The sequence below is a fragment of the Enterococcus sp. AZ104 genome, from assembly GCF_050546705.1.
GTDB lineage: Bacteria > Bacillota > Bacilli > Lactobacillales > Enterococcaceae > Enterococcus > Enterococcus faecalis.
On record NZ_CP172952.1, the window covers coordinates 2,058,600 to 2,116,270 of the forward strand.

The window sequence follows — 57,671 nt, forward strand, 5'->3', positions numbered from 1 at the left end:
TTTGGCAACCTATACTGCTGTTTTGCAATTAAGAAAATCATTAACAGCCCAAGGGTATATTCAAGGGGGAATGAATGGTGTCTAAAGAATTAGTCGTTTGTCATTTATATGGCAACTTATTAAATACTTACGGAGATAACGGAAATTTATTGATGCTTAAATATTTAACCGAAAAAATGGGCGTTACCTTCCGATCAGAAATTATTAGTATCTACGAACCGTTTGATCCCGAAAAATATGATTTAGTCTTTGTTGGTGGCGGTCAAGACTTCGAGCAACTGATCATCTCAGAAGACATTCAGAATAAAAAAGAAGCTTTGACTTCTTATATTGAAAATGACGGCGTCTTGTTAGCTATCTGTGGTGGTTATCAACTTCTAGGACATTACTATGTCGGCGCACAAGGCGAAAAAATTAAAGGAATCGGTGCATTAGATCATTACACTTTGAGCCAAGACAACAATCGTTTCATTGGTGATATCGAAATTTATAATGAAGAATTCGATGAAACGTATTATGGTTTTGAGAATCATAACGGCATGACTTTTTTAGGCGAAGGTGAACGACCTTTAGGAACAGTCAAACAAGGCAAAGGCAATAACGGTCAAGATAATGGCGAAGGCGTTGTCTATAAAAATGTGTTTGGCTCCTACTTCCACGGTCCAATCTTAGCACGCAACAAAAATCTAGGGATTCGGTTAATTCGGACTGCTTTAGAGAAAAAATATGGTGAACCAATCGCTATTCCTGAAACGCTTTATAAATAAAAGAAGAATCTAGTTCCTACATATAGGACTAGATTCTTTTTCATTTCTCCGACAACTATTTACATCTTTACAAAATATAGTAAGATAAAGAGGTGCATTTAAAATCGAGAATTTCTCGGACTGGTTCGGAAACTTCCCAGAATAAAAAACTAAGTATCTCTCAATACTAACTCAAGTCATAGCTTTTTTAACAAGAGTTATCATTTGCAGTTAACGAAAAAGGAGGATTGGAAAAAATGCAAAAAGTAATTATTGATTGTGATCCTGGAATTGATGACACGCTTGCTCTCTTGTACGCATTTGCTTCACCAGAGCTAGATGTCCAAGCGATTACAGTTGTTTGCGGAAATGTCCCTGTGGAGATTGGCGTGGAAAATGTTTTTAAATGTTTGGAAAAAGTTAATCGCTTAGATATTCCTGTCTACCAAGGGGCTGCTAGCCCTTTAAAACGGCCATTTGTTAGTGCACAAGATACACATGGCATGGATGGTTTAGGTGAAACATATTTCCCCAGAACTAGCAAAATTCAAGCACAAGCGCTTTCCGCTGCTGACTATTTAGCACAAACCTTTCAACAAGCTACCGATTGCTCAATCATTGCCCTTGGTCCTTTAACAAATATTGCTTTGGCTTTAAAAAAAGAACCTCTTCTGGGGCGAAATCTTCAACGTTTTGTCTCAATGGGTGGTACCTTTAAAAGCCACGGCAATTGCTCTCCTGTTGCAGAATTTAATTATTGGTGTGATCCTGATGCAGCAGCTTGGGTTTTTGAGAAATTAGGTGCAAAAATCGAAATGGTCGGCTTAGATGTCACACGAGAAATTGTTTTTACACCAACAATTCTCAATTATTGCCAACGACTCAACCTCAAAATGGGGAATTACCTCGCTGAGATTACTCAATTTTATTTTGATTTTCATTGGAAATATGAACGTATTTTAGGGTGTGTTATCAACGATCCCTTAGCGGTTGCTTATTTTATTGATCCTGCGCTCTGCCAAGGCTTTTCCAGTTACGGACAAATTGTTCCTGACGGCATTGCTATGGGGCAATCAATGATCGATCAGTATCATTTCCAGCAGCAACCAGCTAATTGTCATGTCTTGACTACGGTTGATAGTCAACAGTTTTTCGTGAAGTTTCTATCCATTCTTTTAAATGTACAAATAGATGAGATCGAAAGAGATTTCAAAAATTTAAGGATGGGATAACCATGAAAAAAATAACACCACGAATCATTACAATTATCGCTTTTAGTGTTGCTTTAAATTACCTTGGCAGTACCATTGCGTTACTCCTTCGTTTACCAATTTATCTTGATAGTGCGGGAACTATTTTTACAGGTGCGTTATTAGGCCCACTCTTTGGCGCACTGACAGGTATTTTAACAAGTCTACTAACTGGATTGACAACGGATATCTTTTCTCTGTATTATTCACCTGTCCAACTCTGCACAGGAATTTTAGCAGGTTTGCTCCTTCATCAGCAGTTAAAAGTAACCAAATTACCATTTAAAACGTTGTGGTTAACGATACCAGGAACAGTGATTTCTTCCTTAATCACAGTTTGTTTATTTGGTGGAATTACTTCTGCTGGCTCCAGCATAATTGTCCAATTTTTATATGGTTTAGGCTTAAATCAGTTAGCAAGCGTCCTGTTGGTTCAATTGATAACAGATTACGGGGATCGTCTGCTATCAGTCATCATCGTCACAGCTGTTATCGCTGCCTTACCTAAACGTTCCTTTATAACAAAATAAACTGTTTTAATGCCAAAAAATGAGGAAATCATCTGTTGATGATCTCCTCATTTTTTTAGCGACTGCCAGGTTCTGAAGCTATAATCGTTAAATCACCTTCAAAACGCCAGCTCGGAATATCTGTTGGAAAGATAAAGCTATCGCCTTTTTTCAAATCAAAAGTAGCCACATCTGCTTTTGTAGCATCTTCTGTAATCAATCGACCCACACCTTCAATAACTGTTGCTAATGTATAAGGTGCTTGTTTTTTGACTTTTAGAATCCCACTGACACGCCACTCATAGACATTAAAGAAATCTGTTTTTACATAAGTAACAATGCTTGATTGTCCTTGATTTTCTTGTTGAATAGAGAGGTCAGGATCCTTCGCCGGAACGGTTGTCACATCAATGGATTGTTGAATATGCAATTCCCGGGTCTTTCCTTGATCATCTGTTCGATCATAATCATAAACCCGATACGTAGTATCACTGCTTTGTTGCGTTTCTAAAATTAAAATACCCGAGCCGATGGCATGAATAGTGCCGCTTGGTACATAATAAAAATCGCCTTTTTTCACTGGTACTTTTCTTAAAAGATCGTCCCAACGACCTTCTTCAATCATTTCTGCAAGTTCTTCTTTTGTTTTCGCGTGATGTCCATAAATGATTTCAGCGCCAGGTTCTGCATCAATAATGTACCAACATTCAGTTTTGCCTAGCTCGCCTTCATGTTTTTGACCATATGCATCATCAGGATGAACTTGCACGGATAAATCATCTTCAGCATCTAAAATTTTCGTTAATAATGGAAAGACAGCGCCACCTGCATGGCCGAATAACTCTTGATGGTCTGCCCACAATTCATCTAATTTTTTTCCTTTAAATTCGCCATTTAAAACAGTACTAACGCCATGTGGATGTGCACTGATTGCCCAATCTTCACCAATTTTATCGCTCGGTAAATCGAAACCAAATAGCGTGTGTAGACGATTGCCGCCCCAAATTTTTTCTTGAAAAACAGGTTGTAAAAATAATGGTTCTTGCATTGACTGTGACCTCCCAAATTGAATTCGCTCTCATTATATCACTAAAAACTAGTCATTTCATCTGAAACTGATGATTTCTCTTTTAAATAGGTTGCCAACAACTGATCTCTTTCTTCGATATAAGTGTTCCGGTGGTCCTCTGGATGGACTCGATTAGATAAAAAGATAAACGCTGATTGTTGTTGCACATCAATTAGCAAAAAAGTGCCTGTATAGCCTGTATGGAATAATAATGGCCGTTGCGTAGCTACATCATATTTAAAATCCCAGCCTAGAGAACGTGGTTTATCTGCAGCTGGCACTTGGTTAACTAGTAACAAATCAATTGTCTCTTTTTTCAAGAATTGGTGATTGTGATAACTGCCTCGATTTAAATACATTCGAACAAATTTTGTTAAATCATAGACATTGCTAAACAAGCCAGCATTCCCTGCATGTTCCCGTAAAACAAATGCCTTAGGATCATGGGTTGCCCCTCGAATCAACCCTCGTTGTTCATGTAATTCTGTTGGCACACAGTTTAAAGGATTCTTTGGTAGAAACGTACTTTCGTTCATCCCTAAAGGAAGCAATACTCGCTCAGATAAAATTTCTATCATTGATTGCTGGAACATTTCTTCTAACATAAAGCCTAATAAAATAGTCCCTGCATCTGTATAAACAACTTTTTTACCTATCGCTTTGCCTGCGTGAAATGAATGATTGTAGGCGTCTTTTAATTCTTGGGCATTCAGCTGATCACGATTAGGAATATAGCCTTGTAAATCTGCCGTATGTGTCAACAAATGCCGGATTGTAATATTAGAATCTTGAAAAGAGGGATAATAAGTTTGTAATGATTGATCTAGAATAATTTTTCCTTCTTCCACTAATTGCAAAATAACGGTGGTGGTGCCGACTACTTTGGTTAAAGAAGCCACATCAAACAGCATGGCCGAGGTTAATTGTTCTTTAGTGGGTTTTATTTGTGCGAGTCCCCAACAATTGCTCTCCTCTTTTTCACCTTCAATGAAACAAAAACTAGCGCCCGAAAAAACACCTTTTTTCATCATTTTTTGAATTTTCCACTTTGTTTTTTCGTACATTTTTTCACCTTCTATTTTTAATATTAAAGGAAAAGTCTAGAATAAGTTCCGAACAAAAGTAGCGTTAAACTTTTATTCCGACTTTATTCCAGACTTGCTAAAACAAGCTTATTTTGTCTGTCTAAGCGTTTATTTTAAGACAAACCACCATTCCAAGCCAATTGGATCAAACACAGTGACAATCGCTTTTTTCTGGTCAATAAAGAACTCTTGATTTTTTGCCGTTAATTGTTGCTCCATTGCTAAAATATGTTCTTGATCAGAGAGCTTAATGGTAAAGAAATCTAAACCTAAGTGTGGATCAGGTAATTGATCCACTTCACTTGTTTCAGGTTTTTGGAATCCAATAGTTGCTTTGCCATCTTCTAAAACAAATTGATCTTTTTCATTGCGTTTTAAACCCAGAACTTCCTCATAGTATGCTTTTATTTCTTTTTGATTGTTTGTTTTTAATTGCACATGCGCTAAATATGACCCAGCGGCTAACCCTTGATGTGGCTCTAAGTCCTCACTGATAAGATCTTTAAGCACAATTGGTTGCTTTTCAGAAGTCGAATTTGCTGTTGCTTCATCGTGAAAAATCTCAAATTGATTGCCTTCAAGATCAGTAATGAACATGCTTTGACGTGTGCCAATTTGGAAACTTTCATCAATTGGGTAGTCTTGTTCAAGCACTCGTTGAGCAATTTGTAAAAATTCTTTTTCCGTAGGAACTTTAATTGAAAAATAAGCCATTTGCTTTTCTTCATTATGAAAATCTTCGGCTTTTCTAGTTTCTTCTAAAATTAATAATTGCGTTCCTGCTTCACGTGTACCCCAGATAGACAGGTTATTTTCTTCTGACTTTAAAACAAAACCCATTACTTTTTTATAAAAGTCGACCATTTCGCCAACTTTTTTCGCACGAATGGCAATTGTTTTTAATGTCGCAGCTTTTTCTAATTGAAATTCAGTCATTTTTTCTGTTACCTCCATTTTCTTCTCTCCCATTTTATACATCTCTTGCTATTTCATCAAGTAATATCCTGTTTTTCTCAAAAGAAAATAGAAATTTTTCAATTTCGCTAACTTTTTGTTAAAAAAATAAGGCTTCAGGAACCAGTCTTTACGACTATGGCTCCTGAAGCCTCATCATGAATTACTATTTTTTTGCTTCGCCTTTTAGGCTACTTCTTCTGAAAACTGACTGTTATATAAGTCAGCATAAAAACCGTTTTTCGCCATTAATTCATCGTGGGTTCCTGTTTCCACAATTGAACCTTCTGCCATAACGATAATCGTATCGGCATCACGGATAGTCGACAAGCGATGAGCGACTACAAAGCTGGTCCGATTCTCCAATAAACGATTCATTGCTGCTTGAATCAGTATTTCTGTTCGAGTGTCCACACTTGAGGTGGCTTCATCCAAAATTAAAACGTCTGGATTTGCTAAGAATGCTCGAGCAATTGTAATTAATTGTCGTTGACCTTGAGAAATATTGCTGGCTTCTTCATTTAAAATCGTTTGATAGCCTTCTGGTAATTTTCTGACAAAATCATCCACATGGGCTGCTTTCGCCGCACGGATCACTTCTTCTTCACTCGCTTGCTCATTACCATAATGAATATTGTCATAGATACTTCCAGTGAACAACCAAGTATCTTGAAGAACCATTGAAAAGTGTGCTCGCAACTCTTCGCGAGACAAATCGCGCGTATCTACGCCATCATATTTGATGCTGCCGCTACTAATATCATAGAAGCGTTCCAATAAGTTAATTAGGGTTGTTTTTCCAGCACCTGTTGGGCCCACGATTGCGACCATTTCCCCAGGTTTAACATTTAAATTGAAATCTTTCATTAATAATTTCTCTGGTGAATAGCCAAAAGCAACATGTTCAAAAGAAACACGATAAGGACTATCTGTTTCCACTGGTATGCCAGAAGGTTCATCCACCATTTCTTCTTCATCTAATACTTCAAAGACACGTTCTGCCGAAGCAACCGTAGCTTGGATTGTATTCATTAAATTAGCGATTTGAGTAATCGGTTGTGAAAATTGATTGGTATATTGAAGAAATGCTTGGACATCCCCTAAATCCATCATACCATTCGCTACTTTTACGCCACCAAGGACTGCAACAAACACATAGCCTAGATTTTTGATAAAGTTCATTAAAGGCATAATGATCGCTGAAATAAATTGTGCTTTGCGACCAGCATGGTATAATTTTTCATTTTCTTTTTCAAATACTTCTTGATCACTTTCTTCGTGGTTGAAACTTTTTACTACTACGTGACCACCGTAGGTTTCTTCGACTTGGTTATTCAATAATCCTAAGCTTTTTTGTTGAGCCGCAAAATGTTTTTGCGAGCGAGGCGCCACAACCATCACAACAATTAAACTTAATGGCACTGTTGCTAAGGCAATTAGTGTTAACTGCCAGCTAATGGTCAGCATCATCCAAAGTACACCCACAAATGTCACGATACTGGTAATTAATTGGGTTAAGTTTTGTTGTAAAGTACTCGCAATATTATCCATGTCGTTAATTGCCCGCGACATGATATCCCCATTACTATGAGTATCATAATAGGAAATTGGAACTTTGTTCATTTTCGCTTCTAATTCTTGACGTAATTCATAAACTGTTCGCTGTGAAACACGTGTCATAATTACTTGTTGCAAGAAATTAAAGACAGCAGAAATAAGGTACATGGCAATAACAATTAATAAAATTTGACCGATTTTGTCAAAATCAATTGGAAAAGATGTTATTTTTAAGCCTTGTTTCATTTCAGCAGCGCCTTTCATGACGCCTTTAAAAATTTCAGTTGTCGCCTGTCCTAATACTTTTGGTGTTTGAATTTGGAAAACGACGGCTGCGATTGCTAATACTAAGACTGCAATAATTGACAGCATTCGTTTAGACATGTATCGAAATAAACGTTTCACTGTTTTCCAGAAATTTTTTGGTTTTGGCCCTTTTGCGCCAATGTTGCGTCCTGGTCCCCCGCCCATTGGTCCGCCTTTTGGTCGACTACTCATGCAAGGTCCTCCTCTCTCAATTGAGAATGTACAATTTCTTGATACGTTTGGTTATTCGCTAATAACTCTTCATGCGTTCCTTTACCAACTAATTTCCCTTCGTCTAATACTAAAATTGTCGATGCTTCCATAACCGTACTTACACGTTGAGCTACTAAAACGACAATTGCATCCGTCATCTGCTCTTTTAAGGCTTTTCTTAAATTAGCATCTGTTTTGAAATCCAATGCAGAAAAGGAATCATCAAAAACATAGACATCTGCTGGTTTTACTAAAGCACGAGCAATAGCCAACCGCTGGCGTTGTCCGCCAGAGAAATTACCGCCGCCTTGTTCGACATGACTATCCAAACCTTCTGCCAATTCTGAAACAAACGCCTTCGCCTGCGCAATTTCTAAAGCTTGCCAAATTTCTTCATCGGTCGCATTTGGGGCGCCGTATTGCATATTTTCACGAATCGTTCCTGTAAATAAAACAGCCTTTTGCGGTACAAAGCCAATCATTTCTCGTAAATTATGCTGTGACGTATCTTTAATGTTTTTACCATTTAGCAAAATTTTGCCAGATTCAACATCATAAAAACGTGGTAAAAGATTAACCAGCGTTGTTTTCCCAGAACCTGTCCCACCAATAATTGCGACCGTCTCCCCAGATTTTGCTGAAAAATCTATATCTTCCAGTGCTAAGTTTTCAGCATGCTGGTAACGATAATTAACATGTTCAAACGCCAATGTTGCTTCGTCGCCTTTTAGAGAGAGCAGTTCTGGATTGGGTACATCTTTGATTTCTGAATCAGTATTTAGCACCTCGTTAATCCGATCAGCAGAAGCTTGCGCCCGCGGTACCATGACAAAAATCATGGATAGCATCATGAAACTCATCAGAATTTGCATGGCATAAGTCATAAAGGCGATTAAGTTCCCTACTTCTAGTTGCATTTCCGCAATATAATGACCGCCAAACCAGGTGATTGCAATATTGGTACCACTCATAATGAGTGTCATTAAAGGAATCATCAAAGCGACAATCGTATTCACTTTAATCGCCGTTTGTGTATAATCCTTATTGGCTGCATCAAAACGTTGTTCTTCATAGTTTGCTTTGCCAAAGGCCCGAATCACACGAACCCCTGTCAGTCCTTCACGAAAAACTAAATTTAAACGGTCGGTTTTCTTTTGCATGCTCTTAAATAACGGAACCGCTAAAAACATGATACCTCCCACTAAAACAGCCATAATTGGTAAAACATATAGAAAAATTTTCGTTAATTGTGGGTCCTTGTTATACGCCATAAAACTTGCACCAATTAACGTTAAAGGTGCGTTAATCATTAAACGTAAAAACATTTGCATAACCATTTGAATCTGATTGACATCATTGGTTGTTCGTGTAATTAGCGAAGCTGTCCCAAATTTATCAAATTCATTATTAGAAAAATTTTCAACTTTTCGATAAATATCAGTCCGTAATTTTTTACCTAAACTTTGTGATTCTTTGGTGGCAAAAAAAGTATTTCCAATAGAAGCGACAATGCTAATCAAAGAAAAGCCTAACATGACAACTCCTGTACTCCAAATATAGTTAATATCTCCTTTAGCGACACCGTCATTAATGATATTAGATGTTAATGTGGGCAGATATAAATCTGCGATAATTTGTACGATCATAAATACAACCGCTGCAAAGACCGACCATAACGACATCCGTTTGACTAGTTTAATCAACTAACTTCTCCTCCTTTTTTGCTACTTATAAGCGCCATTTTTCAACCAATTTAATTTCATTTTTAATTGTTTGACTGCTTCAGTTGAATCATAGGCGGTATTTTCTCTTTGTTGACGATACCCATCAACAATTGTTGAGAAAACGGCATGCATCGCCGTCTGCATGAACCATGTGAATTCTTTTGGCGTTTCAATGGTTAATTTCGAACGATCGATTATTTGATAAAGATGTTCTGCATAGGCAGCATGCCCTTTTCTTCCTCTATGCTTATGACAGTGCTGTTTCCTATTTTTTTCCTCTTCCCCAGTCGCTAAATTATCCGTCACCCGACGTGAAGCACGATAGTCCATGTTGACAAATAAATTCCGATAGAAAGAAGCATTCTCTCCAGTTAGCACTTCGACAATCATTTTGGAGAAATAGACATCCATGGCTTCGATTAAATCACCATTTTCCGCAATAATTTGTTTCTCTAAATCTCGTTCACTATTTTTTCTTAATGTCGCAAAGTAATAAAAATACAAATCTTCTTTGTTCTCAAAATATTGATAAAAGCTACCGCGAGGAATTTCCGCTAATTTAACAATATTTGCAATTGACGCTTCTTGTAAAGAATGGCGCGAAAATTCAATTTGCGCAGCATCTAATAAGCGTTGTTGCTTTTCTTCTGGCAAATGAAAAAACGTATTCGTAGGCATATTTGTGTTCCTCCCTTTTATGACACATTGTCATATGACACCATGTCATTATAGCACTCTCTATTCAGAATGCAAGTTTTTTGCAAAAAAAATCAAGCACCTAGCAAGACAAAATTGATGTTAGATTCTGTCTCACCAGTTGCTTGATTAATAATAGTGTTTGATGCATTCTTGTAACAAGCCAGCGACCTCTTTTATAGGTCCATTGGCATCTATTCGTTGATAATTAGGATATTGTTCCAATTGGTTTTTGATAAGAATTTCTTGATCATAAAGGTTTAAACGTTCTTCAATAATTTTAGGATCAGATTCTCGTTGTTTTAAACGTTGATAAATATTTTCTTTTGAAACGTCAAAAAAAACTGGAATGACGGACTTGCCGAAACGCTCAAAGACCGCTTGAAAGCCCGGAAAAGTTAACGCATTATAGGCTGGATGCTCTTTCGTTGTTTCAACGATGGCAGCTACACCGACACCGTAATAGTTTCCATGGTAAAAATCATACTCCACTAACTGATTGGTTTCAATCAAGGTTTGAAAACTTGCTTTTGTTTCAAAATAGTAATCCACGCCATCCACTTCATCCAATCGTTTTTTCCTCGTAGTATGCGAGATAACTTTATAGTTTTTCGGAAAAACCTTACTTGTAATTGCGGTCTTGCCAGAACCACTAGGACCCATAATAACAAAAAATGGATGTTGTAATTGCTTAATCATTAGAAACGCTCCTCTCAGTTGTTTCTATTATAACGTATTGTGCACTATTTTGAAAAATTGACAAAAAAGAGCTTGGGCCAAAAATCACTTTGGATTTTTGGCCCAAGCTTAAAAATTAATAAACGGCGGGATCAGAAGCAACAACCTATTACGATTATCTTGTTTTGTTTAATTACAATAACTAGTCTAAGTTTTGTCCATTAGTTTCAATAACTTGTTTGTACCAATTAAACGATTTTTTTTCATAACGGTTTTTAGTACCATTTCCTTCATCGTCTAAATCAACGTAAATAAACCCATACCGTTTACTCATTTCACCTGTGGAAGCACTGACTAAATCAATACAGCCCCACGGCGTATAGCCCATTAAATCGACGCCGTCTGCAACTGCTTCTGCCATTGCTTCAATATGACGACGTAAATAATCAATCCGATAGTCGTCTGCCACATAGAAATTTTCGTCTACTTTATCAATTGCACCTAAGCCGTTTTCCACAATAAATAAAGGTTTTTGATAACGATTATATAATTCATTTAGGGCAATTCGTAAGCCTTCGGGATCAATTTGCCAACCCCATTCACTTGCTTCTAAGAAGGGATTTTTAACGCCGCCTAAAAGATTCCCATCTGCTGTATCGTTGGTAGTACCAGTAACATCGACAGCAGTCGACATATAATAACTAAAGCCAATGTAATCCACTGGGTATTCTTTTAATAATTCTAAATCTCCTTCTTCAATGACTAAGTCTTTCACAGCATATTTTTTATATATGCGTTCTGCGTATGCTGGATATTCACCACGAACTTGAACATCTGTACAATAATAATTAAACTCTTGGTTTTCAATCATTGTAGCAACTTGATTGACTGGATTCGAATCAATGCCATACGTTGTTGCATAAATAATCATACATCCAATTTTTAATTCTGGATTTAATTCATGGCCAATTTTTACAGCTTTACTACTTGCAACAAATTGATTATGCCAGGCTTGGAAAATGTTTTGATAATCATTGGCTCCATTGCTTTTCACCAATCCTTGACTAAGTGCTGGGAAATGGAAAGCTGAATTAATTTCATTGAATGTCATCCAATAGTTAACTTTTTGGTGGTAACGTGTTAAAACAGTTTCCGCAAAACGTTCATAAAAGTCAACTAATTGACGATTTTTCCACCCGCCGTATTCTTTCGCTAAATGCAGTGGCATTTCATAATGAGAAATCGTAATTACTGGTTCAATGTTATAGTTTAAGCATTCATCGATAACCGCATCATAAAATTTCAAGCCGGCTTCATTCGGTTGTGTTTCATCTCCTTTTGGAAAAATACGCGACCACGCAATTGAAAATCGATAACATTTGAAGCCCATTTTAGCAAACAACGCAATGTCCTCTTTAAAGCGATCATAGTGATCAATTCCTGTATGATTAGGGTAGCGATATTTCGTTTCGTCAATCGTCCAATCAAACGCTTCATCTCCTAAAATAGCGAAACGTTGTTTTCCTCCAGGCATCGCATCTGCCACAGATAACCCTTTACCATCGGCTAAATAGGCCCCTTCTAATTGATTGGCTGCGGTCGCACCGCCCCATAAAAATCCTTTTGGAAATTTTGTCGTTGTTGTCATACTTGTTCCTCCTCCAATTGTCTTTTATTTAATAATGGCTAAAAAGTCTTCACCATGTAACACGTCTGTTTGGTTCATATCCAAAACATCTAAATAATCATTCGTATTCGTTACCACAATCGGTGTAACTACTGGATAACCAGCTTCTTTAATGGCAGCAATATCAAAAGTAACCAGCAAATCTCCTTTTTTAACAGAATCACCTTGTTTCACTGATAATTCAAAGCCTTTACCATCTAATTCGACCGTATCCATGCCAATATGCATTAATAATTCAACGCCCTCTGTTGTCGTCAAGCCAACAGCATGTCCTGTCGGAAATAATGTGGTGATTTCACCATCTGCGGGTGCATACAGTTTGCCTTCAGTCGGCTCAATTGCAACACCTTTTCCTAAAGCACCTGAAGCAAAAACAGGGTCTTGTACTTTTTCTAGCGGTAAAATTTCACCTTGAAGTGGACTTGCTAAAATAATTTTATCTTCTTGATTCGTTTTTACAGGTGCCACCATCTTATCAGTTTCTGTTTTTTCAGTTGCTGTTTCTGGATTAGGTTGATCTTCAAAACGTAAGACAAACGTTAAGACAAACGCAATGATAAAAGCAATTCCGGCACCAATTGCACCAGTAATCATCGGTGCAGTATCTTTTGTCTCTGCAGGAATAAACCCAGGTAAGCTCAACATACTAACCAAGCCAAACGTAAAGTTTTTCACGTGATTCATAGCTACAAATGCACCACCGATACCGCCACCAATACAAGCTGCAATAAATGGTTTTTTCAATGGTAAAGTCACGCCATATACAGTTGGTTCAGTAATTCCAAAAATAGTCGTAATACTTGAAGACAAAGCCAAACCTTTTAGTTTCACATTTTTTGTTAGGAAAAAGACAGCTAAAGCAGCCCCGCCTTGTGCAATAACGGCTGGTAATAACATTGGTACCATCGTATCGCCACCTTGTGTTAAGTTTAACATCATAATTGGTACAAAGCCCCAATGCATACCAAACATTACCAAGACTTGCCACAACGAACCCATTAATAACCCTGCGATAATTGGACTAAAAGCGTAAATTGCGTTGTATCCTTGTCCCAACCAATCGCCGATGACCGTCCCGATAGGACCAATAGCTAAGAAGGTAACAGGTGCCATAATAAGGAAAACAGCTAACGGAACGCAGATAATTTGTAGAAAACTCGGAATTACTTTTTTGAAGAAACGTTCCACATAACTTTGTGCAAAAACAGCCAAAATAATTGGTAAAACCGAAGAAGTATAGCCACTTGGCCCAATAATCACTGGAAGACCAGCAAAGCTAATTGTTTTGCCTGCTAAAGCAGTAATGCTGGGATGAACTAAGGCCATCGCCAAAGCAACCGCTAAAAAGGGATTAGTATTGAATTTTTTAGCAGCCGTAAACGCTAACATAATTGGTAAGAAAGTAAATAAGCCATCTGCAATCGAAAAGAGAACAAGATATACGCCTGAAGTGTCAGCTAACCAGCCCATAGTTACAGCCAATGTTAAGAAGCCTTTTAGAACCCCAGCGCCGGCCATTGCACCTAAAAACGGTGTAAAAATAGAAGAAATAATATCAATTAAACGGTTAAAGATATTTCCGCCACTTTCTTTTTCTCTATTATCAGAATCATTACCTAGTCCACTGTTGGCCATCAAATCCTTATAGACATCACTAACGTGACTGCCAATAACCACTTGATATTGTCCTGCACTTTGAACTACCTGAATAACATCTGGGTCAGCATTCAATGCAGCAGTATCTGCTTTATTTTCATCTTTTAATTTAAAACGTAAGCGTGTAGCACAGTGAACAACACTATTAACGTTGCCTTCGCCCCCAACAGCTTTTAACACACGTGCTGCAATTTCTTGATTTTTACTCATCTCTAGATCCTCATTTCCATTAATTTTTAATATCAAAAAAACCTACATTGAAAAAGAGCCAGATCCTTCTCTTCACAGCTGCGCAGTCTGCGAAAATCGTTATCGGTTTTTTCAATCTAGGTTTTGCCTGCATTATCAGTAACAATCCGCGATTATTGGTTGTTATGCTTTTTTATCATTGACCACTCTTTGGATATGAATGGTTAAATAAATCATTTCCGCTTGATCAATTGGTCGATCATAGCTTTTTAATAAATACTCATTAATACGTTGGACCGCTTGAAACGCCTTAGGATACTTTCCTTGGACCAATGCAAAAAGAAATTCGTCCTCATCATCATGCGCTTCTTGTTTTAAATAACGTTGCGCAAAATATTGAAGATGTGTAACAATTCGCTGATAGTTCAATGAATCTTCATCAAACACCTGTCCAAAGTAGCGACTAATAATCGTTAAAATATCACGAACCATCTTGGTTGCTTCCATGGTAACTTCCATATTGCCATTTCCTTGTTCAGCATTCACAATATGAAAAGCAATGAAGCCCGCTTCATTTTCTGAAAATTGAACCCCTAGCTTTTCAGCAATAATCGCTAATGCTTGCTTTGCGATTTCAAATTCTTTAGGATAAAATTTGCGTGTTTCGAATACAAGAGGATTCGTAATATCAATTCCTTCTTTGGCTCGAAGTAACGCATAGTGAATATGATCCGTTAAAGTTAAATAAATATTTGATGAAAGCTCAATCGCTAGCGTTGTTTCTGCTAAATCAACGATTTGTTTGACGACTTCTACTTCTTTGGTGGGGACGTCTTCAAACAGCTGCTGGAATTGCCCTGCCATAGCGGAGTCCTTTAACACGAATTCCTTTTCAACATAATCTGGATTGATCGTGTCTCCAATCTTCTTTTGAAAGGCTAAGCCGCGTCCCATATAAACAATTTCTTCGCCTTGCTCATTTCTTGAAAGCACGACATTATTATTTAAAACTTTTTCAATCCTCATGATGAATGCAACCTCACTTTTTTATAAAAAAAGCCCAGAATCCCTCCACTGATTGTGTTAATGGAAGACTCTGGTTTTGCCTGCAAAGCAGTAACAATCCTTATTTACAAAGTAATAATAGCATGCTTTTTTTTAATATGCAAGCCTTTCCAAAAAAATATTTTTATTTATTTTTTACTCTTTTGATCCATTTTAAAAAAAAGTTTACTAAAAGTAAAAAAAAGACTTGCTTTCTCTTACTTTTTATTAGTAAAATAGAGATGTTGAATTTTTAAACTATTTATTTTAAGGAGATTACACAATGTCAAAATTATTAGTTGTTAAAGCACATCCATTAACAAAAGAAGAATCACGCTCAGTTCGTGCGTTAGAAACATTTTTAGCTTCATACCGTGAAACAAATCCATCAGACGAAATCGAAATTTTAGATGTTTATGCCCCAGAAACAAACATGCCGGAAATCAATGAAGAATTATTATCTGCTTGGGGTGCACTTCGCGCTGGCGCAGCATTTGAAACATTAAGCGAAAACCAACAACAAAAAGTGGCTCGTTTTAATGAATTAACTGATCAATTTTTATCTGCAGACAAAGTAGTAATTGCTAATCCAATGTGGAACTTAAACGTACCGACACGCTTAAAAGCTTGGGTAGATACAATCAACGTTGCTGGAAAAACATTCCAATATACTGCAGAAGGACCAAAACCTCTGACAAGTGGTAAAAAAGCCTTACACATCCAATCAAATGGCGGCTTCTACGAAGGAAAAGATTTTGCTTCTCAATACATTAAAGCGATTCTAAACTTTATTGGTGTTGAGCAAGTCGATGGATTATTCATCGAAGGAATCGATCATTTCCCTGATCGCGCGGAAGAACTTTTAAATACTGCTATGACCAAAGCAACTGAATACGGTAAAACATTCTAAATTTTCCGAGTGATTTACATCAAAAAGAGACAAGCAGTTCGTTCACTGCTTGTCTCTTTTGTTACGTAGATTCTTGTTGATATGGCTTATCTTCATCATACAAACCGGAAACAATTTGGTACCACTCAAAAATGTGTGTAATTATCACCTTAGCTGCGGCATAAACAGGAATTCCTAAAATCACCCCGACAATCCCAAATAGTTTACCAGACGTTAATAAAACAACCAAAATGGTGACTGGATGAATGGATAACTGACTGCCTAGGACAAGTGGTGAAATAAACCGACCTTCGACCGTTTGCTCAATGGCAAAAACAATCAAGACTTTAATTAACAAAGCTGGCCCACTGACAATTCCTAAAAAGACTGCTGGAATCATGGCTAAAAATGACCCTAAATAAGGGATTAAATTTAAAAAGCCTGCTGCAATACCTAAAGTGACTGCATAATCTAAGCCAATGACAGAAAAACCAATCATAAACATAATTGCCACTGCGAAAGCGACAGTTAACTGTCCTCTAATATAAGAAGAGACTTGATCATTGACTTCTGCAAGAACTTTTAAGGTTGGTTTACGCATCTTCACTGGTAAAAACTTCATTAAATATGGCGCTAAGTTTTTGCCATCTTTCAGTAAATAAAATAGAATAAACGGCATCGTAATGATGGCGACAAAGATCGTAGCCACCGCCCCAAAGAAATTACCAATTCCTTGTACTGTGAACGTTGAGACGTTTTTAATGATGGTACCTAACGAACTGACAACTTTATCGCCTGCCGCTTCAAGTTGTTCTCTAAATTGCGCGAAAAGTGGATCACTTAATATTTCCTGCGATTTTTGATCAATTGTATCAATATATTGAGGAAAATGATTTACAAAGCTGACAGATTGCTCACGAATTTTAGGAACGATTACAATACCACCCCAAATGAGTAGTGCCACAATTAAAATAAATAGGCCGATAATACTCCAGACACGTGAGATTTGTTTTTTCTCTAAATAATCGACAATCGGATTTAATAAATAATATAAAATCCCCGCCATAATTACTGGTAAGCCGACAACGCCGAAAAACTGCCAGACGGGCTTAAATAAATAAGAAACTTTCGTAAAAGTTAGAATAATTAACAGCACCAATAAGACAATCAGTAAGGCTGTTACTACTTGATTATTTAAAAACCAACGCCAAAACCAAGACAGGCGTTTATCAGTCGTTTGTTTTTTATCCATTGATTCACGCTCCATTTACTAAGTAATCAATTGTTGTTCCAATAGTTATCTTTGGTAACTGATGGGGCGTTAAATAAACACCATTTCGGATAACATCATCCTCATCGGTTGGTGCATCAGCAAAGATTAAAGTGCTGTGAGCGATACTTTGCAAGTTACTATTGGCAAAAGAACCCACTTTTGTGATTGTATAATTTGTATCGCCAATTTTCAGATGATCTCCTTCTGCCAAGGTAACTTGGTCTTTTTCTGGGAATGATTGAATAACTGCATGTTGCTTCAAGGTATCGGTAGCAGTTTCTCCAAAAAGAATAATCATTTTTTCTGAATCATCGATTGCATGTTTGCCTATTTCTGTTACGGTTGCTTGCATCTTCCATCCCACTCCTTCATTATCTTACTTCTATTATTATAGCATAGAATAAAATAGATATTCAGGAAAAAGAAAAGGCGGTGAACAATCGTCAATTGACTTTTGTTCACCGCCTTAAAATAAGTTTTTATTTAAAGAAGTTCATAATATGAGTCCAAATTTTTTCATCAAAGACATCCATTGGATTCCCATTTCCAATCAAACCATAACCAATCATTGTTCCCACAACAAATAAGATAATGACTAACGAAATGACCACTAGAATTTTCAATAATGTTACTAAAATATAACGAAATGAACTCATACGTTTGACTCCTTTAGATTACTGTCGTTGCTTGTTTTTCTTCAATTTTTTCATCATTGACACGTTCAACGTTCGCGCCTAATTTTTGAAGTTTTTTATGGAACTCATAATAGCCACGATCTAAATATTTCAAATTAGAGACACGTGTAATGCCATTTGCACGTAACCCTACTAAAATCAATGCGGCAGCTGCCCGTAAATCAGTGGCTTCCACTGCTGCTCCTTGTAACTCGTTGCCACCATTAATAACGGCAATGTTGCCGTCAATTTTTAAGTCAGCGTTCATTCGACGCATTTCCTCTAAGTGTTGGTAACGATTTTCAAAGACTGTTTCTGTCACGATGCTTGTTCCTTCAGCAAACATTTGGATTGCTGTCATTTGTGCTTGCATGTCTGTTGGGAAACCAGGATGCGGCATTGTCTTAACATCTGTTGGTTTTAGATGTTTTGGTCCAATTACACGGATGCCGTTTTCTTCTTCTTCAATGATTGCACCCATTTCAGTTAATTTAGAAATTAGCGGACGATTATGTTCAGAAATTGCTTCTTCAATTAAAACATTGCCCTCAGTCATTGCTGCAGCTACCATGAACGTACCTGCTTCAATTCGATCTTGAACGATTGAATGCTCTACGGCATGTAATTTATCGACGCCTTCGATACGCATCGTTTCTGTCCCAGCACCGATAACATTGGCACCCATTTTGTTTAAAATGTTTGCTAAGTCAACGATTTCAGGTTCACGAGCAACGTTTTCAATGATGGTTGTTCCTTTCGCACGAACAGCAGCCATCATAATATTTTGCGTAGCGCCGACACTTGGGAAGTCTAAGTAAATAGTGTTACCGATTAGTTCATCCGCAATTGCTTCAATATAACCATTTTTTTGGATGATTTTTGCACCTAATGCTTGGAAGCCTTTTAAGTGTAAATCAATTGGTCGTTTGCCAATGGCACAGCCACCTGGCATTGCCACTTTGGCATGACCATTACGAGCCAATAAAGGTCCCATTACAACGATAGAAGCACGCATTTTACTAACGTACTCATAGTTTGCTTCGATCCCTAAAGGTTGTGTTGCGTCTATTGTTACTTCATTCGCGTCTTCATCAAAATCAATGGCTACATTCAAATGCTTAATTACTTGATTCATTGTAAATACATCAGATAAAATTGGTACATTCTTTAAAGTAGTAACGCCTTCTTCAGCTAAAAGAGTAGCTGCTAAAATTGGTAAAACAGCGTTTTTGGCGCCTTCAATTTTTACAGTTCCTTCTAATTTTGTATTACCACCATGAACAATAATTTGTTCCATTTTGTTCCCCCCAAAAAAATGAGAATAGGTATTCCTATTCAAAATCTTTACTATTATACCATTATTCAACTAAAAATTGTACCTTTTTTTATTTTTCAATTTTTAAGGAAAATACACAATGAAAAGATTTCGACAAAGCGCAATCAATTCTAAAGCAAACGAGCTAACTGTGTATCCGATAGCGATGGCGAAAAATACCATCAGCATTCTAATTTGCGGTGTAAATTGGGTTTTGAAAAATTGCTCAATACGCAATGATTGCAACGCCCAAAAACTTATGTAAATGAACATAAGATGACTAACGATTCGAACAATAGCATCTACTCCATAGTATTGCATAAGGAGCCTCCTTTTTTCTAACGTAGGAACATTTTATCACAAAATAATAAAAACCGATAATTTATCCACTTGAAATGCCAAAATTTGACACTATTTATTAAAAAATACGAAGAAATAGAGTTTAAGGCACCTGACTCAATAGCAAGCGCCTTAAACTCTACAAAAGTGACTGAATCCTTCAGCCTTTTTTACCCATGTTTCGATACGTTGATCCGGTTGATTGCACGATGCAAAGCAACAGTCGCACGACGTAGTTGATCGCGGTCATCTTTTGCTTTGGCTTCTTCAATTAAACGTTCTGCTCGTTGTTTTGCTCGTTCAGCACGAGGTACATCGATATCTCGTTCACGTTCGGCACTATCGGCAATAATAGAAACGACATTATCACGGACTTCCATGATACCACCATTTACAGCTACCCAGTCAACATGTGTATCTGAATCGGTCCGTTTGATGCGGACTTCATCAATCGCTAGCGGAACGATGATTGGCGCATGTTTTGGTAAAATACCAATTTCACCATCTGTTGTTTTCGCCACAACGATTTTTGCATGGTGGTCATAAACTAGACCATTAGGCGTTACTACATTCACAGTAAGACTATCCATTGTGTTTGCCGCCTTTCTAGTAGTTTAATTGTTTCGCTTTTTCGATGGCATCTTCAATTTTACCGACACTACGGAAGGCTTCTTCTGGCAGATTATCATGTTTACCTTCAAGAATTTCTTTAAAGCCACGAACTGTTTCCGCAACTGGTACATAAGAACCAGGTTGACCTGTAAATTGTTCAGCAACGTTAAAGTTTTGAGATAAGAAGAATTGAACACGGCGTGCGCGACCAACAAGTACTTTTTCGTCATCTGATAATTCGTCCATCCCTAAAATAGCGATGATATCTTGTAATTCACGGTAACGTTGTAAAATATGTTGCACTTCGGTAGCCACTTCGTAGTGTTCTTCTCCAACAATTTCTGGAGCCAAGGCACTAGAAGATGAAGCTAACGGATCTACCGCTGGATAAATCCCTTGTTCGGTTAATTTACGTTCCAAGTTAGTTGTTGCATCCAAATGGGCAAACGCTGTTGCTGGCGCTGGATCGGTATAGTCATCGGCTGGAACATAGATTGCTTGAATAGAGGTAATTGATCCTTTTTTCGTTGAAGTAATCCGTTCTTGTAATTGTCCCATTTCAGTCGCTAAGGTTGGTTGGTAACCAACGGCTGACGGCATCCGACCTAAAAGGGCAGAAACTTCTGAACCGGCTTGTGTGAAACGGAAAATGTTATCAATAAATAATAGCACGTCTTGTCCTTCCACATCACGGAAATATTCAGCAATCGTTAACCCAGTTAAAGCCACACGCATCCGTGCACCTGGTGGTTCGTTCATTTGACCAAAAACCATGGCTGTTTTTTCAATAACGCCTGAATCTTTCATTTCATAGTACAGGTCGTTCCCTTCACGTGTCCGTTCACCAACACCAGTAAAGACGGAAATCCCTCCATGTTCTTGGGCAATATTATGAATTAATTCTTGAATTAAGACGGTTTTACCAACACCGGCACCACCGAAAAGTCCGACTTTACCACCTTTTAGATAAGGTGCTAATAAGTCAATAACTTTAATCCCTGTTTCTAAAATTTCATTACTGGTACTTAATTCATCAAATGCTGGCGCTTTTTTATGAATCCCACTACGTTCAGCATCTGCAGGGAATGGCGCTTCTAAGTCAATTGTGTCTCCTAAAACGTTAAACACACGACCTAATGTATCTTTACCAACAGGAACTGAAATTGATTTTCCTGTATCGATAACTTCCATTCCACGTTGTAAACCATCTGTCGATTCCATAGCGATAGAACGAATCACTCCATCACCTAGTTCTAAAGCGACTTCAAGTACTACTTTTTGTTTTGCTTCGCCATTTTTATAAACGACTAAAGCGTTGTTAATATCGGGTAAGGATTGATCTAATGAAAATTCCACGTCAACAACGGGACCGATTACTTGAACAATCTTTCCTGAACTCATAATTTCTTTCCTCCAGTCTTCATAAAGTCACACGCTTTGAACGTTTTTATAAACGTTCAAACGTAAGACTAGATTATTCTAGTGCAGCTGCACCAGCAACAATTTCTGTAATTTCTTGGGTAATCGCCCCTTGACGAGCACGGTTATAAGAAATTGTTAAATCGCTAATAATATTTTGCGCATTGTCAGTGGCTGTTTTCATGGCGGTCATCCCAGCAGCATGTTCTGCTGTTTTCGCATCAATGATCGCCCCATAAATTAAGCTTTCTGCATATTGTGGTAATAATTGATCCAAGATTGCTTCAGGTGAAGGCTCTAAAAGATATTCTTGTTCGTAAGAGGTCGCCTCTGATGGATCTAAATCAGTAATTGGCAACATTTTTTCCACACGAAACTGACTCGTTAGTGAGTTAACGTGGTGATTATAACAAACATACAATTCATCAAACACTTCGTTTTGGTACATAGTCGTTGCCGTTGTCACAATCTTACGGACTTCTTCAAACGTTGGTTGATCCGTTAAGCCTCTTAGCTCATAGGAAACATCGATTCCGCGTGCTTTAAAGAAATCCGCCCCTGTACCACCAATAGCGATTAAGGCATATTCTTTATTAGAATCATGGTCTTCTTGAATCATACTCATGGTTTGTTTTAAGATTGAGCTATTGTAGCCACCAACTAACCCTTTGTCAGAAGTGATAACGATATAGCCTGTTTTTTTGACAGGTCGTTGTGCTAACATCACATGATAGTTCCCTTCACTAAGAGAAGATTGTTCTGTTTCACGTAATTCACTTAACTGAGCAGCTACTAAATGCGTAACGACACTACGAATTTTTGAAGAATATTCTTGAAAGCTTTTAGAGGCGCCTTCTGACTTGGTCAATTTGGCTGCAGAAACCATTTGCATCGCTTTGGTAATTTGGCTTGTCTTTTTTGTTGATGCAATGCGTTGTTTGATTTCGTTTAATGAAGCACCCAATGTCGCTCACCTCTCTTATGCGTTATCGATTTTTTCTAAAGCTTCTTTGGCTGAATCTCCGCTATTGTTTGCCGCTGCAAACATTTCAGAAAACTCTGTAATCGCTGCATCTAATGCATCAGTATCTGGTAAGTCTTTCGTAGTACGAATGGTTTCCAATAAGTCTGCATGTTTGCCATCAAAATAATCGAATAAATCTTGTTCAAAGTGTAAAATTTTATCTACGCTCACGCTATCTAAAAAGCCGTGTGTTAACGCATATAAAATTAAGACTTGTTTTTCTACAGGCAGTGGCGCATGTAGTTTTTGTTTTAAAATTTCTACCGTACGACGACCACGGTTTAATTTAGCTTGTGTTGCCGCATCTAAATCAGAGCCAAATTGTGTAAAGGCTTCTAACTCACGGTAACTAGCTAAGTCTAAACGAAGCGTTCCGGCAACTTTTTTCATTGCTTTGATTTGCGCTGATCCTCCGACCCGAGAAACCGATAACCCAGCATCAACGGCTGGACGAGTGCCTGCATAGAACAAGTCGCTTTCTAAGAAAATTTGTCCATCAGTGATTGAAATAACGTTTGTTGGAATATAAGCAGAAATATCGCCTGCTTGTGTTTCAACGAATGGTAAGGCTGTCATTGAGCCGCCACCTAATTCATCACTTAATTTAGCTGCACGTTCTAATAAACGTGAGTGTAAATAGAAGACATCCCCTGGATAAGCTTCACGACCTGGTGGACGGCGTAATAGTAGAGAAAGTTCACGATAAGCCACGGCTTGTTTTGATAAGTCATCAAAAATAATTAAGACATGTTTGCCGTTATACATGAATTCTTCACCCATTGCAGTTCCTGCATACGGTGCAATGTAAAGTAATGGTGCTGGTTGTGAAGCCCCTGCAGTCACAACGATTGTATAATCTAAGGCACCAAATTTACGAAGTGTCTCTACTTGGTTACGAACAGTAGATTCTTTTTGACCAATCGCTACATAAATACAAATTACATCTTGTCCTTTTTGGTTAATAATTGTATCAATTGCAATCGATGTTTTCCCTGTTTTACGGTCTCCAATAACTAATTCCCGTTGTCCACGACCAATTGGTACTAGGGCATCAATGGCTTTTAAGCCAGTTTGCATTGGTTCAGCAACAGATTGACGTTGCATAACACCGGGAGCTGTTGCTTCCACAGGACGTGTTTTGTCTGTTTTAATTTCGCCTAAACCATCTAATGGTTGACCTAATGGATTAACAACACGGCCAATCAAAGCTTCCCCAACGGGTACTTCCATGATTTTGCCTGTGCGTTGTACTTTATCTCCTTCACGAATGGTTTCAAAATCGCCAAGGATAATAATCCCTACATCATTTGTTTCTAAGTTTTGTGCCATTCCGTATGAACCGTTTGAAAACTCAACAAGTTCTCCACTCATGGCATTTTCTAAACCGTGGGCGCGGGCAATTCCGTCACCGACGTAAGTGACTGTTCCAACTTCTTCAACAGCAAGCTGTTGTTGATAGTTTTCGATTTGTTCTTTAATCAAGGCACTGATTTCTTCTGCTTTGATAGCCATTCAATTCACCTCTTTGTAGTCCTAAAGATTATTTTAATAACTTCTGCTGCATATGTTCTAATTGTTTGCGGATGCTGCCATCGATTACTTGATGGTTTGCTTCAATAACCACTCCGCCGACAATTGACGGGTCAATTAAATTGACTAAATGCGCTTGTTCATACCCTAATAATTGGGCAGCTTTTTCTTCCATTGCTTGATGTTGTTCTTTTGATAAAGGAATGGCTGTTGTCACTGAACCCAAAATTAGTCCTTGGTGCTCATCATAACGTCGTTCATATTCATCAATCATCAAGAGCAGATCGTACATGCGACGATATTCGTAAACCACTCGCAAAAAGTTTTGCATCATTTCACTAAAACCTGTTACTAGTTTTTCCATGATGCTGTCTTTTTCATAAGGCTCTAAGCGATCATCACTTAAAATATCGCCAATACCAGGTACTTGGTGATAGACTTCGCGAAGCGTCAATAATTCTTGATAAATTGCTTCAGCTTGGTTCTTTTCAACTGCCAACTCAAACAAAGCCTTGCCGTAGCGTTTACCAACTGTATATTTATCTAGTTTCATTTGCTTTACCTAAACTTTCAATATAAGAATCAATCAATGCTTCATGTGCATCTGGTGTTAATTCTTTATTTAAAATTTTGGCTGCAATTTGAAGAGAAAGATCTGCCACTTCATTTTTTACTGAAGACAATGCTTCTTCACGTTCTTGAGAAATATCTGTCCGAGCTTTTTCGCGTAAGCGAGTAACTTCCGCAGTTGTTTCTTTTAATGTTTTTTGGCGAGTCTGTTCTCCACTTTCTTTCGCGTTTTTAATAATTTCAGCTGCTTCTGATCTGGAAGAAAGTAATTGTTGTTGACGTTCTTTTTCCATTTTCGCTGCTGCTACGCGAGATTGTTCTGCAGAGTCTAAATCGTTGGCAATTTTTTCTTCACGTTGTGTCAAAATATCTACGATTGCTCCCCATGCATATTTCTTTAATAAGAGCATCAAGATTAAAAATGCACCACTGACAACAATCATCGTGCCTAGTGTGGTACTAGGAGCCGTTTCACCGACTACCAATGTAGTAAGTAGCATGAAGTCTCAACTTCCTTTCCTGCAAAAATCGATTTAGCTTCTTCAACTGCTTTATCACCAGCTATTGAAAAGGCTAAAGATAGAAGAAAGCAGTGACGGTCCCGATAATAATCAGCGTCCTGCCTCCATTTTATTGCTTATCTGAATAAAAGTAATAAAGAAACAACGACACCTAAAATTGGCACAGCTTCGATTAAAGCGACCCCGATAAACATTGTTGTTCTTAATTGACCAGACATTTCTGGTTGACGAGTCATTGACTCGATTGTTTTTGAAATAACTTGTCCGTTACCGATAGCGGCTCCGATAGCTGAACCGAAAATTGCAATTGCTGCTGCGATAAAATTTAATCCTTCCATTGTGTAAAATCCTCCTAAAAGATAATTTTTGTCCTTCGTATTTCTTGATTATTCTTCTGTTTCAATTTTGTGTGACATATAAACCATTGAAAGTGTCACAAAGATAAACGCTTGGATACATCCAATAAAGATTGAGAATGCTACCCAAATCATTTCTAGCGGAATTGCTAGTGGGATAACCCATAATCCAACGCTTGCTACGGTTCCAGCAATCAAGCCCAATAGAACTTCGCCGGCAAAAATGTTTCCGTACAAACGCAAGCCTAATGTTAATAGATTCGTGAATTCTTCCATTAATTTTACCGGTAGTAAGAAACCAACGGGTCTTAAATAACTATTAACTAGATAGCCTTTAAAACCAAAGCGTTTCATACCAAAGAAGTGTGTTAAGACAATCATCATCATCGCTAACGTTAAGGTTACGATTGGATCGGCGGTTGGACTTTTCCAAACGCTGAGATCGTCGCCCACAACGATTTTTGTAACGAGACCCAAGATGTTTGAAACAAGCACAAACATGAAAAGGGTAAACGCCATTAAATGAAAATTGCTCACTTCTTTACGAGGTAAATTGTCTGTAATGATTCCACGAATAAAATCCACTAACCATTCGATGACCGTTTGTTTGCCTTTAGGTCGTAGCTTCATATTTCTCGTACAAGCATAGACAAAGGCGAAAACAATGATACACGTCAACAGCACCATCAAAACAATGGTTCCATCAAACCAAATTGGTCCGATATTGAAGAGTAATTTCTTCTCTTCCAAATCAATTCACCTCTTTTCCAACAATCTTTCAGAAGTTTCATCCTACTCCTGAGTGATAATCCCTGGCAAAGCTATCGTACCACCACTTGTTGATAATTTACAAATAGTTTACTTTTAAAATTTCATGTGTTGAAAATTGGTTGGAAAACCTTTTCCATAAACCAATCTAATGCAGGGTGGTACTGCTTTCCGAAGCGATTAAAAAATGAATCATTTACATTCATTTACTCAACACTTACCAGATTTTACACCTAATCCGAAGAAAGGCAAGCAAATATGCGAAAAAGAATAAATTTACATTTTTAACGTCGGTTATTTTTTAATGTTCGGCTGATTTGTCGGTCAACTTCCTTACGTTTCAAGTCTTCACGCTTGTCGTACTGCTTTTTCCCTTTAGCTAAACCAATCAAAACTTTGGCATAGCCGTCTTTAATATAGACCTTCAAAGGTACTAATGTGATACCTGTATTTTTGGTTTCGCCGATTAACTTATTAATTTGTTTTTTGTGTAATAATAATTTTCTGGTACGTAATGGGTCATGATTAAAAATATTGCCTTGTTCATATGGACTAATATGAACATTATACAAAAAGGCTTCTCCGTTTCGAATTCGTGCAAAACCATCTTTTAAATTGATACGACCATTACGAATAGATTTGATTTCTGTTCCTTGTAAAACAAGACCTGCTTCAACCGTATCGATAATTGAATAATCATGTCTAGCTTTGCGGTTTTGTGCGATTAATTTTCCTTCCCCTTTTGGCATAAGCGACCTCCTCTACTTCTTCTTTTTCCCTTTTTTATTTTTTTGTTTCATTGCTTCTTTATAAAAAGGTTGTTTTTTGCCTTTGCCTTTTTTCTTATTTTTCTTTTTCTTACCATCAAATGATTCATCTTTTTTATTTCTTCGTTGATTATTTGAACGAGTTGAAGAATTGGCTTTACCTTTTTTACGTCCTTTTGGTCCTTCGACTGGCGCAACTTCTTCAGCTGAAATCAATTCAAAATCAACTTCTCTTGTTTCTGGATCAGCTTTTTCAACACGGATTTGAACTTTCTGACCAATTTTCAAAGTCATTCCCGTCCGTTCACCAACTAACGCCATATGATTTTCAATAAAGTGGAAATAATCTTGTTTTAAGTTGTTCACGTGAATCAAGCCTTCTATTGTATTAGGCAGTTCCACAAAGATACCAAATTTTGTGACTGAGCTGATAATCCCGTCATACGTTTCTCCCACTTTATCTACCATAAATTCGGCTTTCTTCATGGCGTCCACTTCACGCTCTGCATCAACTGCGCGACGTTCCATACTTGAACTATGGTTGGCAATTTCTGGTAATGCTTCGTTCCATTTTTCTTGATTTTTTTCAGATTGATCTTGGCTATAGCTACGAATCAAACGATGCACAATTAAATCTGGATAACGACGTATTGGTGAAGTGAAATGCGTATAATATTCAGCAGCCAACCCATAGTGTCCGTAGTTGTCTTCTGAGTATTTCGCTTGTTGCATACTTCTTAGCAACATCGTATTGATAACCACTTCTTCCGGCTTATTTTCAACTTGCTCTAAAACTTTTTGTAAATCTTTCGGTGAAATATTTTCTTTTGTTCCTTTAACAAGAATGCCAAGTACTGCAGCGAAATCAAAGAAACGTTGCATTTTTTCTTCTTTTGGTTGTTCATGAATCCGATAAATAAATGGCAGTTTTAAGTCATGATAATGACGCGCCACAGTTTCATTCGCTGCCAACATAAAGGATTCAATTAATCGTTCACCCACACCACGCGTGCGTAAAAGAATATCTTTGGGATGACCATTTTCATCAACTAGGACTTTGGCTTCACGATCTTCAAAAGAAATCGCACCACGGCGCATACGCATCTCTTCTAATATATGGTGCAGCTCACCCATCTCTTTAAACATGGGAACTAGTTCTTTGTAGCGTTCTAACGTTTCAGGTTTTTGCTCTTCTAAAATTTCATTGACTGCTGTATAGGTCATTCGCTCCGTTGTTTGGATTACACTTTGGAAAATTTCATGCGAAATAACTTCTCCTTCTGGTGTAATTTCCATCTCACAACTCATGGTTAAACGTGGAACATGTGGGTTTAGCGAACAAATCCCATTTGATAATCGCTGCGGAATCATTGGCACAACTCGGTCTGTCAAATAGACACTTGTACCACGTTCATACGCTTCCATATCCAATTGGCTTCCTTCAGTTACATAATAAGAAACATCTGCAATATGCACCCCTAAAAAGAAATTGCCATTTGCTAACTTTTGTACCGTTACTGCATCATCTAAATCTTTCGCATCTTCTCCATCAATCGTCACAATCAACTGATCACGTAAATCCCGACGACCGACTAAATCGCTTTCTGCAATAGTTTCTGGTACTTGGTCCGCTTCAGCCAAAACTTCATCAGGAAATGCTGTGGGAATTCCATGAGCCACCACGATTGATAAAATATCCATTCCTGGATCATTTTTATGACCAATCACTTGTTTGACTAGTCCTTCCATACTCGTTGGATATTCTTGATCTGGATAATAGGTAATTTCAGCAATGACAATGCTACCATCTACTGGCTTAATCCCTTCAGGTGCAATTGATACAGTATACTGATTCAATTTCTTATCTTTGGGAATCATGTAGCCATACAGTCCCATTTCTGCCATTTCTTCTTCACTATATGCCACAAATTCTCCGACAACTTGGCTCACTGCTCGCTCTTTAATTTCTTTGACTTTACCTTCTGCGCCGCGATCTGAAAAAGGATCCGCATGTTGGATCACGTCGATTAAAACCGTATCTCCATCCATTGCAAAGTTCGTTGCCTCTTTAGGAATGTAAACATCTGGTTCTTCAGGATCGATGGTCACGAAACCAAAGCCTCGTTCATTTGCACGAAACGTTCCTTCTATTAATAAGTCTTTCATTGGTAACAGGACTTTGCCTTTTTTGTTGAAACTAACTGACTTTTCTCGTTCCATTTGTGCAATGGTTTGCACTAAAATTTTAAAATCTGAACTTTTTTCTAAATTCAAGCCTTGTGCAATTTCTTCCATTGAAAAGCTTTTCTTTTTTTGGCTTTCCATGAAATGTAAAATTTGCTCTTTAATTGTTTGTTTTGTCATTATTTCTCCTCATTCCAAGGTAGTGTTGCTAAAAATTGCACCACATCTTGCTCTAATTGTTTGTGTTCTCCACTCACCGTAATGACATGTCCGCTGTTTGGGTACCATTGTAAGGTCACACGTGCTTGTGTTAGCGCTTGGGCCGTTTGATAGACGCCCATTGGCTCAATCATTTCATCTTTGCCAGCTTGCGCTAAGAAAAGAGGTGCGTGGATTTTGTTTAGTTTGTCAGCCGTCTGACTAGCAATCGTTTCAATCGCTCCTAATTGTTGTTTGACTCGTTGCTCAATCGATTGCAACCGGCTTTGTTGTTCCTCTGCAGGAACTTCTGCGATTTTCATCACATTTTCTGCGTATAATACGAAATTTTCTGGGACTTTATTTTCGACAGGGTAGATAGGTGAACAGAAAAATCCACCACCAATTAATCCTGTTAATTGTTCCGTTAATGCATGCATACTGAAAATCCCGCCCATTGATAAACCAAAAATGGCAATTTCTTGGTAACCTCTTTCTCTCAAAAAAGCGACTGCTTCTTGTGTATCTTGCCACCATTGTTCCGTTGTTTGATCTAAAATATCTTCAGGAACTAGCGTGCCATGTCCTGAAAAATTAGGCGAATAGACAGTATAATTTTCTTTTTCTAAACGTCTGCTTAACATCCGTACATCATTACTGCTGCCAGAATAAGCGTGTAATAAAAGGACCGCCCGTTTTCCTTTTTCTGAAAATAACGGCTTCGGTAAATTGATTTTTTTTGCCACTTCGCTCACCTCAGCTTCATTCTATCATATTCTCAAAAGAAAACCTTCCGAAATGATAAGTTTCAAAGACTTTTTCAGAAAGAAAAAGAACAGAAAAATAAGTGTCCGCACTCATCTCTCTGTTCTAAACTTGTCATTTTAAAAGATTACGTACTTATTTTGAAGATAAGAACGCCAAAACAAATAATAAAATCATCCAAATTGCGCCAAGAACTGCTGTTGAGCGTTGCATAACAGCTTCAAAACCGCGCGCTTTTTGCTTCCCAAATAATTTATCTGCACCGCCAGTGAAGGCACTTGCTGCACTGTTTTGTTTGCTTGGTTGCATCATAACAGTAATGACGATTAAAACAGATAAAATGATGACCAACGTTAAGATTAGATTATACATGCGTTAATTCTCCTTTTTATACAAATATGCGAAATTCATCTACTTTAATGTAGCATATTTTATCTGTAAACACCAGTGAAATTTGATGTCTTTCCTTATTTGTCTCTAATAGCAACAGCCGCAAGTAGGAATCAAATTTCTACTTGCGGCTGTTGCTAACTTATTTTTTATTTTCTCAATACGTCTCCGTATTCAGGTTTAGTATCAAATTCTTTTTTGGCAAATGGACATAGCGGAATAATTTTTTTATGCTCTTTTCTCGCTTTTTCAACACCTGCTAAAACAAGTTTTTCAGCTAATTTTTGTCCACGATAAGTTGGATCAACAAACGTATGATCAATAATCATCATGCTTTCGCCAGCATCTGACCAAGTCATTTCACCAATTTCTTGGTTTTCATCGTTATATAGAGCAAAACGATTGTTTTCTTCTTTAATTTGCATATTCGTTCCCTGCTTTCCGAATATATTTTAGAGCACCACTTGGACATGAATCTACCACAATCATGTCATTTTCAACACTTCCGTTATCTGGAATAATCCATGGTTTCCGACCAACTTCAAAGACTTCTGGATTTCCACGAACACAATTACCAATATGTTCACAAATATCTTTATTATAAAAGATATCAATTCCTTCCCCCGTATATTTACGGTAGCCTTCTTTTAATAGTTGTTCTTCCGTGACTGGTTGCCCATCTATTTGGTTTCCTTTCATTGCACAATCTCTCCCCTGTAACTTATTAATATTAAAAACGTACCTTTATTTTACCACTAAGCTGGACATTCAGGCAATTAATTGTTCCACCTTACTTGCCAATTCGACGAGCACGCAAAGCAGATAAGATTGACACAGTGTCCACGACTTCTTGTAGCATAGCCCCGATTAGCGCCGGAATGATCCCGGTACTAGCAATTAGCATTAGTAAAACGCAGATAAAAATTCCGATTAATACAGATTGTTTGGCAATTTTCATGGTATCTTGGGCAATTTCGACCGCTTGGCTGACTTTACTTAAGTCATCTTTTAAAATAACAACGTCAGCAGTTTCACTAGCCGCAGTAGCTCCATGAGCGCCCATAGCAATACCTACGTCTGCAGCGGCAAGCGAAGGTGCATCATTTACACCATCTCCTACCATGATGACTGGATGATTTTCTTTAGGCAATTCTTTTAGAATAGTTAATTTATCTTGTGGTAAACATTCCCCATGTACTTCGGTAATTCCTACTTCTGCAGCAATCGTTTCTGCGACGGATTCTTGATCCCCCGTCAGCATTAAAATTCGTTGAAGATGTAATTGGTGTAATTTTTCCATAGTCTCTTTTGCTTCTGGGCGTACAGTGTCTGTAAAAGTAATTCGGCCTAAATATGTGCCATTACGTGAAATATGAATAGTCGTTTTATCAATTTTTTCAGTTGCTTGAGACTCTTGTGTCACAAAATTCTTTTTACCTACCCGTATCTCAGCACCATCCACAAATGCCTTCACGCCAGCACCAGAAACTTCCGCTAGATCTGTAATATTTTTTAATGGGACATCTTGCTTTCTGGCATAAGCAACAATTGATCTAGCTAAAATATGACTTGATTCTTGTTCCACGCTTGCTGCCAATCCCACTAATTCAGCAGCAGTTATTCCAGCATTGATTGGTTGGACTTGATCAACAGAAAGTTGTCCTTGCGTAATCGTGCCTGTTTTATCAAACGCAATCGTTTTTGCAGAAGCTAATTTTTCGACCATCGTTCCCGATTTAATAACGACCCCATGACGACTTGAACGACCCATCCCTGCCACTAAAGCAATTGGGGCAGATAGAATTAAAGGACACGGCGAAGCAACCACTAAGACTTCCGCAAAGCGTGTCGGACTTTTTGAGACAAACCAAGCAACACCTGCAATTAGGTAGGCAACTAGTGTAAAAGGTACCGCATAGCGGTCTGCTAAACGTACAAAATGAGCTGGACGTGCCGCAGATTCTTTCACTAAGTTCACAATTGTTTGATATTGACTGTCTGCTACAGTTTTTTCAGCAACCATTTTCAAAGAGCCATCACCATTCACGGAACCAGACATTAATTCATCCCCAGGATTTTTTTCAATTGGTTTTGATTCTCCTGTTAATGAAGATTCATCGACTGTTGATGTCCCGGTTTTTACCAAGCCATCAACTGGAACTAGTTCCCCTGGTTTTACTACTAATTCATCGCCAACATTGATTTCCTCAACAGAAACATCTTCTAAATTTTCGCCATTCAAGCGATGAGCTTTTTGTGGCGAGTTATCCAATAATGACTTCAGCTCTTGGTTAGCTTTTCCAGCAGCATAGTCTTCTAATGAATCACCACCAGTCAACATAATTAAAATCATCAAACTGGCCCAGTATTCTCCCACAGCTAAGGTTGCAACGATAGCGGTAATCGCTAAAATATCGACACCATATTTTCCTTCACGTAAGGTTTGAATCATTTCCCAGAACATCATTAACGCCATTACAGAACCTGTTATTAAAATAATACCATACGCCCAATTCGGCTGATGTAAAATAAATTCAAATAATAATGCCAAAACTCCTGTTATAATTGTAATCCCCAATTTTGTTACATGCTTCATCTCTTTTTCTCTCCCATCATTCACTTTACATTATTGAGCGTACCTTTTCTGTTTTGAAAAAGAAAGTGAAAACGCCTAAATGAAAACGACTTTCATTATCATAGGATAGTTGCTGTAGCAACGTTTACTTTCTGAAAAGTAGTTATGTAAAAAAAACACAGACCATCGTTCATTCGCCGATGGTCTGTGTTTTTATTTCCAAAAATCATCAAAAATTGTAATGGGTAAATGCCGTTTGTGTTGTCCTTTTTTATACCAGTTTTCAATTGTTTGTTGATCTGTTTCCGAGACTTTTTTGCCTTCCAAATAGTCATCAATGGCATCATACGTGACACCTAAGGCAACTTCATCTGCAACTAACGGTTTGTCATCTTCTAGATCAGCTGTTGGTATTTTTAGATACAAGGCTTCTGGTGCCCCAAGTTCTTTCAGCAAAGCTTTTCCTTGGCGCTTATTTAAACGAAATAACGGTAAAATATCCGCTCCGCCATCGCCATATTTGGTGAAGAAAGCTGTGACATTTTCGGCTGCGTGGTCTGTGCCAATTACTGCGCCAGCATTTTCGCCAGCTACTGCATATTGTGTAATCATACGTTGACGTGCTTTCATGTTCCCTTTATTAAAATCGCTAATTTGAACACCAGCGTTTTCTAGCGAACCAACCATTGCATCCACTGCTGGTTTAATATCCACTCGTAAAGAAACATCTGGCTGGATAAAGGCTAGCGCAGCTTGTGCATCAGCTTCATCTGCTTGCTCACCGTATGGAAGGCGAATCGCAATAAATTGATACGACATATCTCCTGTTTCTTCGCGCATTTCAGTCATCGCTAATTGTGCTAAGCGACCAGCTAATGTTGAATCTTGTCCGCCACTAATTCCCAAGACAAAGGTTTTTAAAAAAGGATGTTTAGTTAAATAAGCTTTCAGAAAATCAATACTTTTACGAACTTCTTCTTTTGGATCAATTGTCGGTAAAACACCTAACTCTTGAATGATTTTTTCTTGAAGTGTTGTCATTTCTAGGCCTCCTTATTCACCGTTTCCGTTAAATGTTTAACGTCTTTACGCACTTTTTCCAATAAATTCATTTTGTGGTTCCAACAATCTGTTGAAAGGTCCACTGGATATTTCTGCGGATTCAAGTCCCGCTTGTATTCTTCCCAAAGTGAATCTAAATTTTCTTTTGCATATTGTTTAATTTCATCTAAAGTTGGTAATTCATACACACGTTTTCCTTCAACGAAAATATCTTGGAGTACTGGCCGTGCTTCAAAATCACGGACATACTTATTAATAAAGGTATGAACGGGATGGAACATATAAATTTCTTCTTCTTGGCGAGGATCTTCGTTCCAAAGTGTCACATAGTCCCCTTCTGACTTTTTATCAGATTTACGTGTAATGCGCCAGACTTGTTTTTTCCCTGGTGTTGTCACTTTTTCAGCATTGCTAGATAGTTTAATGGTATCTTTCATTTGACCATCTTCACCTTCAATTGAAACTAATTTAAACACCGCTCCTAAAGCCGGTTGATCATAGGCGGTAATCAGCTTGGTACCCACGCCCCATACATCAATTTTTGATTTTTGCATTTTTAGATTCAAAATCGTATTTTCATCTAAATCATTCGATGCATAAATTTTTGCTTCAGTAAAGCCAGCTTCGTCCAGTTGTTCACGAACTCGTTTAGAAATATAAGCCATATCGCCACTATCAATCCGCACACCTAGGAAATTAATTTTATCACCCATTTCTCGAGCTACTCGAATTGCGCTTGGCACTCCAGCTTTCAAAGTATCATACGTATCAACAAGGAAAACGCAATCCCGATGTGTTTTGGCATACGCCATGAATGCCTCATAATCATTTCCATACGACTGAACCAATGAATGGGCATGAGTCCCACTAACCGGAATACCAAAAATTTTACCAGCACGAACATTACTTGTCGCGTCCGCCCCACCAATATAGGCGGCTCTTGTGCCCCAAATGGCAGCATCTAATTCTTGTGCCCGGCGTGTTCCAAATTCCAATAAAGGATCATCGCCTATCACGGATTTAATTCGAGCCGCTTTTGTCGCAATTAATGTTTGGAAATTCACCATATTTAGCAAGGCAGTTTCTACCAATTGACATTGTGCCAAAGGACCTTCAATTTGAATTAACGGTTCGTTATTAAAAACCAAATCCCCTTCTAAAGCAGAGCGTACAGTACATTTAAATTCAAAATTTGCTAAATACGTCAAGAAATCTTCTGGATATTCTTCAACTTCTCGGAGATATGCAATATCAGATTCTGTGAACGTTAAATTTTCGAGATAATTGACTAAACGTTCTAAACCTGCAAAAATTGCGTAGCCATGATTAAAGGGCATCTCTCTAAAGTAACATTCAAAAACAGCATGTAAATCTGCTCTCCCTAATTCCCAGTATGTTTGCATCATATTGATTTGATACATATCTGTATGCAATGTCAAACTATCATCTGCATATGTATAGTCCATCGTTTTCTACCTCTATTCTTTGTATTAAAAACTTGTTTATATTATAACAAAAAAATTTTTTTTAGCCTAAAATCTGCTTAGACCTCTTTTTCTTTAAAAATGAAAAATTTACTGAAGAAATAATTTAAAATCACTACTACAACTTGTGTAATCATTTTCGCCCAAAACGATGAAAAATGAATGCCATCAATTAGGAGAATCATTAAACCCATATCAGCCACAAAAGATAAAATTCGGTACCAATAAAATAAGCCCATTTCTTTAAAAAAACCAGCTATGCTTTCATGCTTACTTGCGAATACCCAATATTTATTCGTGAAAAAGGCAAATAGAACAGATAAAAACCAACTAATTGCGTTACTTATCTTGTAATCCAGCCCTAACATGTTTTGACAAACAAAAAACACAACTAAGTTGACGACAGTCGTTGCACCACCAAAAAATAAATAAGCCAGTACTTCTCGGTATTTACGAAATAATTCTTTCAATTTTCACGCATCCTTTCAACTAATCATTTTATCAAACTTCGGCAAGAAAACCTATCTATTTTGTGTAAAGACACAATTCTCTTGCTAATTTTACTATTTATTAAGTATTTATGAAAAACATAATAAGAGTAGAGGATAAGTTCATCCATGAATGAACTTATCCTCTACTCTTACTCTAATAATATATTGACTCCATAGACCGATAAGTTAAATCAGCATTAGTCCTTTAGCTTAGGAAGTGCTATCGTTTGTCCTTCGGTTAATACAGAATACGTTAAGTCATTTGCCTGCTTGAGGGCGGTTAAGGAATAGCCCGTTTTTTTTGCAATTTTTGCGAGTGTCTCTCCTCTTTTTACTTCATAATACTCAGTAGACTCTGTTTTTGAGTCATTCGCTTTACCATTTGATTGCTCTGCTGTTTTCAAAGCATTAGTCACCGATTTACTGATTATTAGTGATTGAAGTAACGCTTGTTCTTTCGGTTCTAGAGAAGTCGCCGCTGTATGCTGAGGAATCGTGATCTTTTGGCCAATATAAAACATTTCTTGAATCTTTGAATTTTGCTTTAAAATGGCTGTTGCTGACACACCAAACGTCTGGCTAATGGTGGCGAGAGAATCTCCTTTGCTTACTTCGTAGACGACTGCTTCTTTTTTTAGCTGTTCTTTGACTGCTTCCTTATCAAACGAAGGTTTCTTTTCTTCTGCCAAATTAGTCACTACTGGTTTCTTCTTTTCTTGATCGTATTCAGTTAATTGATAGGTTTCAATCAACGCGTTTAATTTTTTATCGTAATATGTATCCGTTGCATAACGACCTGTTAAAAATTTTGTTGCCTGCTGATAATCCGTCGTGTTTGCTTTCAAAACGCCGTGATAAAACGTTGGATTACCCGCCAGCCCATTGATGATTAATTTACTATAGTCTGTTAATGACTCTTTATAGGAAGGATACTGACGAAAATCGGCATGAATGGTGGTCATCTTCCCTTTACCATCATCTTCTTGTGTGGGAAAGCTGACACTTTGACCATGGTAAGCTCCTTTAATGCCAAACAAATTATAATTTGGCGCCGCCGCTAACGCACTATTGCCCGAGCCACTCTCTAAAATAGCTTGAGCTATCATGACAGAAGCGTATAGATCATGTCGCTGACCAATAACTCGTGCTTCTTCACCGATTTTTCTAATAAACTCAGAAGTAGAAGCATTCTCTTGGACAACAAAATTTGCCTCGGCTTGTTGTTGAATTCCTGCTTGCTTTTCCTTTTCTTGACTATTGTCTACCTCTGAATGTACCAACGGCTCTTTGGTCTTTTCAGTTAATGTAGAATTTTGTGGTTCCTGATTATGAGGTGACTTCTCAGTGAGCGCTTTACGCTCTTCAGATACTGGTTGCTCATTTTGTAACGATTCGGTTGGTTTAGTACTAGCAATTGTCTTTTCTTGTGGCGGTAAACTATTTTCAGATTCTAATGGTTCCACATTATTTTCCTGATGGTCACTGTTGTCATTTTGTGTTGAACTTTCTTGTTGTTCAGACGAACTTATTATTGTTTCGTTCAGCGTTGAAGAAGTAAGGGTTCCTTGATCTTGATTGGCTTGGTCCGCTCTTTTTTCTTCCAGCGATAGCTGTCGACTTTCGTCCCTCGTTTCGGTCTCTTCTTGAGCGATTAATGGTTCCGAATTGTAGTAACTGGCTCCCGCATAAATCCCTAAAATTCCAATACATACCAACTTCAAATATCTTGCCTTTCTTTTTTTCATCGCATTTCTCCTTCATTTACCTCTTTATTTCTGCTAATAATTGCTCTATCTGTTGGTACGTTCCTGTTGATTCATTCTTGATTGTCAGCATTTGTTCACAATAAGCTTGGTACTCTCTTGCTACTTGCTTCATGCGTGTTAAAGTTGCTAAACGTTGTTCCATTTCTTCATGAACTGTTGCAACTTGTTGTTTGGCTTGACTAATTGTTTCTTTTGCTTGACGTTTGGCTTCTAATAACACTTCGCCAATTTCTTTTTGAGAAAGCGTAACGGCTGTGTCTAAATTCTCTTCACTGGTCTGTCTCTGTTGCATCTTTTCTTCAGACAATTGTTTCTGTAAAGAAGTGATAGTTGTTTCTTTATCACTTAATGTTTCTTTAACATGTTTAAGTTGAACATCTTTTTCGACTACTTGTTTTTGTAATGCTTCCACTTCATTGGTTTGCATTAATAATTGCTCCGTTAGCTTTTTAATGGATTGCTGATATAGTTGATTTTCTTCTTCTAGTTTTTCAACAAAAGAAAATGACTCTTCTGACAGTTCAGTCGGCACTTGTTGCTGGACCTGTTTTACTTTTGCGGATTGCTCTTTTGCATAAACGACCTCGTCATCAAAGATTGCTTCTTCTGTTACCGTTGGTTGTGCTTTCATCGATTGTTCATTTTCAAAATCCGGCATCTTCTCATACTCCTCATCTTCATTGTTTTTAGTCAAAAATTGCCACATCTTTTTCTCCTCCTTCGTACCTTTTACACCGTTAACATATAGCCTTTTGAACGAATTGTTTTGATATATTGTGGTTTGTTCACATCTTGTTCAATTTTTTTGCGCAAATGGAAAATCACATTAGCGACACGATATTTTCGTTCATTCGCAGTATCTTTCCAGACATTTTTGTAGAGTTCTTCATATGTAATTGTTTGTCCTGCGTGTTTGTATAAATACTCTATTGTGAAAAATTCCAATTTTGTTAAAAGAATTTCTTCTCCACTTCCCAAGCAAACACTCAAATTTGGCGCAATTAAATACAATCTCTCAGAAAGATTCTTAGTAACTGTTTGTTCCTTGTTTGCAATAGCTAATTTAGGATAAAAACGTCTTTTTACACGTTGCAATAAATTACTCATGCTTAACATGCATTCTTGACGATCATAAGAATGATCAAAAACGCCATCTGCACCTAATTGTAAATAAATAATTCGATTGACTTTACTAATTACTTCTGTCCGAGAAAATAACCAAATCGGTAAATCTGACTGCTTGCGAATCGTCATTAATAACTCACAACAAGTATTTACTTGCTGGTGGTCAGTAACTTCAATCACTAATCCATCAATATGGTGCAAATGAAGAAGTATATTTGTTCCTTGGATGATCTGACATTCTACTTGATTACTAACAAACCAATTTTGACAGTATTCTTTTGTTTCAATTGTCAAAGGAACGACACCAATTGTATATTTTTCCATTTTTCCACCTCAATCTTCCTAATATTCCCCTTCAAAATATAATAATTTTTATTTATATTCTATTAATAAATAAAAATTACCAACTACTAGTTTTCAAAAAATGATTGTTATTACTAAATTTTATCGAATAAAAACAAGGCTGTCTAGCTAAAACGAAGCCTTTAAATTATCATCTTTTTTGTTAATTGAGTAAATATTTGAGAAAACACCATAAGCAAAGATATTATTTAGATTATTTATTCTTTATGTAAAAAAAAGCTTACGATTTTTCAATCGTAAGCTTTTAGAATACTTTTTTATTTTTACATCATACCGCCCATGCCCATTGATGGATCCATCATAGGAGCTGGTGCAGCTGGTTCTGGTTTGTCTGCAACGACTGCTTCAGTTGTTAATAATAAAGCTGACACAGAAGCTGCATTTTGTAAGGCAGAACGAGTTACTTTTGTTGGGTCAACAATACCGGCTTCAACCATGTTTACCCATTCACCGTTAGCTGCATTGAATCCGATACCTAAGTCAACATTTTTTAGTTTGTCAACAATCACTGATCCTTCATAACCAGCATTTTCAGCGATTTGACGGATTGGTTCTTCTAATGCACGAACGACAATCTTGATCCCTGTTGCCACATCGCCTTCAGCTTCTAGCGCAGCGACTTTACCAATTACATTGACAAGTGCGGTACCACCACCAGAAACCATTCCTTCTTCTACAGCGGCACGTGTTGCGTTTAATGCATCTTCAATTCGTAATTTTAATTCTTTTAATTCTGTTTCAGTTGCAGCACCGACTTTAACGACAGCAACCCCGCCAGCTAATTTAGCTAAACGTTCTTGTAATTTTTCACGATCAAAATCAGACGTTGTTTCGCCGATTTGGTTTTTAATTAAATGAACGCGGGCATCAATGGCTTCTTTTGAACCAGCACCTTCGACAATTGTTGTGTTATCTTTGTCGACAACTACTTTGCTAGCATTTCCTAAGTTTTCAATAGTTGTGTCTTTTAACTCTAACCCTAAGTCGTCAGTGATTACTGTACCACCTGTTAAAATAGCAATATCTTCAAGCATCGCTTTGCGGCGGTCACCAAATCCTGGCGCTTTTACTGCGACAACATTAAATGTACCACGGATTTTGTTCAATACTAATGTTGGTAGAGCTTCCCCATCAACATCATCCGCAATAATCAATAGTGGACGGCTTTGTTGTAGAATTTGTTCTAATAAAGGTAAGATATCTTGAATATTTGAGATTTTTTTGTCGGTAATTAAGATATATGGATTTTCTAAAACAGCTTCCATTTTATCGTTGTCAGTAACCATGTATTGAGATAAATAACCGCGGTCGAATTGCATTCCTTCAACCACATCTAATTCTGTTTCAATCCCTTTTGATTCTTCAATGGTAATTACGCCGTCGTTACCAACTTTTTCCATTGCATCGGCAATTAATTGGCCGACTTTTTCAGAACCTGATGAAACAGCAGCGACTTGTGCAATCGCTTCTTTTGAATCAACTACAGATGAAATATTGTGTAATTCTTCTACTGCTGTTTTTGTTGCTAATTCAATCCCACGGCGAATACCTAATGGGTTAGCTCCAGCAGTTACGTTTTTTAAGCCTTCACGAACAATGGCTTGTGTCAAAACAGTCGCTGTTGTTGTTCCGTCACCAGCAATATCATTCGTTTTAGAAGCAACTTCTGAAACTAATTTTGCACCCATGTTTTCAAAATGATCTTCCAATTCAATTTCCTTAGCAATTGTTACTCCATCGTTAGTAATCAATGGTGAACCAAATGATTTTTCTAAAACAACATTACGACCTTTAGGGCCTAATGTCACTTTCACTGTATCTGCTAATACATCTACTCCGCGTAGCATTGCTGCACGTGCATCTTCTGCAAATTTAATCTCTTTTGCCATGATTTCTTCACCTCATAATTTTTTTCTTCTATTATATTATTCTGTAAAAGTTGTTTATTATTCAACAGTGGCAATAATGTCTTTGGCTGATACAATTAAGTATTCTACGCCTTCGTATTTCACTTCTGTTCCTGAATATTTTTCAAACATTACTGTGTCACCAATTTTTACTTCCATCGGAACTTTTGTGCCATTTTCAAGCACACGACCTTCACCTACTGCGATAACTTCACCTGTTTGTGGTTTTTCTTTTGCAACGGATGCAAGAACAATTCCTCCAACAGTTTTTTCTTCTTCTTTCGCGACTCTAATTACGACGCGATCGCCTAATGGTTTTAACACAATAAATCCCTCCAAATAAAAAGTTTTCGCTTATTTTAGCACTCGATACATAAGAGTGCTAACTCACACTATTTATAATACTCATTTCACTCTAAAAATGCAAGTCTTTTCTCTCTTTTTCTTGTCAATTATAAGATACGCATTTTTTATTGCGTATTCTTTTTTCATGGAATGTTTTTCCAATCCTTTAATTCATGGTAAAATAAATTGACTACGATTGGAGGCGAATAAAATGAAACAACGTTTACTTACAGCATTAATAGCAACCTTCGTTTATTTTGTGATAGCGAATTTAGGAAATCTTGTTTTCAGTGTCACAGAAGGAATTGTTTCGACACTTTGGGAATCTCTTTTCTTTTTCTTATTCGTTTTTCTTTTATTAGGATATCGCAATAATCGTAAAAAATAATTATAGAAAGGATTAACCATGACCTTAAGAAAATCAAGTTTATTTATTTTAGTCACATACATTATCGCTTTTTTCGGGCCGTTACTTTTTTCGGGTATTTCCCCCAATGCAGCGATTAATGTGACAACTGCTCTCTACATTATTGGCGCCCTTGTAATGATTGGCATCTTTTTAAAAACAACAGAACCTTCTCCTTTAGAGGAAACAGCAACCTTGAAATCACCTATTTTTATTTTTTTACTAGGTGTTAGTGGGATTTTCATTGCCATGCTGATTCAAGGGGTTACTTTTGCCATTGAAGTAGCCATCACAGGAGAACAAGCTACTTCTCAAAATACACAAGCTATTGTAGCGGTGATTTTGGCAAATCCTTTATTTATTTTGGCAACTACTATCGGTGGTCCGATTATGGAAGAATTCGTCTTTCGTTATGCATTTATCCATTTAATCCAGCCTTTTACAAATTTCTGGATTGCGGCTACTGTTAGTTCGGCGATTTTTTCACTCGCACATGCCGATGGTCACTTTTTTGTTTATTTCTTTATGGGATTTTTCTTTGCTCTTTTGTACAAGCAAACTGGAAAAATTTGGACCTCAATTATTGCCCATTGCGGCATGAATACGATTGTGATTATTGTTCAACTACTTTTGCATAATGGTGCAATTCAATAAGAAAAGGGCCTTCGTCTAAACGACTAGGCCCTTTTCTTTTGCTTATTCTTCTTCGTCAATCAATTCGTTGTCATGATGTAAGAAATAAATTAATGTTTGTAATTCGTTGGTTAAGTCAACATTTTGAATTAATACTTCAGGTGGCGCTACTAAACGCGCAGCCGTAAAGTTTAGAATTCCTTTAACCCCTGCTTCAGCAAGTTTGTTCACAACTTCTTGCGCTTTGCGAGCTGGAATAGTTAAAATAGCTACTTCGATTTGTTGAACACGGATTTGTTCCATCATATCTTCCATTGGATAAACCGGAATACCGTCAACAATGCGTCCCACAATATCTTCATTCACATCAAATGCGCAACTTACACGAATACTGTTGCTTTGATGGAATTTGTACTTTAATAAAGCACTTCCTAAATTACCAACCCCGATTAATGCGACATTGGTTAACTCATCTTCATTCAATGTTTTTGCAAAAAAGTTCATTAAGTTTTCAACATCATAGCCGTACCCACGTTTACCTAATTCACCAAAATATGAAAAGTCACGACGAATAGTCGCACTGTCTACTTGTACCGCTTCACTTAATTCAGTTGATGAGACTTTATTTTTTCCTGTATCATGTAACATTCTTAAGTAGCGATAATATAAAGGAAGGCGTCGCGCCGTTGCTTTTGGAATAACTTGATCTTTCACAATTGGACCTCCAATACTTTCACTTAAATCTTATCCATTAACATAATAGCAGTTTTTCACAATAAAAAGCAATTCTATGGCTCAAAAATAGCATTTTTCTTCAAAAGTTTGTGATAAAAGGTATAAACCTTCACAAAGCATTTTTTGATACGTGCTATTTTAGCAGATTTTATGCTACACTAAGGGCAATGAATTTAGAAATGAGGACTACTGATGATTTTATTACAAGCAAATCAAGTTGCCCGGCATTTTGGCTCGGAAACATTGTTTGAAAACATACATTTAGAAATTGCAACAAAAAGTCGGATTGCCTTAGTTGGTCGTAATGGTGCTGGAAAATCGACTTTTTTAAAAATCATTGCAGGCATTGATGCTCCCGATAGCGGAACCATTGCCAAAAATAAAACTGTTACGTTAGGTTATTTAGCTCAAAATACCGGCTTAGAATCAGATAAAACCGTTTGGGAAGAAATGACAAAAGCCTTTGCTGACATCCTAGAAATGGAACAGCGTATGCGAGAATTAGAAACTAAAATTAGTGAAATGGAGCCAACCACTTCCGTTTATGAAGGAATTTTAAAAGAGTACGATCAATTGCAACATACATTTTCTGAAAAAAATGGCTACGGCTATGAAAATGAAATTCGTTCAGTCCTTCACGGCTTTGGCTTTGATGAATCCTTTTACACGAAAGATATTCAAACCTTATCTGGTGGTCAAAAAACCCGGCTTGCATTAGCGAGAATGCTTTTACAAAAACCAGACATTTTAATTCTGGACGAGCCTACAAACCACTTAGATATCGAGACGCTTTCTTGGCTGGAATCTTATTTGCCAAGTTATCCCGGCGCCCTATTAATTGTTTCCCACGATCGTTATTTTTTAGATAAGGTAGTTAATGAAGTTTATGAACTGAGTCGCAAAAAAATGACTCACTACAAAGGAAACTATTCCAAATACTTAGAGTTAAAAGCAGAACAATTAGCCAGTGAATGGAAAGCATATGAAAAGCAACAAGAAGAAATCAATAAGTTAGAAGATTTCGTTGCCAAAAATCTGGTTCGTGCATCTACAACGAAACGTGCACAAAGTCGCCGAAAAGTATTAGAAAAAATGGACCGTTTAGACCGACCTCAAGGAGATGAAAAATCGGCGCATTTTCTTTTCGATAGTGAAAAAGTCTCGGGAAATGTTGTTTTACAAGTCGAAGATGCCGCCATTGGTTACGACCCAGAACATATTTTATCCGAACCTATTCACTTGGATATTCGTCGCAAAGAAGCCATTGCCTTAGTCGGACCGAACGGAATTGGTAAATCCACTCTCTTGAAATCAATTATTGACCGCATTCCTTTCATTAAAGGAAGTAAAACTTTTGGCACCAATGTTTCTGTAGGTTACTATGACCAAGAGCAAGCCAATTTACATGGCAATAAAACGGTCTTAGCGGAATTATGGGATGAACACCCAACCACACCTGAAAAAGAGATTCGAAGTATTTTAGGCGGCTTTCTCTTCAGTGGAGATGATGTTGAAAAAACGATTCCTTTATTAAGCGGTGGCGAAAAAGCCCGTGTGGCATTAGCAAAATTAGCGATGGATCGTGACAATTTCTTGATTCTCGATGAGCCAACCAATCACTTGGATATCGATAATAAAGAAGTTTTAGAAAATGCGCTGATTGATTATGAAGGAACCATCCTCTTCGTTTCCCATGACCGTTACTTTATCAATCGAATTGCAACAAAAGTTGTTGAGCTTTCTGAAAAAGGCAGCAAACTTTATTTAGGCGACTATGATTATTATTTAGAAAAGAAACAAGAGGAAGAAGAAATCGCTGCCCTCTTAGCTAATGAAGAAGCGGCGAAAAAACCCGAACCAGTTACAGCCAAAAATACCTTTTATCAAAACAAGGAGCAACAAAAATTACTCCGTACTTTGCAAAGAAAAATAACACAAGTCGAAGAAAATCTTGCTCAGTTAGATACGACAATTGCACAATTAGAAGCACAAATGAGTCAACCAGACATTCTAGAAAATCATGTTGAATTGCTGGCTTTAAACCAACAATTAGATGACGCTCGTCAGCAACAAGATGAACTACTTGAGCAATGGGAAAATTTCAGTTTAGAATTAGAAGAAATGGAAAATAACAATTAACGGAGGGATTCACTATGGCTTCCAAAAAAATCAGTTTAACGAAGCCCAAATATCAGCAAATCGCCGTTGATGTTGCGGAAAAAATTGCAGAAGGCAAATTACATGTTGGAGATAAAATCCATGCCCGTTCCACCCTAGCTAACCAATACCAAGTGTCGCCAGAAACAGCTCGCAAAGCCATTATCGTTTTAGTCGATTTAGAAATCGTTAAAGCCAAACACGGCAGCGGCTTCTATGTGGCATCAAAAGAAAAAGCGCAGGACTTTGTGACACAATATCAAGACGTTCAAACGATTGCTGAAATTAAAGAAGAATTGCTAGATAGCGTAGCGAAACAAAAAGAAGAACTTACTCATTTTTCTAGCATTCTAGATACTCTTGTTGAACAAACAAAGCGTTTTGATTCTTTCAATCCAATGAATCCTTATTCATTAGTTTTAACAGAAGAAGCTGCTTATCTTGAGGCGACGATTAGCGAAATGAATTTTTGGCAAAACACTTCGGCAACGATTATCGCCATCAAACACAAAGAAGAGCTTCTGGTCTCACCTGGTCCATATGCAAAGATTTCGTTGAACGACACACTTTATTTTGTTGGACATGACGAATCAACCTTACAACGAGTGCAGAATTTCTTTTATCCTTAAACAAAAAAGTGACTACTTATCTTGCGGTAAATAGTCACTTTTTTTATTTATTATTTCTATTTTTCATAAAAAACCACTATAAAACCTAGTTAAAATACTGTTTTTCTTCATTTTCAGAAAGATTTTCATCTAATTTGACAAAGTGACAACTTTATAGTAGTCTGATGTAGTCACTTTTTTTAATGAGGAGGAACAATGATTTGCCAAAAGTAAAAGTAAATCACCTTACCAAGATCTTTGGTAAGAAAACCAAACCGGCACTTGAAATGATTCGTGCCAACAAAAGCAAAACAGAAATTTTAGAAAAAACGGGTGCCACAGTCGGTGTTTATGATGTAAATTTCGAAGTTGAAGAAGGCGAAATTTTCGTTATTATGGGGTTATCAGGAAGTGGGAAATCAACATTAATTCGTTTATTAAATCGTTTGATTGAACCAACTTCAGGAAATATTTATATTGATGGACAAGATATTTCTTCTTTAGATAAAGAAGGATTACGTGAAGTACGTCGAAATAAAATGAGCATGGTTTTCCAAAACTTTGGTCTTTTCCCCCATCGAACTATCTTAGAAAATACGGAATATGGTTTAGAAATTCGTGGTGTTCCTAAAGAAGAACGCCAAGCAAAAGCTGAAAAAGCCTTAGAAAATTCTAGCTTAATTGCTTTTAAAGACCAATTACCAAGTCAATTATCTGGTGGGATGCAACAACGTGTCGGCCTTGCTCGTGCCTTGGCTAACGATCCAGAAATTTTATTAATGGACGAAGCGTTCTCTGCTCTTGATCCGTTAATTCGTCGTGAAATGCAAGACGAACTATTAGATTTACAAGAAAATGTCAAAAAAACCATTATCTTTATCACACATGATTTGAATGAAGCTTTACGAATCGGCGATCGGATTGCTTTGATGAAAGATGGTCAAATTATGCAAATTGGGACTGGAGAAGAAATTTTAACCAACCCAGCCAACGAATATGTGCGAACCTTCGTGGAAGATGTGGATCGTTCAAAAGTCTTAACTGCCCAAAATATTATGGTACCTGCTTTAACTACTAACATTGAAATTGATGGCCCAACTGTTGCTTTAAAACGGATGCGTCAAGAAGAAGTGAGTATGTTACTCGCCGTGGATAAAAAACGCCAACTAAAAGGCGTGGTACGCGCAGAAAAAGCTTTAGAAGCGCGTAAAAACGGGACTTCTCTTGTAGAATGTGTGGATCCAGAAATTCAAACAATCGACAAAGATATGTTAGTGAATGATATTTTCCCACTGATTTATGATGCACAAACGCCTCTTGCCGTGACTGATAACGGCAAACTATTAGGCGTGGTCATCCGTGGTAGCGTACTTGAAGCACTTGCAGAAACAGAGGTGAACGAACATGAATAAGTATCAATTACCTGTCGCGTCTTGGGTTGAAAGTTTTACTGATTGGTTAACTTCAACATTTGCTGGGTTATTCAGCTTTTTACAAACAATTGGTCAAAGTGTAATGGACAACATTACTGCCTTACTAACAGCCGTACCACCACTTGTGCTGATCGTGCTATTAACGATTGCTGCTTTCTTTATTTCTAATAAAAAAATTGGCTTAAGTTTATTCACGTTTATCGGCTTAATGTTTATCTATAATCAAAACTTATGGAACGATTTAATGAGTACCGTTACGTTAGTTTTACTTTCTAGTGTTATTTCCATTATCATTGGTGTGCCACTAGGGATTTTAATGGCGAAAAGCGAAAAAGCCAAGAGTATTATTACACCGATTTTGGACTTCATGCAAACAATGCCTGGTTTCGTTTACTTGATTCCAGCCGTTGCATTCTTCGGAATTGGTATGGTTCCTGGGGTCTTCGCCTCTGTTATCTTCGCTTTACCACCAACCGTTCGCTTTACGAACTTAGGAATTCGACAAGTGCCAAATGAACTTGTTGAAGCAGCTGATTCTTACGGTAGTACTGGCTGGCAAAAATTATTCAAATTAGAATTACCTTTAGCCAAAAACACGATTATGGCTGGTGTTAACCAAACAACCATGCTAGCCCTATCAATGGTAGTTATTGCTTCAATGATTGGTGCGCCTGGATTAGGACGTGGCGTCCTTTCCGCTTTACAACGTGCGCAAGTCGGGAACGGTTTCGTAAATGGTGTGGCTTTAGTTATTTTAGCGATTATCATTGACCGTTTTACTCAACATTTAAATAATAAAAAAGCAGCCCCTAAAGCAGCTGGTGCCACCTCTAAAAAGAAAAAATATGGGATTATTGCAGCGGTTGTTGTAATTGTTGCTGGCTTAGTTGGTGCTTCAATTTTTACAACAACAAATGATAAGCAAATTTCCCTTTCTTATGTGGAATGGGATACCGAAGTAGCCTCCACACATGTTGTTGCCGAAGTCTTAAAAGATATGGGGTATGATGTTAAAACGACTCCTTTAGATAACGCAATTATGTGGGAATCTGTAGCTAAAGGTGAAACAGATGCCATGGTTGGTGCGTGGCTGCCAGGAACTCACGCAGAGCAATATAAACAATATAAAGATAAATTAGACGACCTTGGTGAAAACCTTAAAGGCGCGAAGCTAGGAATTGTCGTCCCTTCTTATATGGATGTTGATTCTATCGAAGATTTATCTGATCAAGCTGGGAAAAAGATTACTGGAATTGAACCTGGGGCTGGTGTTGTTGCAGCAGCAGAGAAAACTAAAGAAGCTTATCCTAATTTGAAAGATTGGTCTGTTGAAACTTCTTCATCAGGTGCCATGACTGTCGCCTTAGGACAAGCAATTAAAAACAACGAAGACATCGTTATTACTGGCTGGTCTCCTCACTGGATGTTTGCAAAATATGATTTAAAATATTTAGCTGATCCAAAAGGCACTATGGGCGGCGAAGAAGCGATTCACACAATGGCTCGCCAAGGCCTAAAAGAAGATCAACCAGAAGCTTACAAAGTGTTAGATAATTTCCATTGGACAACTAAGGATATGGAATCTGTCATGTTAGAAATTAACGAAGGCAAAGACCCACAAGAAGCTGCACGCGATTGGGTTGATTCACATAAAGACCAAGTAGCAGAATGGAAAAAATAATTCTTAACAAATGACTTCCCCATCTATTAAAAGAGGACGTTGAACAAATTGTTCAACGCCCTCTTTTTTCGAAAAAAAAACCACTCAGTTGGGTAGACTGAGTGGAAAGGAGTTATTTTTACTTGAGGAGTAAAAATGAAAAGTGTTTATGTTGGGTGTTTTGTTGGTATGCTTATATATTAACGAGAACCTGTGAATAATTTGTGACGAAAACCTTGGAAATTTGCTACGAATTACTTAAAAAAGTTTAAATCTGTCTCACCCTAGTTAATCAATACAGCGATTATTTCTTTTTAGCATTTTGGATGGCTTTAAATAATGTTGAAAATTGTCCTTTGAAAGACATCACATCATCAAAGATATCAACACCATCGTTTAACATTTTGACGGTAACCCAGCCAAGCGCTTCCGTAATTGCTACCGCAACTGAAGCATTGACCATGCCACCAGTCACAGTTCCGACAACAGGAATCACTTTTAGAATATTCCCGACTGCACTCTTACCTAAACTAACCACTACTAATTCTTTGGTTAAACTTTTCCCTAAGCTTTCAGACCAAGACTGACCAAAAATTTTATGCAGCCGTGACATCATAGTTAATTGAACAGGTACCAGTAAAAAAGCATCCGAAAATGGAATTGGCGAAAACCCAATAATTGCTGCTGACAATGCAGCAAAATGAATCGTTTGATGACTTTTCTTTTTCACGTCAGGTGAAACACCAGCCAAAAATTCATCAAATACTTTGTCGAGTTGTGTTTGACTGTTCGTCACTAATTGTTCTGCTTTACCTTTAGAAGTTGCGAAAGCATTCATTATGGCCGTAGACGTTTTTTGTGGAAATTTTTTCAAGACATCTTGAAAAAAAGAACGAAATTCTGGGTCTTCGATTTCTTCATTCAATTGCTTAGTTTCTTGTTCTGCTAATTCTTGTTTTTCAATCTCTTCAAAAAGTTCTTGTTTCTTTTTGTTTTTATGTTTTTTTCTTCTCATCTCATTAACTCCTTTATCTATCAATATGTAGAAACAAAGTATAGCATAGCCCCTGATTGATTCTCTTTTAGATGATTTGAAAAGCCAGAACTTATCTGTTTTTTAAACAAATAGAAATGTTCTAGCTTTTCTCAAAAAATCAGCTATTTTGTTTGTTCTTCACCGCAATACACCGTCAAGTGTTTAGGCAAAATCTTCAGCGTAATTGGCAAAGCAGCTCCTTCATCACCATCCACATTAGTGGTTAATTCTTCTTGGTTTTCTAAGGAGATTGTTCCTTCTTTAAAGGTTAGGTAAACTAAATTATCAGTGGACTGGTCGACTCCTTTTAACAAATCTGGGACTGCTTTTACTGCATCCCATAATGATTGATCTTTTAAATAAACTAAATGAAGTTTGCCATCATCCACTTGGGCCTCTGGTAATAATGTTTCAAACCCACCGATTGAATTCGTTAAGCCAACTAAAACGGTACTACTTTCAATGGTTTGTTCTTTTTGATCCAATCTTAAATGAAAAGGATACGTTTGAGCATTCGCTAAATGTTTGGCACCTGAAATAAAATAAGCGAGTTTTCCTAACTTCGTTTTTTGTTCAACGTCCACGTCGTTAATTGACTCTGGAATCGTCCCAATCGCAACGACATTCATAAAGTAGTCGTCATTGATTTTCCCCACATCTAAAGCACTGGTTTTTTCTAAATCTAATTGTTGAATCGCTTCTTCAGGGTCCATCGGTAAATTCAAGGCTCGCGCTAAATCGTTCACCGTTCCTAAAGGAAAAAAGCCAAATTTTGGGCGGTAAGCTTGTTCTGCCAACCCGCTAATTCCTTCATTAACGGTTCCATCTCCCCCCATTACGAAAACACTGTCGAAGTGACTTTCCGCAGCTTCACGGGCAAATTGTTCTGCATCGCCGCCTTTTTCTGTTTGTTTCACTACAACTTCATCAAATAACTGCTTTAATTTTTCTTCTGCTAACGTTTCAAATTCTTTGGCTTTTTCACCACCAGAACTGGGGTTAACAATTAAAACTGCTTTTTTCACTGGTACCACTCCTCATTGATATCTAAATCGTTTGATTCCTTACAATTATTATAAAAGATATTTTTGATTCTGGCGAAAAATATGCTGACACTTGCTTAACAAACAAGCATCCCTGCTCCTCACTACTTTTCAAAACGTTCTTTAAAGCAATAGGCAAAATAATAGAACAATTTCCAAAAATCTTGCCAAACTTTTGGATCTATCCCCGTCAATTCATGAATTCGTTTCAAACGGTAATTCAATGTATTTCGATGGATATGTAATACTTGTGAGGTTTCATTGATGTTTAAGTTATGATTGGCGAAAAAAATAACGGTTTCATAGTATTCATCATAAATCGTCTGGATGGTTTCAAAAAAATCCAATTCAATATGAAAAGGAAAATTAAAAATTCCTTGAATAAAAAAATCTTCTGCTTGGTAAAACTTAGCCTTTTCTAATTGGAGAAACGATAGAAGTAAATACGTGTTTTGTGCCTCTTGGACCATTTGTTGAATCGTGGCTTTTTCCGAACTTATCACAAGATATTCTGTTACTGGCTTTGTTATCTGAGGTAGTTCAGAAGTAATCACCAGATAACAATTTTCCCATTCAAATATTTCATGGCCAAGATAAAAACTGGATAATAAGCGCTTGTCCTTGGTCAGTACACAATGATTCTGGTCGTCTAATTGAAGGTTATATAGTTCCAACGCTTCAAGTTTTAAGGCTTCTGAGTAAGCAGAATCAACATGCATTAAGTGCTGGATAAACTGATTTTTTTGTTTCTTCTTTTTTTCGCGTTCTTGTTGTGTATTTAATTCTTCTGTCAGTAAAAGAACAATCGAGCGCACAAGCTTGGTAAATTTGCGCACCTCGTCTGGTTCTCCTGAAATGCCTACGACACCTAAAATGTGATCATTCAAAATAATCGGTTCATTGGTGCCTTTTTTCTCTAAAGAAGTATCTTTATAAATTTCAATATTTTTTCGTTCATTGATGGCTCTTTCTGCACCACGATGGCGCTCCCCAATTCGAGCAGAATCTCCACTCGCAATAATTTTTCCTCGTTCATCCATAATATTGATGTTATAAGGAATATCTGCCATCAACTTTTCAACAATTTTATTTGCTTGGATTTTGTCTAATTTTAACATTGCTATCGCCAACTTTCTAAAAAGCGAGTAGCGTTTGGGACATAAGCCGCAATGACTTATGTCCCAAACGCTTAATTCTTCAGATCAACGACTGAACATTTTTATTTCAGCTTTCATTACTGATGATACCATGGTTAATTCTTAGTCACAAGGCACCAGCTGTAATGTACGAGCAATATTTTCAACGGTTCTTTCTAAGTTAACTGGTCCATTTTTCAATGCTGCTTCCAATGGTTCGGCTTTGGCCAAAATTCCAAAAATAGCCGTCATCCCTTCTTCATAGAGGACATCCACATCTTTGCCGATATAGCCAGCACAAGCGAAAACCGGTTTTTGATACTTCTTGGCCAAACGTGAGACGCCATAAGGGGCTTTGCCAAATTTTGTTTGAAAATCCATACCGCCTTCACCAGTAAAGACATAATCAGCGGCTTTTATTTTTTCTTCTAATTGATTCACTTCTACGACAATATCAATTCCTGGGCGTAACTGAGCTTTTGTGAATGCTAGTAACCCTGCACCCAAACCGCCAGCGGCTCCTGCGCCTGGCATCATCTCAACATCAATGCCGATCTCTTTTTTGATGATCGCTGCATAATGGGCTAAGTTTTTATCTAATTGAGCCACCATTTCTTCTGTCGCACCTTTTTGCGGGCCAAAGACATGAGACGCCCCTGTTGGCCCTGTTAGTGGGTTATTCACATCACTTGCTACTAGAACTTCGGTAGCAAAAATGCGTTGATCAAACTGTGTTAAATCGATCTGCGCCAGTTTATCTAATGCACCACCGCCACGTGTCAATTCTTGCCCTTCCTTGTCTAACAAACGCGCACCAAGTGCCTGAATCATACCTGCACCCCCATCATTTGTCACGCTACCACCAATGCCGATAATGATTTTTTTTGCCCCATGATTGAGCGCATGTTGAATCATTTCTCCTGTACCATAAGTAGAAGTGATCAAGGGATTACGTTCTGCTGCTTTGACCAATTCAATTCCGTTAGCTTTCGCCATTTCAATGACCACCGTTTCTTGGTCACCTAATAAGCCGTAATAGGTTTCAACGATTTGATCAGGAAGCGGTCCTGCCACACGCACTGGTATTCTTGTGCCTCCTGTTGCATCCACTAAGGAATCCACCGTTCCTTCCCCGCCATCTGCCATCGGGACATGTTGAATGTCTGCATCTTTAAATACAGCTAAAATCCCTTTTTCCATTGCCAGACAGGCTTCTTTTGCACTCATACTTTCTTTAAATGAGTCTGGAGCCAAAACAAATTTTTTCGTCATCTTTTCGCGCCTACTTTCCAACTAGTTTAAAATAAAGCCATATAAAATGGTTGCAACAATCGTCATTACCCCACCGACACACATTTCATAAGGAATCACTCGAATTCTTTCTTTAATCGTCATATTCATACTTTGTGCCGTAATATGGAAATAATTGCCTTGAGGAACACTATCAATCACAGTTGCCCCAGTATGCACCATGACTGCTGCTGAAAGTGAAGATGTGCCCATATCTAAAATCGCTGGTCCAAAAGAACCTGTCGCTAAAATAACCGCTGTGGATGTTGAACCAACTGCTAAGCCCATTAAAATACCAGAAATCGGTGCCAAGAAGGTTCCAGAAATTCCCATAACAGAAATTAAGTGGACAATTTGTGTTGATAAATCAGAAACAGAAATTAATCCAGCAATTGCACCTGCACCAATTAAAATTAAAACGGTATCGGTTACTCTCTTCAAGCCAGAAGATGCATAAAAGGCCAGTTGTTTTGTTTGCCCAATCGCAATTGTCCCAACAACTGAAGCGAACGGCAAAATATACAGAGCATCAATATTCAAACTTTTGATGAAAGAAATATTTAAAACGGCGCCAATCGGATTAAGTAATAATAAGACAATCGCTAACACTGGCGCGATTAACGCCTTTTTCAAAGGTAATAATTCTTTTGTTTGTTCCTCTACAAGATCCGTTTCTTTGACCATTGATCCTTTGCTTCTCATGATATTTGCAAGAACAACAGCTGTAATTAAGCCAAATACGGCTGGAATAAAACCAGCAATCATAACGTCACTTAAAGGTAAATCAAAGCCGTTCGCCGCTGCAATAGTATTTGGATTAGGCGAAATAATATTGCCCGCTTTGCCGCCACCTGATAAGGCAATCAATAATGATAACTTACTGATACCCGTACTTTTCCCAACAGATAGAGCAATCGGGGCAACAATCAACACTGCAACAGGAATGAATACGCCCACTGCTGTAATTACCATTGTGGATAATGCCAAAGATAAAATAGCTTTTTTCTCGCCAAGCTTTTGTACAATGGCGTTGGCAATTGATTCTGCCGCACCGGATTCCATCATCACACCCGCCAACATACCGGCTGCTAAGACACGGATTGCGGTTCCCATAATACTTTGTGTTCCGTTTAATAGAACAGCGACTGTATCTGACAGGGAAGCGCCTCCAATAAGACAACCAACAATTGCACCAAAAAACAAGGAATACACAGGATTAAATTTTTTCAAAATTAATACTATCGCTACAACTAATCCTAAAATTGCAGCAACCCAAGATATTGTAATATCTGGCATTCAAAATCAGCTCCTTAAATTGTTTACGCTTTCATTCTATCAAAGTCCTTTCTTTTTAAAATTGTAAATTTAACAGGATTTATTGTTCAAATGCACAAAAAAACCGTTCTTAAAGAACAGTTTTTTGAAATCTTTTTCTATCTTTCTCAATAATGACCACCAAGCCAACGAACAAAAGAACACTCACAATTAACAATACTGCCGTTTTATTATATCCATGAAATAGCGCTTCGCCTCCACATGCGTAAAGTATTGAGGAAGGAATTACACCAATGAATATCGCGGCTATTAAATTTTTTAATGGCAACTGCATAGTATCTGCAGCAAAATTAATCACAGAAGAAGGAATAATTGGAATCATGTAGCCCACCATAATCCCAATTTTTGGATGCTTCATCCGTCGAATGGACTGGACCCAATGATTGGTCTCCGTTTTTTTATCTAAAAATTTTATATGATGCATCAAAAAGATTGCAATTAAATTTCCCAAACTATTCCCTAAAACGTTAATGAGTGTGCCGCTGAAGGGACCAAAACTCAATCCTGCAATCACACCAATTACCGAGGTTGGAATCCCTGGTACTGCACACATGATCGCGGTCAAAAAAACTAACAACAGCGCTGCTGAAAAACCATGTGAACGAATTCGCTCTAATAATTGTGTCTTACTGGCTTTAGGATTCAAAAATAATTGAATATCTGTTTGATATTCTAGATACAAACGGTAACCTACCAGTAGGATTAAAATAAGCCCGCTACTGATTAGTAGTATTCGGATTGTTTTCCTTTTCATTTTCTTTGCTCCTTTTATGCTTTATACAAAGTGTAGCACAGGATTCTTTGTGCCTCAATTAGAAGCTTGTATGAATAAAAGCCGCCCCTAAAAGTTAGACTAAAAATCTAGCTTTTAGGGGCGATTCGAAAGTTATGAAGGTATTTTTTTATTTCCGATACATCTTAAACTCCAAGAACAGATCGTTATAAATTCCTAAGTATTCTTGACCTAAATCTTGGTAAACTTCTAAATGTTTGATGGTTTCATCATCTGGATAAAATTGTTTATCTTCGGCAACTTCTTTTGGTAATAGTTTTTTAGCTTCTTTATTTGGTGTGGAATAACCAATATATTCTGCATTTTGTGCTGCATTTTCTGGTCGTAACATAAAGTTCATAAATGCATAGGCGCCGTCTTTATTTTTGGCTGTCTTAGGCATCACAATGTTATCAAACCAGAGATTAGATCCTTCACTGGGAATCACATAATGTAGATGTTCATTGTTTTCTAGCATTTCAGCAGCTTCACCAGAGAAAGTTACAGCAACTGCACTTTCTTCATTAGCCATGTACATTTTGATTTCATCGGCAACAATTGCTTTGACATTGTTCGTTAATCGGTTTAACTTATCGGTAGCCAGACGTAATTGTTGGTCGTTTTTACTGTTTAACGAATAGCCTAAACTGTTCAAAGATAATCCTAACACTTCGCGAGCGCCATCAATCAACATGACATTATTTTTTAATTCCGGGCGCCATAAATCATCCCAATGTTGGATCTGACGACCGTCAATAAATTTATCATTATAAATAATCCCCAACGTGCCCCAGAAGTACGGAACGGAAAACTTATTTTTGGGATCGAAGGATTGATCTAAAAAGCGTGCATCAATGTTTTCTAAGCCTTTTAATTTGCTGTGATCAAGTGGTAAAAGCATCTTCGCTTTCATCATTTTTTGAATCATATATTCAGAAGGAATGGCAATATCATAGGCTGTGCCACCTTGCTGAATTTTTGTATACATAGCTTCATTAGAATCAAAGGTTTCGTAATTGACTTTATAGCCTGTTTCTTTTTCAAATTTCTTAATCAAGGCCGGATCTATATAGTCCCCCCAATTGTAAATGGTTAAAGTATCTGCTCCTGCCATACCACTTGCTTTCTCCAATTGGCGCACGCCAAAAAACAAGATGACAATAATAGCGATAATTCCAATAAAAAGTGACTGTAATTTTTTCATTTTAACTTGGCCACCTCACTTTGTTCCCGACGCATTTTCTTTAAACGTTTTGGCGTATTGTCTTTACTGATAAAGTAATAACCGACAACTAGAATCATTGAGAATAGAAATACTAACGCACTTAAGGCATTGATTTCTAAACTAATTC

The 57,671-nt window shown here is 37.4% G+C and carries 58 protein-coding genes and 1 riboswitch (2 of these 59 cut by a window edge); of the genes, 11 read left to right on the plus strand and 47 right to left on the minus strand.

What is annotated here, in order from left to right; translation table 11 throughout:
* From IGJ37_RS09775 to IGJ37_RS09790, 4 genes are all read left to right on the plus strand, one after another.
* Nucleotides 1–85, plus strand: partial view of a Mur ligase family protein gene (locus tag IGJ37_RS09775; protein WP_252671562.1) — the 3' end only. Its footprint begins 1,268 nt before the window's first position; only the last 85 of its 1,353 coding nucleotides appear in the window; its start codon lies beyond the left edge, outside the window; its stop codon occupies nt 83–85.
* Nucleotides 75–767, plus strand: coding sequence for a type 1 glutamine amidotransferase (locus IGJ37_RS09780; protein WP_002356583.1), 693 nt, complete (start codon nt 75–77; stop codon nt 765–767). Before IGJ37_RS09775 ends, IGJ37_RS09780 begins: the two co-directional genes overlap by 11 nt.
* Before the next feature lie 114 nt (nt 768–881).
* Nucleotides 882–926: riboswitch (PreQ1 riboswitch) on the plus strand.
* Between the two features lie 77 nt (nt 927–1,003).
* Entirely contained in the window at nt 1,004–1,978 is a 975-nt protein-coding gene (locus tag IGJ37_RS09785) for a nucleoside hydrolase (protein WP_252671561.1), read from the plus strand.
* A gap of 2 nt (nt 1,979–1,980) precedes the next feature.
* Nucleotides 1,981–2,526 carry an ECF transporter S component gene (locus tag IGJ37_RS09790; protein ID WP_002359620.1) on the plus strand — a complete coding sequence of 182 codons (546 nt, stop codon included), beginning with the start codon at nt 1,981–1,983 and terminating at the stop codon, nt 2,524–2,526.
* A 55-nt stretch (nt 2,527–2,581) separates the two neighbouring features.
* Here the strand turns inward: IGJ37_RS09790 and manA are convergent, their stop codons facing one another.
* The 10 genes from manA to licT all read right to left on the minus strand — a co-directional run bounded on the left by manA (nt 2,582) and on the right by licT (nt 15,345).
* A complete protein-coding gene (manA, locus tag IGJ37_RS09795; protein WP_002359619.1) occupies nt 2,582–3,553 on the minus strand; it encodes a mannose-6-phosphate isomerase, class I in 972 nt (323 codons plus the stop codon).
* A 41-nt stretch (nt 3,554–3,594) separates the two neighbouring features.
* On the minus strand, nt 3,595–4,638 hold the full coding sequence (locus tag IGJ37_RS09800; RefSeq protein WP_010821758.1) for a serine hydrolase domain-containing protein: 1,044 nt from the start codon (nt 4,636–4,638) through the stop codon (nt 3,595–3,597).
* 129 nt (nt 4,639–4,767) lie between these two features.
* Nucleotides 4,768–5,637 carry a VOC family protein gene (locus IGJ37_RS09805; RefSeq protein ID WP_002359617.1) on the minus strand — a complete coding sequence of 290 codons (870 nt, stop codon included), beginning with the start codon at nt 5,635–5,637 and terminating at the stop codon, nt 4,768–4,770.
* 162 nt (nt 5,638–5,799) lie between these two features.
* The gene (locus tag IGJ37_RS09810) at nt 5,800–7,668 is read right to left on the minus strand and encodes an ABC transporter ATP-binding protein (RefSeq protein WP_002359616.1); all 1,869 of its coding nucleotides are present in this window, start codon (nt 7,666–7,668) and stop codon (nt 5,800–5,802) included.
* Entirely contained in the window at nt 7,665–9,392 is a 1,728-nt protein-coding gene (locus IGJ37_RS09815; RefSeq protein ID WP_325815089.1) for an ABC transporter ATP-binding protein, read from the minus strand. The genes IGJ37_RS09810 and IGJ37_RS09815 overlap by 4 nt, the downstream gene beginning before the upstream one ends.
* 21 nt (nt 9,393–9,413) lie before the next feature.
* A complete protein-coding gene (locus IGJ37_RS09820) occupies nt 9,414–10,091 on the minus strand; it encodes a TetR/AcrR family transcriptional regulator (protein ID WP_002367146.1) in 678 nt (225 codons plus the stop codon).
* Nucleotides 10,092–10,238: 147 nt separating this feature from the next.
* Nucleotides 10,239–10,808, minus strand: a complete 570-nt coding sequence (locus tag IGJ37_RS09825; protein ID WP_010821762.1) for a guanylate kinase — start codon at nt 10,806–10,808, stop codon at nt 10,239–10,241.
* A gap of 181 nt (nt 10,809–10,989) precedes the next feature.
* A complete protein-coding gene (locus IGJ37_RS09830; RefSeq protein ID WP_252671560.1) occupies nt 10,990–12,435 on the minus strand; it encodes a glycoside hydrolase family 1 protein in 1,446 nt (481 codons plus the stop codon).
* Between the two features lie 24 nt (nt 12,436–12,459).
* Nucleotides 12,460–14,340: a beta-glucoside-specific PTS transporter subunit IIABC gene (locus tag IGJ37_RS09835; RefSeq protein WP_002359609.1), complete on the minus strand. Its 1,881-nt coding sequence runs from the start codon at nt 14,338–14,340 to the stop codon at nt 12,460–12,462.
* A gap of 162 nt (nt 14,341–14,502) precedes the next feature.
* The gene (gene licT / locus IGJ37_RS09840) at nt 14,503–15,345 is read right to left on the minus strand and encodes a BglG family transcription antiterminator LicT (protein ID WP_325815091.1); all 843 of its coding nucleotides are present in this window, start codon (nt 15,343–15,345) and stop codon (nt 14,503–14,505) included.
* Nucleotides 15,346–15,646: 301 nt separating this feature from the next.
* On the opposite strand from licT, the gene IGJ37_RS09845 reads away from it, so the two are divergent.
* Nucleotides 15,647–16,273, plus strand: coding sequence for an FMN-dependent NADH-azoreductase (locus tag IGJ37_RS09845; RefSeq protein ID WP_252671559.1), 627 nt, complete (start codon nt 15,647–15,649; stop codon nt 16,271–16,273).
* 61 nt (nt 16,274–16,334) lie between these two features.
* On the opposite strand, the gene IGJ37_RS09850 is transcribed toward IGJ37_RS09845, so the two are convergent.
* From IGJ37_RS09850 to groES, 28 genes are all read right to left on the minus strand, one after another.
* Complete coding sequence (locus IGJ37_RS09850; protein ID WP_430598913.1) at nt 16,335–17,504, minus strand: AI-2E family transporter; 1,170 nt, start codon at nt 17,502–17,504, stop codon at nt 16,335–16,337.
* Nucleotides 17,505–17,508: 4 nt separating this feature from the next.
* On the minus strand, nt 17,509–17,877 hold the full coding sequence (locus tag IGJ37_RS09855; protein ID WP_002356567.1) for a PTS glucitol/sorbitol transporter subunit IIA: 369 nt from the start codon (nt 17,875–17,877) through the stop codon (nt 17,509–17,511).
* 127 nt (nt 17,878–18,004) lie between these two features.
* Complete coding sequence (locus tag IGJ37_RS09860) at nt 18,005–18,181, minus strand: DNA-directed RNA polymerase subunit beta (RefSeq protein WP_002356564.1); 177 nt, start codon at nt 18,179–18,181, stop codon at nt 18,005–18,007.
* A gap of 13 nt (nt 18,182–18,194) precedes the next feature.
* Nucleotides 18,195–19,496: a UDP-N-acetylglucosamine 1-carboxyvinyltransferase gene (gene murA / locus IGJ37_RS09865; RefSeq protein ID WP_002356562.1), complete on the minus strand. Its 1,302-nt coding sequence runs from the start codon at nt 19,494–19,496 to the stop codon at nt 18,195–18,197.
* Nucleotides 19,497–19,598: 102 nt separating this feature from the next.
* Nucleotides 19,599–19,835, minus strand: coding sequence for a DUF1146 family protein (locus IGJ37_RS09870; protein ID WP_002356560.1), 237 nt, complete (start codon nt 19,833–19,835; stop codon nt 19,599–19,601).
* A gap of 188 nt (nt 19,836–20,023) precedes the next feature.
* On the minus strand, nt 20,024–20,443 hold the full coding sequence (locus IGJ37_RS09875; RefSeq protein ID WP_002356559.1) for a F0F1 ATP synthase subunit epsilon: 420 nt from the start codon (nt 20,441–20,443) through the stop codon (nt 20,024–20,026).
* A gap of 16 nt (nt 20,444–20,459) precedes the next feature.
* The gene (gene atpD, locus IGJ37_RS09880) at nt 20,460–21,866 is read right to left on the minus strand and encodes a F0F1 ATP synthase subunit beta (protein WP_002356558.1); all 1,407 of its coding nucleotides are present in this window, start codon (nt 21,864–21,866) and stop codon (nt 20,460–20,462) included.
* Between the two features lie 73 nt (nt 21,867–21,939).
* Nucleotides 21,940–22,848, minus strand: coding sequence for a F0F1 ATP synthase subunit gamma (locus IGJ37_RS09885; RefSeq protein WP_002359606.1), 909 nt, complete (start codon nt 22,846–22,848; stop codon nt 21,940–21,942).
* A 15-nt stretch (nt 22,849–22,863) separates the two neighbouring features.
* Nucleotides 22,864–24,420 carry a F0F1 ATP synthase subunit alpha gene (gene atpA / locus IGJ37_RS09890; protein ID WP_002356555.1) on the minus strand — a complete coding sequence of 519 codons (1,557 nt, stop codon included), beginning with the start codon at nt 24,418–24,420 and terminating at the stop codon, nt 22,864–22,866.
* A gap of 28 nt (nt 24,421–24,448) precedes the next feature.
* Complete coding sequence (gene atpH / locus IGJ37_RS09895) at nt 24,449–24,991, minus strand: ATP synthase F1 subunit delta (RefSeq protein ID WP_002356554.1); 543 nt, start codon at nt 24,989–24,991, stop codon at nt 24,449–24,451.
* On the minus strand, nt 24,978–25,508 hold the full coding sequence (gene atpF / locus IGJ37_RS09900; RefSeq protein ID WP_002365031.1) for a F0F1 ATP synthase subunit B: 531 nt from the start codon (nt 25,506–25,508) through the stop codon (nt 24,978–24,980). Before atpF ends, atpH begins: the two co-directional genes overlap by 14 nt.
* A 137-nt stretch (nt 25,509–25,645) precedes the next feature.
* Nucleotides 25,646–25,867, minus strand: a complete 222-nt coding sequence (gene atpE / locus IGJ37_RS09905) for an ATP synthase F0 subunit C (protein WP_002356552.1) — start codon at nt 25,865–25,867, stop codon at nt 25,646–25,648.
* A 48-nt stretch (nt 25,868–25,915) separates the two neighbouring features.
* On the minus strand, nt 25,916–26,635 hold the full coding sequence (atpB, locus tag IGJ37_RS09910; RefSeq protein WP_002356551.1) for a F0F1 ATP synthase subunit A: 720 nt from the start codon (nt 26,633–26,635) through the stop codon (nt 25,916–25,918).
* A 302-nt stretch (nt 26,636–26,937) separates the two neighbouring features.
* Entirely contained in the window at nt 26,938–27,402 is a 465-nt protein-coding gene (gene smpB, locus IGJ37_RS09915; protein ID WP_002356550.1) for an SsrA-binding protein SmpB, read from the minus strand.
* A gap of 12 nt (nt 27,403–27,414) precedes the next feature.
* Nucleotides 27,415–29,784, minus strand: a complete 2,370-nt coding sequence (rnr, locus tag IGJ37_RS09920) for a ribonuclease R (RefSeq protein ID WP_002387150.1) — start codon at nt 29,782–29,784, stop codon at nt 27,415–27,417.
* Complete coding sequence (locus IGJ37_RS09925; protein WP_002384145.1) at nt 29,784–30,557, minus strand: alpha/beta hydrolase; 774 nt, start codon at nt 30,555–30,557, stop codon at nt 29,784–29,786. Before IGJ37_RS09925 ends, rnr begins: the two co-directional genes overlap by 1 nt.
* Nucleotides 30,558–30,702: 145 nt before the next feature.
* Complete coding sequence (secG, locus tag IGJ37_RS09930) at nt 30,703–30,939, minus strand: preprotein translocase subunit SecG (protein WP_002356546.1); 237 nt, start codon at nt 30,937–30,939, stop codon at nt 30,703–30,705.
* 167 nt (nt 30,940–31,106) lie between these two features.
* Nucleotides 31,107–31,382 (minus strand): GNAT family N-acetyltransferase, encoded by a 276-nt coding sequence (locus IGJ37_RS09935; protein WP_002356545.1) that lies wholly within the window; start codon nt 31,380–31,382, stop codon nt 31,107–31,109.
* The gene (locus IGJ37_RS09940; RefSeq protein WP_002356543.1) at nt 31,372–31,656 is read right to left on the minus strand and encodes a (4Fe-4S)-binding protein; all 285 of its coding nucleotides are present in this window, start codon (nt 31,654–31,656) and stop codon (nt 31,372–31,374) included. The genes IGJ37_RS09935 and IGJ37_RS09940 overlap by 11 nt, the downstream gene beginning before the upstream one ends.
* 91 nt (nt 31,657–31,747) lie before the next feature.
* Entirely contained in the window at nt 31,748–33,577 is a 1,830-nt protein-coding gene (locus tag IGJ37_RS09945; protein WP_025189876.1) for a heavy metal translocating P-type ATPase, read from the minus strand.
* A gap of 168 nt (nt 33,578–33,745) precedes the next feature.
* Nucleotides 33,746–34,573: an ammonia-dependent NAD(+) synthetase gene (gene nadE, locus IGJ37_RS09950; RefSeq protein ID WP_002356540.1), complete on the minus strand. Its 828-nt coding sequence runs from the start codon at nt 34,571–34,573 to the stop codon at nt 33,746–33,748.
* Nucleotides 34,574–34,575: 2 nt separating this feature from the next.
* Nucleotides 34,576–36,060 carry a nicotinate phosphoribosyltransferase gene (locus IGJ37_RS09955; RefSeq protein ID WP_002356538.1) on the minus strand — a complete coding sequence of 495 codons (1,485 nt, stop codon included), beginning with the start codon at nt 36,058–36,060 and terminating at the stop codon, nt 34,576–34,578.
* A gap of 77 nt (nt 36,061–36,137) precedes the next feature.
* Nucleotides 36,138–36,548, minus strand: a complete 411-nt coding sequence (locus IGJ37_RS09960; protein WP_002394102.1) for a GtrA family protein — start codon at nt 36,546–36,548, stop codon at nt 36,138–36,140.
* A 218-nt stretch (nt 36,549–36,766) separates the two neighbouring features.
* Nucleotides 36,767–38,314: a glucosaminidase domain-containing protein gene (locus IGJ37_RS09965; protein ID WP_325815092.1), complete on the minus strand. Its 1,548-nt coding sequence runs from the start codon at nt 38,312–38,314 to the stop codon at nt 36,767–36,769.
* A 16-nt stretch (nt 38,315–38,330) separates the two neighbouring features.
* Complete coding sequence (locus IGJ37_RS09970; protein WP_010821050.1) at nt 38,331–39,041, minus strand: hypothetical protein; 711 nt, start codon at nt 39,039–39,041, stop codon at nt 38,331–38,333.
* A gap of 23 nt (nt 39,042–39,064) precedes the next feature.
* Complete coding sequence (locus IGJ37_RS09975) at nt 39,065–39,784, minus strand: response regulator transcription factor (RefSeq protein ID WP_165483246.1); 720 nt, start codon at nt 39,782–39,784, stop codon at nt 39,065–39,067.
* A 302-nt stretch (nt 39,785–40,086) separates the two neighbouring features.
* A complete protein-coding gene (gene groL, locus IGJ37_RS09980) occupies nt 40,087–41,712 on the minus strand; it encodes a chaperonin GroEL (protein ID WP_002362559.1) in 1,626 nt (541 codons plus the stop codon).
* A 57-nt stretch (nt 41,713–41,769) separates the two neighbouring features.
* Nucleotides 41,770–42,054: a co-chaperone GroES gene (gene groES, locus IGJ37_RS09985; protein ID WP_002356531.1), complete on the minus strand. Its 285-nt coding sequence runs from the start codon at nt 42,052–42,054 to the stop codon at nt 41,770–41,772.
* 232 nt (nt 42,055–42,286) lie between these two features.
* On the opposite strand from groES, the gene IGJ37_RS09990 reads away from it, so the two are divergent.
* Entirely contained in the window at nt 42,287–42,463 is a 177-nt protein-coding gene (locus IGJ37_RS09990; RefSeq protein ID WP_002356530.1) for a hypothetical protein, read from the plus strand.
* Between the two features lie 18 nt (nt 42,464–42,481).
* Complete coding sequence (locus IGJ37_RS09995) at nt 42,482–43,135, plus strand: CPBP family intramembrane glutamic endopeptidase (protein WP_002356529.1); 654 nt, start codon at nt 42,482–42,484, stop codon at nt 43,133–43,135.
* Nucleotides 43,136–43,177: 42 nt separating this feature from the next.
* Here IGJ37_RS09995 and IGJ37_RS10000 read toward each other — a convergent pair whose 3' ends face one another.
* On the minus strand, nt 43,178–43,828 hold the full coding sequence (locus tag IGJ37_RS10000) for a redox-sensing transcriptional repressor Rex (protein ID WP_002356528.1): 651 nt from the start codon (nt 43,826–43,828) through the stop codon (nt 43,178–43,180).
* Nucleotides 43,829–44,041: 213 nt separating this feature from the next.
* On the opposite strand from IGJ37_RS10000, the gene IGJ37_RS10005 reads away from it, so the two are divergent.
* The 4 genes from IGJ37_RS10005 (at nt 44,042) to IGJ37_RS10020 (ending at nt 49,728) form a co-directional block, all read left to right on the plus strand.
* Nucleotides 44,042–45,988, plus strand: coding sequence for an ABC-F family ATP-binding cassette domain-containing protein (locus tag IGJ37_RS10005; RefSeq protein WP_192189996.1), 1,947 nt, complete (start codon nt 44,042–44,044; stop codon nt 45,986–45,988).
* 14 nt (nt 45,989–46,002) lie between these two features.
* Entirely contained in the window at nt 46,003–46,635 is a 633-nt protein-coding gene (locus tag IGJ37_RS10010; protein ID WP_002356525.1) for a GntR family transcriptional regulator, read from the plus strand.
* 200 nt (nt 46,636–46,835) lie between these two features.
* Nucleotides 46,836–48,026: a quaternary amine ABC transporter ATP-binding protein gene (locus IGJ37_RS10015; protein ID WP_002388977.1), complete on the plus strand. Its 1,191-nt coding sequence runs from the start codon at nt 46,836–46,838 to the stop codon at nt 48,024–48,026.
* A complete protein-coding gene (locus IGJ37_RS10020; RefSeq protein WP_002356521.1) occupies nt 48,019–49,728 on the plus strand; it encodes an ABC transporter permease/substrate binding protein in 1,710 nt (569 codons plus the stop codon). The genes IGJ37_RS10015 and IGJ37_RS10020 overlap by 8 nt, the downstream gene beginning before the upstream one ends.
* Nucleotides 49,729–50,011: 283 nt before the next feature.
* On the opposite strand, the gene IGJ37_RS10025 is transcribed toward IGJ37_RS10020, so the two are convergent.
* From IGJ37_RS10025 to IGJ37_RS10060, 8 genes are all read right to left on the minus strand, one after another.
* A complete protein-coding gene (locus IGJ37_RS10025) occupies nt 50,012–50,746 on the minus strand; it encodes a YcjF family protein (RefSeq protein WP_002384134.1) in 735 nt (244 codons plus the stop codon).
* Nucleotides 50,747–50,865: 119 nt separating this feature from the next.
* Nucleotides 50,866–51,768, minus strand: coding sequence for a diacylglycerol/lipid kinase family protein (locus tag IGJ37_RS10030; RefSeq protein ID WP_002359588.1), 903 nt, complete (start codon nt 51,766–51,768; stop codon nt 50,866–50,868).
* Nucleotides 51,769–51,890: 122 nt separating this feature from the next.
* Nucleotides 51,891–52,904 (minus strand): CdaR family transcriptional regulator, encoded by a 1,014-nt coding sequence (locus IGJ37_RS10035; protein ID WP_325815095.1) that lies wholly within the window; start codon nt 52,902–52,904, stop codon nt 51,891–51,893.
* A gap of 141 nt (nt 52,905–53,045) precedes the next feature.
* The gene (locus IGJ37_RS10040) at nt 53,046–54,194 is read right to left on the minus strand and encodes a glycerate kinase (protein WP_002370503.1); all 1,149 of its coding nucleotides are present in this window, start codon (nt 54,192–54,194) and stop codon (nt 53,046–53,048) included.
* 21 nt (nt 54,195–54,215) lie between these two features.
* The gene (locus IGJ37_RS10045) at nt 54,216–55,508 is read right to left on the minus strand and encodes a GntP family permease (RefSeq protein ID WP_002359581.1); all 1,293 of its coding nucleotides are present in this window, start codon (nt 55,506–55,508) and stop codon (nt 54,216–54,218) included.
* A 109-nt stretch (nt 55,509–55,617) separates the two neighbouring features.
* A complete protein-coding gene (locus IGJ37_RS10050; RefSeq protein WP_010823099.1) occupies nt 55,618–56,301 on the minus strand; it encodes a TVP38/TMEM64 family protein in 684 nt (227 codons plus the stop codon).
* A gap of 148 nt (nt 56,302–56,449) precedes the next feature.
* Nucleotides 56,450–57,523: an ABC transporter substrate-binding protein gene (locus tag IGJ37_RS10055; RefSeq protein WP_002413451.1), complete on the minus strand. Its 1,074-nt coding sequence runs from the start codon at nt 57,521–57,523 to the stop codon at nt 56,450–56,452.
* Nucleotides 57,520–57,671: the end of an ABC transporter permease gene (locus tag IGJ37_RS10060; RefSeq protein ID WP_002356512.1), read on the minus strand. Its footprint extends 685 nt past the window's final position; 152 of the gene's 837 nt are visible here — the last part of the coding sequence; the start codon falls outside the window, past its right edge — the gene reads right to left on this strand; its stop codon occupies nt 57,520–57,522. Before IGJ37_RS10060 ends, IGJ37_RS10055 begins: the two co-directional genes overlap by 4 nt.

Bases quoted from the DNA above. Each gene is read 5' to 3' on its own strand.
- IGJ37_RS09780 (WP_002356583.1), top strand. From the start codon at position 75: ATGGTGTCTAAAGAATTAGTCGTTTGTCATTTATATGGCAACTTATTA.
- IGJ37_RS09785 (WP_252671561.1), top strand. From the start codon at position 1,004: ATGCAAAAAGTAATTATTGATTGTGATCCTGGAATTGATGACACGCTT.
- IGJ37_RS09790 (WP_002359620.1), top strand. From the start codon at position 1,981: ATGAAAAAAATAACACCACGAATCATTACAATTATCGCTTTTAGTGTT.
- manA (WP_002359619.1), bottom strand. From the start codon at position 3,553: ATGCAAGAACCATTATTTTTACAACCTGTTTTTCAAGAAAAAATTTGG.
- IGJ37_RS09800 (WP_010821758.1), bottom strand. From the start codon at position 4,638: ATGTACGAAAAAACAAAGTGGAAAATTCAAAAAATGATGAAAAAAGGT.
- IGJ37_RS09805 (WP_002359617.1), bottom strand. From the start codon at position 5,637: ATGTATAAAATGGGAGAGAAGAAAATGGAGGTAACAGAAAAAATGACT.
- IGJ37_RS09810 (WP_002359616.1), bottom strand. From the start codon at position 7,668: ATGAGTAGTCGACCAAAAGGCGGACCAATGGGCGGGGGACCAGGACGC.
- IGJ37_RS09820 (WP_002367146.1), bottom strand. From the start codon at position 10,091: ATGCCTACGAATACGTTTTTTCATTTGCCAGAAGAAAAGCAACAACGC.
- IGJ37_RS09825 (WP_010821762.1), bottom strand. From the start codon at position 10,808: ATGATTAAGCAATTACAACATCCATTTTTTGTTATTATGGGTCCTAGT.
- IGJ37_RS09830 (WP_252671560.1), bottom strand. From the start codon at position 12,435: ATGACAACAACGACAAAATTTCCAAAAGGATTTTTATGGGGCGGTGCG.
- IGJ37_RS09835 (WP_002359609.1), bottom strand. From the start codon at position 14,340: ATGAGTAAAAATCAAGAAATTGCAGCACGTGTGTTAAAAGCTGTTGGG.
- licT (WP_325815091.1), bottom strand. From the start codon at position 15,345: ATGAGGATTGAAAAAGTTTTAAATAATAATGTCGTGCTTTCAAGAAAT.
- IGJ37_RS09845 (WP_252671559.1), top strand. From the start codon at position 15,647: ATGTCAAAATTATTAGTTGTTAAAGCACATCCATTAACAAAAGAAGAA.
- IGJ37_RS09850 (WP_430598913.1), bottom strand. From the start codon at position 17,504: ATGGATAAAAAACAAACGACTGATAAACGCCTGTCTTGGTTTTGGCGT.
- IGJ37_RS09855 (WP_002356567.1), bottom strand. From the start codon at position 17,877: ATGCAAGCAACCGTAACAGAAATAGGCAAACATGCAATCGATGATTCA.
- IGJ37_RS09860 (WP_002356564.1), bottom strand. From the start codon at position 18,181: ATGAGTTCATTTCGTTATATTTTAGTAACATTATTGAAAATTCTAGTG.
- murA (WP_002356562.1), bottom strand. From the start codon at position 19,496: ATGGAACAAATTATTGTTCATGGTGGTAATACAAAATTAGAAGGAACT.
- IGJ37_RS09870 (WP_002356560.1), bottom strand. From the start codon at position 19,835: ATGCAATACTATGGAGTAGATGCTATTGTTCGAATCGTTAGTCATCTT.
- IGJ37_RS09875 (WP_002356559.1), bottom strand. From the start codon at position 20,443: ATGGATAGTCTTACTGTGAATGTAGTAACGCCTAATGGTCTAGTTTAT.
- atpD (WP_002356558.1), bottom strand. From the start codon at position 21,866: ATGAGTTCAGGAAAGATTGTTCAAGTAATCGGTCCCGTTGTTGACGTG.
- atpA (WP_002356555.1), bottom strand. From the start codon at position 24,420: ATGGCTATCAAAGCAGAAGAAATCAGTGCCTTGATTAAAGAACAAATC.
- atpH (WP_002356554.1), bottom strand. From the start codon at position 24,991: ATGAAACTAGATAAATATACAGTTGGTAAACGCTACGGCAAGGCTTTG.
- atpF (WP_002365031.1), bottom strand. From the start codon at position 25,508: ATGCTACTTACTACATTGGTAGTCGGTGAAACGGCTCCTAGTACCACA.
- atpE (WP_002356552.1), bottom strand. From the start codon at position 25,867: ATGGAAGGATTAAATTTTATCGCAGCAGCAATTGCAATTTTCGGTTCA.
- smpB (WP_002356550.1), bottom strand. From the start codon at position 27,402: ATGCCAAAAGGGGAAGGAAAATTAATCGCACAAAACCGCAAAGCTAGA.
- rnr (WP_002387150.1), bottom strand. From the start codon at position 29,784: ATGACAAAACAAACAATTAAAGAGCAAATTTTACATTTCATGGAAAGC.
- secG (WP_002356546.1), bottom strand. From the start codon at position 30,939: ATGTATAATCTAATCTTAACGTTGGTCATCATTTTATCTGTTTTAATC.
- IGJ37_RS09935 (WP_002356545.1), bottom strand. From the start codon at position 31,382: ATGCAAATTAAAGAAGAAAACAATCGTTTTGCTCTATATAACGATGAA.
- IGJ37_RS09940 (WP_002356543.1), bottom strand. From the start codon at position 31,656: ATGAAAGGAAACCAAATAGATGGGCAACCAGTCACGGAAGAACAACTA.
- nadE (WP_002356540.1), bottom strand. From the start codon at position 34,573: ATGACAACACTTCAAGAAAAAATCATTCAAGAGTTAGGTGTTTTACCG.
- IGJ37_RS09955 (WP_002356538.1), bottom strand. From the start codon at position 36,060: ATGGACTATACATATGCAGATGATAGTTTGACATTGCATACAGATATG.
- IGJ37_RS09965 (WP_325815092.1), bottom strand. From the start codon at position 38,314: ATGAAAAAAAGAAAGGCAAGATATTTGAAGTTGGTATGTATTGGAATT.
- IGJ37_RS09970 (WP_010821050.1), bottom strand. From the start codon at position 39,041: ATGTGGCAATTTTTGACTAAAAACAATGAAGATGAGGAGTATGAGAAG.
- IGJ37_RS09975 (WP_165483246.1), bottom strand. From the start codon at position 39,784: ATGGAAAAATATACAATTGGTGTCGTTCCTTTGACAATTGAAACAAAA.
- groL (WP_002362559.1), bottom strand. From the start codon at position 41,712: ATGGCAAAAGAGATTAAATTTGCAGAAGATGCACGTGCAGCAATGCTA.
- IGJ37_RS09990 (WP_002356530.1), top strand. From the start codon at position 42,287: ATGAAACAACGTTTACTTACAGCATTAATAGCAACCTTCGTTTATTTT.
- IGJ37_RS09995 (WP_002356529.1), top strand. From the start codon at position 42,482: ATGACCTTAAGAAAATCAAGTTTATTTATTTTAGTCACATACATTATC.
- IGJ37_RS10005 (WP_192189996.1), top strand. From the start codon at position 44,042: ATGATTTTATTACAAGCAAATCAAGTTGCCCGGCATTTTGGCTCGGAA.
- IGJ37_RS10010 (WP_002356525.1), top strand. From the start codon at position 46,003: ATGGCTTCCAAAAAAATCAGTTTAACGAAGCCCAAATATCAGCAAATC.
- IGJ37_RS10020 (WP_002356521.1), top strand. From the start codon at position 48,019: ATGAATAAGTATCAATTACCTGTCGCGTCTTGGGTTGAAAGTTTTACT.
- IGJ37_RS10035 (WP_325815095.1), bottom strand. From the start codon at position 52,904: ATGTTAAAATTAGACAAAATCCAAGCAAATAAAATTGTTGAAAAGTTG.
- IGJ37_RS10040 (WP_002370503.1), bottom strand. From the start codon at position 54,194: ATGACGAAAAAATTTGTTTTGGCTCCAGACTCATTTAAAGAAAGTATG.
- IGJ37_RS10045 (WP_002359581.1), bottom strand. From the start codon at position 55,508: ATGCCAGATATTACAATATCTTGGGTTGCTGCAATTTTAGGATTAGTT.
- IGJ37_RS10050 (WP_010823099.1), bottom strand. From the start codon at position 56,301: ATGAAAAGGAAAACAATCCGAATACTACTAATCAGTAGCGGGCTTATT.
- IGJ37_RS10055 (WP_002413451.1), bottom strand. From the start codon at position 57,523: ATGAAAAAATTACAGTCACTTTTTATTGGAATTATCGCTATTATTGTC.